This window comes from Bacteroides sp. AM16-24, from assembly GCF_003471885.1.
Lineage (GTDB): Bacteria > Bacteroidota > Bacteroidia > Bacteroidales > Bacteroidaceae > Bacteroides.
Genome location: NZ_QRKI01000006.1, coordinates 115343 through 173013, shown reverse-complemented (window position 1 = coordinate 173013; position 57671 = coordinate 115343). Strand labels below are relative to the sequence as shown.

Genomic DNA, 57671 nt, shown 5'->3' with positions numbered 1-57671 from the left:
TGGGAGCCGATTTGGGATTCTTGAATAATGATGTAAATGTATCATTCGACTGGTATCAACGTACCACGAAAGACATGTTGGCTCCGGGACAGACAATGCCTGAAGTGTTGGGAGCAAGTGCTCCGAAGATTAATGCCGGTACATTGCGCACTCGTGGTTGGGAATTGAGCATTGACTATCATCACAAATTCAATGAACTTTCTGTTTATGGTAATTTCAGTATCGGCGACTTCAAGACTATCATTACCGAGTGGGATAACGATACTCGTCTCTTAAACACAAATTTCAGCGGCAGAGTATATGGCGACATCTGGGGTTTTGAGACCGAACGGCTATATCAGAAGTCTGATTTTGAGTATGATGCTAATGACAAGTTAGTAAAAGTATATGTAGATCCCGATGGCAAAGTTGTCCCGAAAGGTACCGAAAAAGCAATTGAAGCTTATAAACTGAAGAATGGTGCCTACCAGCATAAACTGCAACAAAAAGGATTCTTGTATGAACCGGGAGACGTGAAATTCAAAGATTTGAATGGCGATGGTAAGATTGATGCAGGTGAGGGTACTCCTGAAGATCATGGCGACCTGAAAGTAATAGGTAATACCACTCCTCGTTACCAGTATAGCTTCCGTTTAGGCGGCGAGTGGAAAGGCTTTGACCTTGACATGTTCTTCCAAGGTGTAGGTAAACGTTCTGTTTGGACTACCAGTTATTTTGTAATGCCGATGATGCGTGGCACTGATGCAATTTACGAGAATCAGACGGATTACTGGACTGAAGATAATACGGATGCTTTCTTCCCAAGTCTTTATCCGGGGAATACCAGTCAGGGAACTATTTCATCCAGTATCATTCAAGGTGGTAATCATAACTTCTATCCCCAAAGCAGATACTTGGTAAATATGGCTTACCTACGTTTCAAAAACTTGACTGTTGGTTATACATTACCTCGTCAGTTGACTCGCAAGGCTTATCTGGATAAAGTGCGCATTTATTTCAGCGCTAACAATCTTTGCGAACTGATTAATAAGAGTAACGCACCGGTTGACCCGGAAATCAACGGTTCTGATACTGGTTCATTGACGGATGGTAAATGGGGTACCGCAGATCCTATGACACGTACCGTATCCTTTGGCGTGCAAGTAACTTTCTAAGCTCAGCTACTAACAATTAGAAAAAAGTAAGTATGAAAAAGATAAATATATTATGCCTGTTGTCGCTTCTGGTTTTTGCAGGTTGCGATGATATTTTGGATAAAGGTCCACTGGATACTTTTACCAATACCAATTTTTGGAAAAACGAAGGGAACATTTCCGGTTATGCTAATGCTTTTTATGAGGACTTTACCGGCTATGGCAATGGTACCGGCTTTGGTGATTTCTATTATAAAACACTTTCAGATGATCAAGGAGCCAGCTCTTTTGCCCAATGGACTTATTTGACTACCCCGGCAACTTCAGGAAACTGGAAGGACTCTTATGTAGATATTCGCCGTGCTAACATCATGATAGAGAAAGTAGCGGAAACGTCTATGAATGAGGAAGCTAAGAATCATTGGATAGGAGTTGGTCGCATGATGCGTGCATGGGATTATTACCACTTGGTACGTATGTATGGCGATGTCCCTTATACAGATAAAGCACTGGATATTACAGATGAGGGTGTTTTGTATGGTCCACGCAATAACCGTGACGAAGTGATGGATAAAGTTCTGGAAGATTTGAATTTTGCTTGTGCCAATATAAGAGATGTATCGTCTAAAAATACTTGGAGCCGGAATTTAGCCTATGCCATCAAAGCGGAAATTTGTCTGTATGAAGGAACATTCCGCAAGTATCGCAAGGCGGAAGATTATCAAACAGCACCAGATATAGAAGGCGCAAAGAAATATCTGAAAGAAGCAAAATCGGCTGCCGCTTATATCATGGGGAAAAACTACAAATTAGGTGATACCTATCAAGGACAATATAACTCTACTAATTTGTTTAACAATTCAGAGATTATATTCTTTAAGCAATACAAGAAAGATATCTTCTCACATTCGTTGATTGACTATACTTGTAGTTCCACACAGCTTAATGGCATGTCGAAGAATGCATTTGAAGCTTATTTATTTACCGATGGCAAGCCGTTGGCATTGACTTCAGAGGACAAAAGTGATCTTCCTAAACTAATAAAAAAAGGGTCTGCAGGAAGCGTATTTTCTATCTCTCACCTATTAAAGGTACGTGATAAACGCCTGGAACAGACTATTGACTCTGCTGTGTTCTATGTAGGACGTGGTTTCACACGCTTCGATGTAGGAATGGCCATGTCTTCTTCTACTGGTTATGGAGTGAGCAAATATGATAATGAAGAAATTCCCGTAAATTATCGCAATCAGACGGGTTCCAACTACACCCACGGTCCGCTTTTCTGGTTAGCTGTCATATATCTGCAATATGCCGAAGCTGCTGCCGAGCTTGCGGATGCCGGAGGTGAGGCTATTACACAATCCGATTTAGATAAGACGATTAATTTATTAAGGGATCGTGTCGGCTTGCCGCATCTCAATCAAAATGTAGGATTTGATGACCCCGCCAATAATCATGGCGTGAGTTCATTAATCTGGGAAATTCGTCGCGAACGTCGCTGTGAACTCATGTTTGATAACTGGTTCCGTTATTGGGATTTAATTCGTTGGCATCAATTGGACAAACTGGATTCAAGCATAAACCCTGATATTCTTTTAGGAGCTAACCTTAGTGCTGACCCGGAAATTGCAAGTAATAAAGATGTGACATTAAAAGGGAATTATATGGATGCCTCACGTGGGCAGACACGCACATTTGATAAAAGACACTATTGGTATCCAGTACCAACAGGACAGATAACTCTTAATCCACAATTAACTCAAAACAGAGGTTGGGGAGACTAATTGAAAATATGAGGGATTAAACTAGAACTGACAGATAGAGTAATTTCCTAATCATCAAAAAAAATAGCGTCCATTCACTTTGTTTATTCTCAAGGTGAATGGACGCTTTATTTGTGTTATTGTTATTTCATCATATCTTCCAATGAAAGCCCTTTCTGAACTAAATTATATTGTGTAAACTCTTTGGGTAGATTAGCTATCTTCTCTGCCAAGACAGTATAATTTATTTTATTCGGATTACGCTTTACCTCAGCAACAACACCACTCTTCTCGAAATCATTCAGTGCAATCAGATCAATCTCATTTTCTCTTTTAGTATTCCAATAGTTACCCACTTGGGTAACATTCATGGTTTCTGCAACTCTTTCCCGAAAATACCTTTCCAACATCCATCCACTATATTGTACGTAATGGCTTTTGATATATTCGTTTAGCTGGCTGTATTTTTCCAGTTCGATGGCGGACTGATGAGGGTAAATAAAGCGAAACCAGAAATTAAGAAAGTTATCGGACATAAACCAGCGTAGATTTCTGGTTCCCGGTTTAGCTAAAAGAGGAAGCTGTCTTTGAATGAGTGAATAATCTTCGCTGAGATTTTTCAGATAAGGACCGCTATTTTTTCCAATGATACTGTCTATTTCACTCTGCCGTGTGTTTCCCGAAGCAATCAGTTGTAAAACAGAGAAATAGGTACTGTAATCGCGTCCGAACTCTTGTATTAGCATATCTTTACCTTCCGTCAAAAGTGGGGAATCGGGTTGAGTCAGGAAATCAATCATCGAATCTTTGGTGAAAGCACCAGCATCCATTAGCAAGCTTACGTATTTAGCCACTCCACCGGTCAATGTGTATAGGCACAACAAATCTTCCGGCGTAAATGTGGGGTTGTATTCTTGCATAATTTCAATAAGCACGGAAGTTTTAAATGGCTTCAGTATGAACTTAGAAGTTAGGCGGCCGAACAATGGTTCTTTATGATCTTCAAAAATCTGCCTCATTAAAGAATAAATAGAACCACAAACGACAAAGTTTATTTTTGCTTGAGAAGAATATTGGTCCCAAATGTTCTGTATATCACTGAAAATTGACGGATTGACACGGTCAAAATCTTGAAATTCATCGATAATGAGAGTAAAATGTTCTCGTGAAGCATATTGCATTAAGAGTTCGAACAAATCAACGAAACGAGTAGGATTACCATAAATAGGGATAGATAGCTTATTCATTATTTCTTTTTTGAAAGCATCGCATAATAAAGCTTCATTGGTACGTGAAACAAATAAGTAAATATATCGTTTTCCCTCAAGAGCTTTCCGCAACAAAGTAGTTTTACCCACACGACGACGCCCCATAATAACAGTGAAACAGGCAGAAGAAAGCTATTTTTCTTCTGTCCGTTGGATCAACTTTATCTCTTCTTCGCGATTATAGAATCTCATAATCTATTAAAGTATTATTAATTAAACCTCCTCTAATTAAATAGCCATTAATTTAATATCCATTTAATTATCACAAAGATAAAAAGTAAGAGGCAATAAACAAATGTTTATTAGATAAATATTAACCAAAGGGAACCATATATCAACAAAATAAGCCACTCATTTATTTGCAAATTAATAATTATAATACTAAAAATAATAAAATAAGTGTTTTTGATATTAAAATAAAGTCTATCTTTGTTGCTACGAAAATCCTCCTTAACAATAATACTATTATGAAGAAACTTCTGCTACTGGCTCTTTTATTGTGCAGTGCCTTCTTGTGTCAAGCGCAAAAAGATCGAATCATTTTGGGTGACGAACAGACTTCCGAGTATTTTCCCATCCTGAAAGATAAGAAAATCGCTATATTCTCCAATCATACAGGAATGATAGGAGACAAACATTTATTGGATGTCCTTTTAGAAAATAAGTTCAATGTAGTTGCCATTTTTTCACCGGAACATGGATTCCGTGGAAATGCAGATGCAGGAGAACACGTATCCAGTTCAGTAGACTCAAAAACGGGTGTACCTATCCTTTCACTTTATGAAGGTAAAGATAAGAAGCCAAGTAAGGCTTCAATGCAAAAGTTCGATATATTAATAATAGATATACAAGATGTAGGGCTACGCTTCTATACCTATTATATAACAATGTGTAGGCTAATGGATGTTTGTGTGGAATATAATAAGAAAGTCTTATTGTTAGACCGCCCCAATCCAAACGGACATTATGTAGACGGACCGATTCTGGATATGAAATATAAATCAGGTGTGGGATGGTTGCCGATTCCTATTGTACACGGAATGACATTAGGGGAACTTGCATTAATGGTAAATGGAGAAGGCTGGTTACCCGGTTCACGCAAATGTGATTTAGCTGTTATCAAGTGTAAGAACTATACACACCAGACAAAGTATCAGTTGCCAATTCCTCCATCTCCTAATCTGCCGAATATGAAGTCGATATATTTATATCCGTCTACTTGTTTCTTTGAAGCAACACCTGTCAGCTTAGGCAGAGGGACTTCACTGCCATTTCAGGTGTATGGACATCCCAATATGACCGGATATAATTATAGCTTCACTCCAAGAAGTATTCCCGGAGCAAAGAATCCGCCTCAGTTGAATAAACTATGCCATGGCGTAGATCTGAGCAATATGAGCGATGAGGAGATCTGGAAGCGAGGAGTAGATTTAACCTATGTCATTGACGCCTACCGTAACTTGAATCTGGATGACCATTTCTTCCGCCCGTTCTTTGAGTTGTTAGTGGGAAGAGATTATGTACGAAAAATGATTAAAGAAGGAAAAAGTGCTGATGAAATTAAAGCCATGTGGAAAGGTGATGTTGAAAAGTTCAAGGCACAACGTAAACCATATTTGCTTTATGAAGAGTAAGTTTATTACCGATATAAATTGTCCAATCGTAAAATAATAGTATGAGCCCGATATCCGTTATTATCACCATTGCCGCTTATTTTGTGATACTGTTCACTATATCCTACATAGCCGGTAGAAAAGCCGACAATGAAGGTTTCTTCGTTGGTAACCGTAAATCGGCCTGGTATGTTGTGGCATTTGCCATGATTGGGTCCAGCATCTCCGGAGTGACGTATGTATCAGTGCCGGGCATGGTAGCTGCCAGTAGTTTTGGTTATCTGCAAATGGTATTGGGATTTGTTGCGGGACAACTAATCATTGCATTCGTATTGACGCCACTGTTCTATCGGATGAACTTGGTGTCCATCTATGAATATCTGGAGAATCGTTTTGGTATGTCTTCCTATCGGACAGGTGCATGGTTCTTCTTCATATCTAAGATGCTGGGAGCCGCAGTACGTTTGTTCCTCGTATGTTTGACACTGCAACTGCTGGTATTCGAACCGTTTGGATTACCTTTCATTTTGAATGTAGCTATTACCGTAGCATTAGTATGGCTCTATACGTTCCGGGGTGGAGTAAAATCCCTGATCTGGACAGATTCACTCAAAACATTCTGCCTGGTGGTATCGGTAGTTCTTTGCATCAGTTATATTGCTTCTGATCTCAACCTGTCGCTTAGCAGTATGATTAGCACCATTGCAGATAGTGACATGTCACGCATCTTCTTCTTTGACGATATAAACAGCAAGCAGTATTTCTTCAAACAATTCTTTGCCGGGGCATTCACAATGATTGCCATGACAGGACTGGATCAGGACATGATGCAACGTAACCTCAGCTGCAAAAACTTCAAAGATTCACAGAAAAATATGATTACGAGTGTTATATCACAGTTCTTCGTAATTCTGCTGTTCCTGATGCTGGGGGTATTGCTTTACATCTTTGCTGGTAACCAGGGTATTCAGGTGGAAAAGAGCGATGAACTCTTCCCGTTGATAGCCACCGGTAACTACTTCCCTGCAGTTGTAGGTATCCTGTTTATCATCGGACTTATTTCTTCGGCTTATTCCGCTGCCGGCTCAGCACTGACAGCTTTAACAACTTCCTTTACAGTAGATATCCTCGGGACAAAAGGCAGGACGGAAGAAGAAATCGTAAAGATACGTAAGCGGGTACATATTGGCATGGCTGCAATTATGGGTATCACGATATTCGTATTCAACCTATTGAATAACACAAGTGTGATCGATGCCGTATATATACTGGCAAGTTACACATACGGTCCCATCCTCGGATTATTCGCATTCGGTATATTCATGAAACAGCAGGTTCGCGATAAATATATCCCATTGGTAGCCATCCTTTCCCCTATCCTTTGCTTCATCCTGCAAAAGAATTCGGAAGCCTGGTTCAATGGGTATCAGTTCAGCTACGAACTGTTGATATTCAACGCTCTGTTCACGTTTATCGGACTCTGTCTGTTGATCAGAAAAGATAAGAACTAATAATTAACTTAATACATCATCCATGAATGTAAGACTTCATTTTTTGTTCACTTTGCTCACCGCCTCCCTGATCCCCCAGACGGGAGGCGCGCAAGAGCTTTCGACGGATGTCCGCCAGAAAATCGGTAAGTTTCTGGACGCAACTGCACGGAAAGAGGTTTCCGTAGGACGCATCCGGATTGACTCTGTTTCCATTGAAGGAAATATGTTGCAATTGTTTGCTAACATAAACTGTGCATATATTCCTTTCCGGGAAGATAATGTGACAGAGATTTATCAAGGTGTGCAGGCACTGCTTCCGGCAGAGCTTTCAAAGTACAACCTGCAAATCCGCACGAATAAGCGTAGCATTGAAGAATTAATTCCCCAAGCACTACGCAGTAAAAAGGACAAAAAAGCCAAAACATTCAATCCTGCCGGAACAAAACCCTTAGTAACGGCCCTTTCTACCCCCTATACCCCTACAAATGGCTTAAAGAACCGTCACATTGCCTTGTGGCAGAGTCACGGCTTCTATTATGAGCCTAAACTGACACGTTGGGAATGGCAACGCGCCCGCATCTTCCAGACGGTGGAAGATTTATATACGCAAAGTTATGTACTGCCTTTCCTGGTTCCCATGTTGGAGAATGCAGGAGCTAATGTGCTGATACCCCGTGAACGGGATAGTCAAATAGCAGAAGTTGTTGTAGACAATGACGGTTGCCTTCACTCCCGTTCCGTTTATACAGAAAAGACAGGCGATAAGAACTGGATGCAAGGTACTGGTGAAGGTTTCGCCCATCTGCGCGATCAATATATCAATTTTGAGAACCCATTCCGTGAAGGAACTTTCCGCACAGTTGAGACGGTAAAAGGTAAGAAAGAGAAAGAAAGCACTGCCGAATGGATTCCTGAACTTCCGTCAACCGGACAGTATGCCGTTTATGTATCCTATAAATCATTGCCAAACAGTACGGATGATGCTCTTTACACTGTTTATCACAAAGGAGGAGTATCCCAATTCAAAGTGAACCAACAGATGGGTGGCGGCACCTGGATTTATCTGGGTACATTTGGTTTTGATGCCGGAAAAAGCGATGCCGGAAAAGTTGTTTTAAGCAATCGTTCTGATAAAGCCGGACGTATCGTTACCGCTGATGCCGTAAAAATCGGAGGTGGTATGGGAAATATAGCACGCCGTATCTCTGATGCAGGTGCCACAGAGAATATTAAAAGTTCGGACGGCAATGCTGCCATAGTGCATAAAGAAATGCCGAAGATAAATTACCCGTATGAGATAAGCGGTTATCCCCGTTTCTGCGAGGCAGCACGCTACTGGCTTCAATGGGCAGGTATTCCGGACAGTGTCTATTCCGACAGTCAAGGTAAGAATGACTATACAGACGATTACAAATGTCGTGGTATCTGGGTGAATTACCTTGCCGGTGGTTCTACGGTTAATCCGACAGAACAAGGACTGAATATCCCGGTAGATATGGCTTTCGCCTTCCATTCAGATGCAGGAACCACGCTAAACGATTCCATCATCGGAACACTGGGTATCTACTATACCAACGTTTACAATGAAGAATACGCCAACGGAGCATCCCGCTATCTGGCACACGACATGACAGACCTGATTCAGTCAAATATCGTACGGGATATCCGCAGCCTATACGAACCGGATTGGACACGCCGCGGTATGTGGAACCAATCCTACTACGAAGCACGTGTACCCCGTGTCCCCACTATGTTACTGGAATTACTTTCTCACCAGAACTTTGCAGACATGCGTTATGGTTTAGATCCACGTTTCCGTTTTACGGTAAGCCGTGCAATCTATAAAGGTATGCTGCAATTCATTTGCTCGCAATACCACATGGATTATATTGTTCAGCCGTTACCTGTCGACAATATGGCATTGAAAATGGTAGGCGAGAATGAAATAGAGTTGACCTGGCAACCCGTAGCCGACCCACTGGAGCCAACGGCAAATGCTGAAAAATATATAGTTTATACCCGCATCGGAGATGGCGATTTCGACAATGGTGTGTTGGTAGATAAGAATACCTATCGCACTGCCCTCCCTGCCGGCATGGTATGCAGCTATAAAGTAACTGCCGTCAACAAGGGCGGAGAAAGTTTCCCGTCCGAAATACTCTCTGCAGGACGTGCACTTAATAGTTATAAGCGATTAACGATGAGTGATAAGCAAACAAACGCTAATCACTCAGATATCGTACTGATAGTAAACGGCTTCGACCGCATCAGTGCTCCGGCAGATTTTGTTGCACCTGCTCCCGGTGATACTTTACTTGCCGGTTTCTTAGATGATCTAGACCACGGCGTACCTTATCTGAAAGATATCAGCTATATCGGTAAGATGAAAGAATACCGCCGTTCCATTCCATGGATGGACGACGATGCTTCCGGCTTCGGAGACAGCTATGGCAATTACGAAGATAAAGTAATCGCCGGAAACACATTCGATTATCCCGCTATTCATGGAGCCGCTATTTTGAAAGCCGGATATTCTTTCATATCTTGCAGCGATGAAAGTGTGGAAAATAAAACTATGAACCTGAACGACTATAAGTATGTAGACCTGATATTGGGTAAAGAATGTCAGACTAAAATGGGATGTGGCGGTGTGAAGCCATTAGAGTTCAAAACATTCAGCCAACCTATGCAGGAAGCTATCACCGCATATTGCGGACAAGGCGGAAACATCTTCGTTTCGGGTGCTTATGTTGGAACCGACCTTTGGGACAATCGCCTTGCCCCGGCTCAGGAGTCCGATAAGAAATTTGCAACAGAAGTCCTGAAATATAAATGGCGCGTGGGGCAGGCAGCTACAGAGGGTAAGGTGAAATGTGTAGCTTCACCGTTCCCCGCCCTTTCAGGCAACTATACATACCATAATGAACTGAATGCAGACAGCTATGTAGTAGAATCACCGGATGCCATCGAACCAGCAACCAAAGATGCATACACCGTTATGCGCTATTCGGAAAACAACCTGAGTGCCGGAGTAGCTTACAAAGGCGACTACAAGACTTGCATACTGGCTTTCCCGTTCGAAGCATTACGCACCGCCTCTGAAAGAGAAATGTTAATGGATGCCATCCTGACATTCTTCAGTGAAAAAACAGATTCATTCAAACAATAATATACTAAAACCAATCATCATCTATGAAGCGAAGACTTTTAATAATGTTCCTGTTGGGGTGCCTGCTACCGTTCGCGGTACAGGCACAACATGGCACATTCCGTTTTGCACAAATAACGGACATCCATTTCAGCCCCAACAATCCCAACCCGACGGAAGACTTGCTACGTTCCGTCGCGCAAATAAATGCGACAGACAGTATTGACTTTGTTTTGGTTACGGGCGATATCACTGAAGAAGGCGACCGTGCCACTATGCTGAAAGTCAAAGAGACATTGGATTTACTGAAAGCAAAGTATTACGTGGTCCTCGGTAACCATGAAACCAAATGGAGCGACTCCGGTTGTACTGCCTTCGGTGAGATATTCGGCGGCGAACGCTTTGAATTCAAGCATAAAGGCATCCTGTTTCTAGGTTTCAACTCCGGCCCGTTGATGCGTATGGCTTACGGACATGTTGTTCCGCAGGACATCCGTTGGATGACGGAAGAGATCGATAAGTTTGGAAAAGATAAACCGGTTATACTCGTCACACATTATCCGTTACTGGATGGAGATGTGGATAACTGGTATGAAGTAACAGATGCAGTACGCCCCTATAACATTCGTCTGTTCATCGGCGGGCACTATCACCGTAACCGGGATTTGCGTTATGATGGCATTCCGGGTATTTTGATGCGCAGCAACCTGCGTGATAAAGATGGAAAACCGGGATATGGTATCTATGATATAACGAAAGATTCAATCCTCGTCTACACTCAACGCATCGGCGAATCGAAAAAACAATGGGCTGCTTTCTCGCTGGCTCAGCCCTATTATGATCGTAATGGAAAAGCAGAGAAATACCCCGATTTTTCAGTCAACACAGAATACCCGAATGTGAAAGAACAGTGGATAGTACAAACCGGTGCAGGCATCTATTGTTCACCTGCAGTAGAAAAAGAAAAAGTGTTCGTCGGAGACGATATGGGTTATCTGACTTGCTATGCCTTGAAGAATGGAAAGAAACTATGGAACTTCCAATCCGGCAAACGCATTGTAGGCACTCCGGCTGCGGCAGACGGTGTAGTCGTATTCGGTTCTGCCGACCGTAACATCTACGGTCTGAACAGCAAAGACGGAAAACTGCTGTGGACTGTAAAAGCAAAAAGCCCGGTACTGGGTGCGGTAACCATTGAAAATGGAATTGCCTACATTGGTGCCAGCGATTCTACTTTCCGTGCAATTGATATCCATACAGGTAAAGTAATCTGGGCATATACCGGTGTGAAAGGATACATTGAAACCAAACCACTGGTAACAGCCGACAAAGTGATCTTCGGTGCCTGGGACAATACCCTCTATGCATTGAATAAGGCAGACGGCAAGGAATTATGGAAGTGGACAGGCGGTTTAACGCGCATGCACTTCTCACCCGCAGCCGTATGGCCGGTAGCTGCAGAAGGCAAAGTATTTATCACCGACCCGCAACGTGCCATGACGGCTATCAATATAGAAAATGGAGAAACAGTATGGCGCACTTTCCAGTCTATGGTACGTGAAACGATTGGTTTATCGGAAGACGGAACGCGCGTATTCAGCAAGACTATGAACGACAGTATTGTCTGCTATGCCACACAAAGAGATCAACCCCGTGAATTATGGGCAAGTAACGTCGGCTTCGGATACGAACATGCACCCTCTATGCAAGTGGAAAAGGGAGGTGTAATGTTCGGCAGTACCAAGGAAGGATTGATCTTTGCTTTGGAAGCCCAGACAGGTAAAGTCTTGTGGAAACATAAGATAGGTAACTCACTGATCAATACCGTAGTGCCGCTGAACGGGCAACAGGTATTGTTCACCGCCACCAGTGGCGAAGTAGGACTGCTACGAGTTAAAAATTAAAGAATTAATAATTAAAAGCAATATAGGACATTATGAATAAAATCAATTGCTTCGTTCCTTTCTCAGGAGCTGCACAAGCGGAAAAGACAGTAAAAGGCCTGCAAGAAACCGGCTTAGTGAATAATATTTATCTGCTCGCCCTACCGGACGTTACAGAAAACCTACCCGGATGCAGTACCCTGCACATGCAATCCATCCAGTCCAGCACTGCTATGAGGTACATCGCCGGACATAGCGATGCAGAATATACGCTGATCTATACAAAATATACAACGCTTGAACTGGGGTTATTCGCCCTGGAGCGTATGATACACATTGCTGAAGACAGTGGTGCAGGCATGGTATACGCTGACCGTTACCAAGTAAAGGAAGGCAAGCAAACCAATGCCCCGGTGATAGATTATCAATTCGGCTCATTGCGCGATGATTTCGACTTCGGTTCCGTACTGTTATTCCGTACGAATGCATTCAAGGAAGCCGCTGCCCGCATGAATGAAGACGAATATAAATTTGCCGGACTTTACGACCTTCGTCTGAAAGTAAGCCAGAAAGCAAGTCTGGTACACATCAACGAGTACCTGTACAGCGAAATCGAAGACGATACCCGCAAAAGCGGTGAGAAGATATTCGATTACGTGGATCCCAGAAACCGCGACCGTCAGATTGAAATGGAACAGGCTTGTACCGAGCATCTGAAAGAAATCGGCGGCTATCTGGCACCTGAATTCAAACAAATAGAATTCTCAGCAGGCAACTTCGAATATGAAGCTTCGGTTATCATCCCTGTACGCAATCGTATCCGTACTATCCGCGATGCCATTCATTCGGTATTGAAGCAAAAGACCGACTTTAAGTTCAACCTGATTATCATCGATAACCACTCTACGGACGGAACCACAGAAGCTATTGACGAATTCAAGAACGACGAACGCCTCATCCACATTATCCCCGAACGCAAGGACCTGGGTATCGGCGGGTGCTGGAACATGGGGGTGCATCATCCCAAGTGTGGTAAATTTGCCGTGCAACTGGACAGCGACGATGTATACAGCGATGAAAATACACTGACCACTATGGTTCGTGCTTTCTATGAACAGAATTGCGCCATGGTGGTAGGTACTTATATGATGACGGACTTCAATATGAATATGATTGCTCCGGGTATTATCGACCATAAAGAATGGACCCCCGAAAACGGACGCAACAATGCACTCCGCATCAATGGTCTGGGTGCTCCGCGTGCTTTCTATACTCCGGTGCTGCGTGAAGTGAAAGTTCCGAATACCAGCTATGGTGAAGACTATGCACTGGGATTAAACTTCTCCCGCCAATACCAGATCGGTCGTGTATATGACGTAGTTTACATGTGCCGCCGCTGGGACGACAACTCGGATGCTTCACTGGATATCGTGAAAATGAATGGTCATAATCTGTATAAAGACCGCATCCGTACTTGGGAACTTCAGGCACGTGTAGCAATGAATAAGAAAGGATAACTATGAACCAAACCATAAACAATTTGTTCACCGAGCAACTAGTCTCCTGGGAAACGGCTCGTAACAACTATGCCGCCCTTTCGGGTGTCCAGGTGAAGGAGTTGAATGTAAACGGTATTCCTTATAAGGTACAGTTCAATCCTGCACGTATCGTTTCTTCGGGAGCCAAAGTAGATGCCCAGTCCATCAAGGAACGCAAATGTTTCCTCTGCCCGGCCAATTTACCGCCGGTGCAGAAAGGAATTCCGTTCGAAGGACATTATAATATCCTGGTCAATCCGTTCCCTATCTTTCCCCGTCACCTGACGATACCGGAAGTGGCACACGTGAACCAGCGCATAGCCGTCCGTTTCAAGGATATGCTGGCATTGGCACAAGCGTTGACGGATTACACAATATTCTATAATGGTCCCAAATGTGGTGCCTCCGCCCCCGATCACGCTCACTTCCAGGCAGGCAACAAAGGTTTCATGCCTATTGAAAAGGACTGGCGCGAACAAGTAGCAGGCAAAGTGGCAGGTTACGGTGAAGCTACCCTCTGGTACTTGAATGACGCTCCCCGTGCAACATTGGTCATTGAAGCAGCCAATAAGAAACATGCTGCCGCCCTGTTCGATATCATTTATCATTCACTGGACATCAAACCGGGAGATGACGAACCGATGATGAATGTATTGGCATGGTACGAAGATGAGAAATGGATCGTATGCGTATTTCCACGTGAGAAGCACCGTCCGGCTTGCTATACAGCCGAAGGAGATGCCAATTTATTGAGCAGTCCTGCATCCGTAGACCTCGGCGGAGTGTTTATCACACCGGTCGAAAAAGACTTTCTCAAGATTACCGCCGAAGACATAGCCCAGATCCTGAGCGAAGTATCGCTTTCTGCCGAAGACTTCCATCAGGTACGTCAGCGCATTAAAGAGAAGATATAATAAAACGGAGTATCCTTATTCTCCTCCGGAGAGGGGAATTAAGATAGTAATTAATAAGATAATATGAAAGAACCCAAAGTACACGTAGGCATATTGTTCGAGCCGCAAATAGAGTTTATCCTGCTGAATCCGTACCGCATCAACGGTATAGAAATCAGTGGCAAGCAGGTTGTGACCTACAACGAAGGCAGGATACTGTGGAACGGACGCCTTTATGACGAGCTTCTATTTGAACCTGTAAACGAAGCTACCGACGCTTTCGAACTGCTTGATGTCACCATCGGCATCAACTTCCACTGGGAGCGTAAAGAAGACCAGCGCTTCCTGGGTTCTCTGAAGATTATTGTGGAGAACAAGAAGCTGACAGGCATCAACGTCATCCACGTAGAAGATTACCTGACCAGCGTAATCTCCAGTGAGATGAGCGCAACGGCTTCGTTAGAGTTGTTGAAGGCACATGCAGTGATTTCACGAAGCTGGCTTTTGGCTCAGATTCATAAGAACAAGGAGATTACGGAAACCCAAGCAGAGTATTCCGCTTTCACCCAGACAGATGAAGAGTTAATCCGTTGGTACGACCGTGAAGACCACACGCGCTTCGACGTCTGTGCAGACGACCATTGCCAGCGTTATCAAGGCATCACCCGCGCCTCCACCGAAATCGTAAAGCAAGCTATCGCTGCCACCCGCGGACAAGTATTGACGTCTGACGGTAAGATATGTGATGCCCGCTTCTCCAAATGCTGCGGCGGTGCATTCGAAGAATTCCAGTATTGCTGGGAAGATACACCCCATCCGTATCTCCGGAAACAACGCGACTTCCGCATCTTCAATCCCAAAACCTGCGACCTCAGCTTTGAAGCTACCCGACCCGGTGGAGGATTACCCGACCTGACGGATGAACAGGAAGCGGAAACGTGGATTCGTACCTCTCCACCGGCCTTCTGCAACACCACAAATAAGAGAATCCTTTCGCAGGTGCTGAACAATTACGACCAGGAAACCACCGACTTCTACCGCTGGAAAATGGAATACACCCAAGAAGAACTTTCTGCACTGATCCTGAAACGCTCCGGCATCGATTACGGGCAAATCATCGATCTTGTCCCTATCGCCCGTGGAACTTCAGGTCGCCTCTGGAAACTGAAAATCGTAGGAACCAAACGGACGCTCACCATCGGCAAAGAACTGGAGATACGCCGTACGCTGTCCACTTCCCATCTCTACAGTTCCGCATTCATAGTAGGTAAGGAAGACGTCTCTCCCGAAGGTATCCCCGGACGCTTCATCCTCACCGGAGCTGGTTGGGGACACGGCGTAGGTTTGTGCCAGATCGGCGCCGCCGTCATGGGCGAGGAAGGATATAAGTATGACGCAATACTGCTGCACTATTACATAGGCGCAAGTATCGAGAAGCTATATGACTAATTCAACAAAACAATAAACAATATCATGAACAGTACAAAAAGAATATCACCGTGGGCATGGGTACCTACCTTATACTTTGCACAAGGCATCCCCTACTTCATAGTCAACAACATCTCGGTACTGATGTTTGCCAAGATGGGTGTTCCCAATGGAGAGATGGCTTTGTTTACGAGTTTGCTGTATCTACCCTGGACCATCAAGCCCTTCTGGAGCCCGTTCATCGACATCATCAAGACCAAACGATGGTGGATCATCTCTATGCAAATCCTGATGTCGATAGCATTCATCCTGTTGACACTGTCTATTCCGAAACCGGATGAAGCAACGATAGCTGCCGGAACAACTCCCATCAGCATGTTCACCATCACACTGGTTCTCTTCATCATTACAGCATTTGCTTCGGCTACACATGATATTGCCGCCGATGGCTTCTACATGCTGGCATTAAGACAGAGCGACCAGGCTGCATTTGTCGGTATCCGAAGCACCTTCTACCGCCTTGCATCCATCTTCGGACAAGGAGTACTCGTAGCCATAGCCGGTGCCATCGAGCTGAGATACAAAGACATTCCACTGTCATGGACCATCACAATGCTGGTTACAGCCGTCATGTTCAGTTTGGTAACTTTCTATCACCTCTTTGCAATACCCAAGCCTACCTCTGACAAGTCTGTGCTGACACCGGGAACAGCCAGTGCAAAAGCCATATTCCAAGAGTTCGGGCGCACATTTGCCACTTACTTCACCAAACCCGGCGTATGGCTGGCCATCGCATTCATGCTGCTTTATCGCCTGCCCGAAGCATTCCTCATCAAGATGTGTATGCCTTTCCTGGTAGCTTCTAAAGAGGCAGGAGGTCTGGAACTTTCCACGGCAGAAGTAGGTATTGTGTATGGCACTATCGGAGTGATATTCCTCACCGTAGGCGGTATCCTGGGCGGATTGTTTGCATCGCGTATCGGACTGAAGAAATCCATTTGGTGGATGGCGGGATGCATGACACTCCCCTGTCTGACCTTCGTCTATCTCGCCATCGGCCAACCCGATAATCTGTTTGCCATCTCCACGGCCATTGCCATCGAGCAGTTCGGCTACGGATTCGGATTCACGGCCTATATGCTTTATATGATGTACTTCTCCGAAGGAGAGTTCAAGACGTCGCACTATGCCATCTGTACCGCCTTCATGGCACTGAGCATGATGATTCCGGGCATGTTTGCAGGTTACCTTCAGGAAGCAGTCGGCTATGTCAACTTCTTCTGGATCGTAATACTCTGCTGTGCCGCCACTATTGTGGTCACGGTGTTTGCCGACAGGAAGATTGACCCGACATACGGGAAGAAGTGATAAGTGATAAAGTGATAAAAAAGAACGATTCATTATGAAAAAGTATATTCTCCTCTGTGTCCTCTGCTTCCTCTGTGGTGCATCGCAGGCACAAAAGATTCGGATAAAGACAGGTATCGAAGTCCTGAAAGATCATAACTTCAAGTGCTTGGAAGGCAAACGCGTAGGTCTGATTACCAACCCCACCGGAGTGGATAATCAGATGAAATCCACCATTGACATTCTGCATGAAGCACCGAACGTAAATTTGGTTGCCCTCTTTGGTCCGGAGCACGGGGTTCGTGGCGACGTACATGCCGGCGACCACGTGACGGACATCAAAGATGCCACCACCGGATTGCCCGTATATTCCCTTTACGGCAAAACCCGCAAGGCTACACCGGAGATGTTGAAAGACATTGACGTATTGGTCTACGATATCCAAGATATCGGTTGCCGCTCATTCACCTATATCAGTACAATGGGACTGGCTATGGAAGCAGCAGCCGAAAACGGTAAAGAATTTATCGTATTGGATCGCCCCAACCCGGTAGGTGGACTCAAGATAGAAGGCAATCTGGTAGAAGATGATTGCATTTCTTTTGTCAGTCAGTTCAAGATTCCGTACCTTTACGGGCTGACTTGCGGTGAGCTGGCATTGATGCTGAACGGAGAAAAGATGATGGCAGCACAATGCAACCTGCACGTTGTGAAGATGAAAGGTTGGAAACGCAAGATGGACTATGTACAAACGGGGTTACAATGGGTACCCTCTTCTCCGCATATCCCCCATCCGCACTCGGCTATATTCTATCCAGTAAGCGGTATTCTGGGGGAACTGGGATACATGTCCATCGGAGTAGGCTATACGATACCCTTCCAGATGTTCGCCGCACAGTGGGTAGAAGCAGAAAAACTGGCGGGAAACCTGAACGCATTGAATGTGCCGGGTGTCGTATTCAGGCCGATGTATCTGAAACCCTTCTACTCCGTGGGTAAGGGTGAATTGCTGCAAGGCGTACAGGTACACATCATGGATGTGCAAAAAGCCCCGCTGAGCGACATCCAGTTCCTGGTAATGCAGGAGATCGCAGCGCTCTATCCTGACCGTGCTGTATTTGAGCATGCCGACAAAGGACGTTTCCGTATGTTCGATATGGTAAGCGGCTCGGAAGAGATACGCAAGCGGTTCTCACAACGCAACCGCTGGGAAGATGTTCGCGACTATTGGTATAAGGATGCTGAAGACTTCCGACGGTTGTCGAAGAAGTACTACTTATACAAATAATAGGACAAAAGAAATTAATCTCAAAAAAGGGTAGGACTGAATGCCATTCAACCGTTACTTGAATAGAGTTCAGTCGTTACCTTAATAGGGTTCAGTCGTTACTTCATTTAGCCCCTTTCCACAACATATTCTGGCAGGGGGGACAAAGGAAGTTTAATTAATATACAATATGGCAAAGAGTAACTATATGGCCTTTCTGCATGATGCCTCCCAGGTCATCCCGCAGGAGAGGATATACACCGACGAACTGCGCCGGTTAGCATGGGGAACAGATGCAGGTTTCTACCGCCTTATCCCACAAATCGTGATTCGTTCCAGCAGCGAAGAGGAGATCTCCGAACTGTTGAGACTTGCCGACCGTTATGGTCTGCCAGTGACGTTTCGTGCCGCAGGAACCAGCTTGTCGGGACAAGCCATTAGTGACTCTATCCTGATAGTAGCCGGAAAACATTGGGAGAAGTACAGCATTTCTCCCGATCATGAACAGATTACCTTGCAACCGGGCATCATCGGTCAGCGGGTTAACGAGATTCTCGCACCCTACGGACGTAAGTTTGCTCCGGACCCGGCAAGTGTGAAATCGGCCATGGTAGGCGGCATCGTCATGAACAACGCCTCGGGCATGAATTGCGGCACACATGCCAATAGTGACAAGGTACTTCTCTCCGCCCGCATCGTATTGGCGGACGGCACCGTGCTGGATACAGGGGACGACATTTCGCGTGCTTCCTTCGAAGCCACCCACCCCGATTTCCTTAACCGCATCTGCGAACTGCGCGATCGGATACGTGCCAACGAAGAACTCGCTGCACGCATCCACTACAAATACTCCATCAAGAACGTAACCGGACTGAACCTTCTGCCATTTGTCCGTTTCGATGATCCATTCGATATTATTGCCCACCTGATGGTAGGTTCGGAAGGCACGCTTGCGTTCCTTTCCCAAATTACCATGCGCACAGAGTACGACTATCCGTACAAGGCTAGCGCCATGCTCTATTTTACCAACATCAAGGATGCCTGCCGGGCGGTGGTGGCGATGAAAGAACTCTCAAATGACAATACTTCCGCATCAGAAGCAGACAGAAAGATAGTAAAAGGCGCCGAACTGCTGGACTATAAGAGCCTCTCTTCGGTAGAAGATCCTGTCTACTTAAAGTATAAGCAAGAAGTTGCCGATGCCTCCGGCCTCACAGCCGTGCTGACCGAAACCAAAGCCCGCACCCGCGAGGAACTGGAACAGAACATCTCAGTAATCGAGGAATGTCTGAAAACTTTCAGCACCTACATCCCCGTGCACTTCACCGACCGGCCGGAAGAATATTCCAAGTATTGGGCTATCCGCTCAGGCATATTCCCATCCGTAGGTGGTACACGCCAGCCGGGCACTACCTGCCTCATCGAGGACGTAGCCTTCCACATCGAAGACCTGCCCGAAGCCACTGCCGACCTGCAACAGCTCATCGCCCGCCACGGCTACGATGATGCCTGCATCTACGGTCATGCCCTGGAAGGCAACTACCATTTTATCCTGAACCAGTCCTTCAGTACCGACGCCGAAGTAAAGCGCTACGAGGACCTAATGAATGACGTAAAGACTCTGGTAGTCGATAAATACGACGGTTCGCTGAAAGCAGAACATGGCACCGGACGCAACATGGCCCCCTTCGTGAAATATGAATGGGGAGAGGCAGCTTTTGAAGCCATGAAGGCAGTCAAGCAGTTGTTCGACCCGAAAGGGCTGCTCAATCCGGGCGTTATCTTCAATGATGACCCGCAATGCCACATCAAGAACTTCAAACCGTTGCCGTTGATTCCTATCGACGAAGCCAGTCCTGCCGAAAAAGTAAACAAGTGCATCGAATGTGGCTTCTGCGAAGTGAACTGCCTGTCGTGCGGCTTTACCCTTTCTTCGCGCCAGCGCATTGTATTGCAACGGGAAATATCACGTCTGAAACAAAGCGGCACAGCCCCGGAACGTCTGTCTCTACTCGAAAAACAATACCGCTACCCGGGCAATCAAACTTGCGCAGGAGACGGACTATGCTCCATGTCTTGCCCGATGAATATCAATACAGGCGACCTGACCCACATCATCCGACAGGAAATACTGCCGAAAGGTAGCCTCGGATATAAAGCAGGAGATTTCGTAGCCAATCACTTCGCCGGTGTTAAGAGTAGTCTACGCCCCGTTTTATCATTAGCCAATTTCGGACACTCCGTATTAGGAACCAAAGCCATGAGCAGCATTACGAAAGGGATGCACAATGTATTGGGCGTACCTTTGTGGACGTCTGCCATGCCGAAAGCTTATTCAATTGACAAGTCACAATTGTCAACTGTCAATTGTCAATTAAACAAAGTAGTTTATTTCCCCAGCTGCATCAACCAAACCATGGGCCTCCCGAAAAAATCCCCCGTGGAGCAACCTTTGGTAAACAAGATGATCTCCCTCCTACAAAAAGGCGGTTACGAAGTCATCTTCCCCAAGGACATGGACAAGCTCTGCTGCGGCACCATCTGGGAAAGTAAAGGTATGCTCGACATTGCCGACCGCAAAGCCGCCGAACTTGAAGCCGCCCTTTGGGAAGCCAGCGAGCAAGGCAAATACCCTGTTCTCTGCGACCAGAGCCCCTGTCTGCACCGCATGCGCGAAACCATTCAAAAGATGAAACTCTACGAACCTGCAGAATTCATCTACACTTTCCTGCGAGACAAACTGGTCTTCACGCAGACCGACCGCCCCGTAGCTGTACACATCACCTGCTCCATGCGCAAAATGGGTCTGGCAGATACGATTATCTCCCTGGCAAAACTCTGTTCTACGCATGTCTTCGTACCCGAAGAAGTAGGCTGCTGTGGTTTTGCCGGCGACCGTGGATTCACCTATCCTGAACTGAATTCCTATGCCTTGCGCAAACTCCGTCCGCAGATAGAAGCATCGGGTATCACTATCGGCTACTCCAACAGTCGTACTTGCGAAATAGGACTGACTACCAACTCAGGTATCCCCTACGTCTCTATCGCCTATCTTGTAGACCAATGCACGAAGAGAATTGTCAATTGAATAAATAACTTAACACACTTATTACAATGAACAGTCAGACTAAGACAAACAAGCGCATTCTTGCCCTCGACATCCTTCGTGGTGTCACCATCGCGGGCATGATTATGGTGAACAACCCCGGCACTTGGGGACATATATATGCCCCCCTGCGCCACGCTGAGTGGAATGGCCTCACCCCCACCGATCTCGTCTTCCCTTTCTTCATGTTCATCATGGGTATCTCTACCTATATCTCCCTGAAGAAGTACAATTTCGAGTTCAGCCATGCAGCCGCCATGAAGATATTGAAGCGTACCATTATCATCTTCCTGATCGGACTTGCCATCGGCTGGTTCTCCAGATTCTGTTACTACTGGGCAGGTTCCCATGAAGGACTCAGCTTCGGCGAACAACTCTGGGCATCCGTCTGGACCTTCGACCGCATCCGTATCCTGGGTGTCATGCAGCGTCTGGCCCTTTGCTACGGTGCTACCGCTATCATTGCGCTGACCATGAAACACCGTCATATCCCTTACCTCATTGCCACATTGCTGGTAGGTTACTTCATCCTGCTGATGTGTGGCAACGGATTTGCTTACAACGAAACCAATATCCTCTCCATAGTAGACCGTGCCATCCTCACCCCCGCACACATGTACAAGGATAACGGCATTGATCCCGAAGGTCTTTTAAGCACCATCCCCTCTATTGCCCATGTATTACTGGGCTTCTGCGTGGGTCGCATGATGCTGGACAGCAATAAAACCGAGAACCGCGAGACGTTATTGAACTCTCACCTGATCAAGTTATTCCTGATTGGCACCATCCTTACCTTCGCAGGCTTCCTGCTGAGCTACGGTTGTCCTATCAACAAGAAAATCTGGTCTCCCACCTTCGTTCTCACCACTTGCGGACTAGCCTCCAGTTTTCTGGCACTGCTCATCTGGATCATCGATGTAAAAGGATACAAGAAATGGTGTACTTTCTTCGAGGCTTTCGGTGTAAATCCCCTGTTCATGTATGTTCTGGGTGGAGTACTCAGCATTCTGTTCGGCAGCATCAGCTTCCCCTGGGGTGATGGCAGCATCAGCATACACGGGTTCTTATACAAGATCGTTCTCATGCCGATATTCGGTGAGACAGGCGGTTCACTGGCCTATGCATTGCTCTTTGTAGCCATCAATTGGTGCATCGGCTATCAATTGTATAAACGGAAGATATATATCAAGATATAGTAGCAAGCAGATAAATCGGCAAAAGACTATAATACCGATAAATATAAACGATGAATAATTAAAATTAAACGATATGATATTAATAGCAGACAGTGGCTCTACAAAAACCGATTGGTGTGTTGTAGAGAAAGGTAAACTCATCCAACAGATTTCTACGAAAGGTATCAACCCTTTCTTTCAGTCGGAAGAGGAGATCAGTAATGAAATTGCGACAGCGCTGCTGCCCCAGTTAACGACCCATGCCTTCGACGCTGTGTACTTTTATGGTGCCGGCTGTGGCTTCCCCGACAAAATTGCCATGGTACACCGTGCCATTATCCAGCATCTCCAGGTTTCGGGCGACGAAGTGGAAGTAAATACAGACATGCTTGCCGCCGCCCGCGGACTTTGCGGACACGAACCGGGCATAGCCTGCATCATGGGCACAGGTTCCAACTCGTGTTATTACGACGGCAAACATATTGGTGCCAACGTCTCCCCCCTGGGTTTCATCCTTGGCGACGAAGGTAGCGGTGCTTGCCTGGGCAAATTGCTGGTAGGTGATATTCTGAAGAATCAAATGACTCCGGAACTGAAAGAGAAGTTCCTCAAACAGTTCAATCTGGAACCGGCAGACATCATCGACCGTGTATACCGCAAACCATTCCCGAACCGCTTCTTGGCAAGCCTGTCTCCATTCCTCGCTCAGAATCTGGATGAGCCTTGTGTGCGCACGCTGGTGCTGAACAGTTTCAAGGCTTTCCTGAAAAGGAACGTCATGCAATACGATTATCAGCATAGCAAGGTACATTTCATCGGCTCCGTAGCATTCCATTATAAGGAGGTACTTGCCGAGGCCGCACAGGAAATGGGCATTCAAATAGGTACCATTCTCCAAAGCCCTATGGAAGGCCTGATTAGCTACCATAGCTAACCATCCCAGCCTCCATAAATCATAAATAATAAATCATAAATCTCATCATCATCATGGCATTCGTAAAGATATCAGAGCAACCTTCGCTCTACAACGACTTAGAAAAGAAATCTGTCCGCGAAATATTAGAGGACATCAACACAGAAGACCAGAAAGTGGCATTGGCTGTTCAGAAAGCTATCCCACAGATTGAGAAACTGGTGAAACAAATCGTTCCACGCATGAAGCAAGGCGGACGCATCTTTTATATGGGAGCAGGTACCAGCGGTCGCCTGGGTGTGCTGGATGCATCGGAAATTCCTCCAACATTCGGTATGCCTCCTACACTCGTCATCGGACTGATAGCAGGTGGTGATACAGCCCTGCGCAATCCGGTGGAAAATGCGGAGGACGATATGCGTCGCGGTTGGGAAGAGTTGGTTGAACGTAACATTACGGATAAAGATACCGTCATCGGCATTGCTGCTTCCGGCACGACTCCTTACGTTATCGGCGCCATGCAGAAAGCACGCGAGCACGGCATTCTTACAGGCTGCATCACCAGCAACCCCGACTCTCCGATGGCAGCAGAAGCAGATGTTCCCATCGAAATGATTGTAGGACCGGAGTACGTAACAGGTAGCTCACGCATGAAATCGGGTACGGGACAGAAAATGATACTGAACATGATTACCACTTCTGTCATGATACAGCTGGGCCGCGTGAAAGGTAATAAGATGGTGAACATGCAGCTGAGTAACCAGAAATTGGTAGACCGTGGCACCCGCATGATTGTAGAAGAACTGGGATTGGACTATGGAAAGGCAAAGGCACTGTTGCTAATGCATGGTTCAGTGAAAAAGGCAGTGGATGCTTATAGGGGGGTAACATTATGAAACTCCTCCCTTCCCTTTTCTTTTTTGTATTGCTTGCCCTGCAAGCCAATGCACAATCCTTGCAACGTGTTGCCCCCGAACAAGTAGGCATGGATTCCCGTCATTTGCTATACGCTGACGAAGCGATAGAAACCGCCATCGCCAATAAAGACATTCCCGGTGCCGTGCTCGCTGTAGTACGCAACGGGAAGATGGCTTACCTCAAAGCATACGGCAACAAGTGTGTGTACCCTAACACCGAGCCTATGACCGTAAACACTATTTTCGATATGGCTTCATGCAGCAAACCCATGTCCACTGCCATCTGTACCCATATTCTGGCAGAACGTGGCAAGCTCCGCCTCCTGGACCCCGTCAACCTCTACATCCCTGAATTTAAATCCTGGGTGAGCGAAGACGGAAAAGATAAGAAAATCATCCGTATCGCCGACCTGCTAACGCACACTTCCGGTCTCCCCCCTTATGCCCCAACCAGTGAATTGGAGAAACAATATGGCTCTCCCAGCCCCGACGGAATGATAGAGTACATAGCCAACTGCCGCCGCGACTTCAAGCCGCAGACCGATTTCCAATACAGTTGCCTTAACTACATCACCCTGCAACGCATCATCGAAACCGTCAGCGGACAATCTTTACGTGACTTCGCTCGCGAAAATCTTTTTGATGTATTAGGCATGGCCCATACCGACTATCTCCCCTGCAAGCGCGACAAGGATGGAAAATGGATAAACAGCGCCCTCCCCCACTGGGCAAAAACCGATCTCCACAGCACCGCCAATTGTCAACTGTCAACTGTCAATTGTCAATTGAAAAACGTCGCTCCCACCGAAAAGCAACCCGACGGCAGCGTCCTCTGCGGACAAGTACACGACCCACTCGCCCGCGTCATGAATGGCGGTATTTCCGGCAATGCCGGTGTATTCTCTTGCGCCGAAGACATAGCTGTCCTCTGCGCCGCTCTGCAAAACGGCGGAGAATGGAACGGACGCCGCATCCTCAGCCCATTGGGAGTAAAAACTATGCGTACCGTCCCTCGTGCTACCGCTACATTAGGACGCACTTTAGGATGGGATAACTTCACCGCCTACGCTTCCAATAACGGAGATTATTTTGGTCCGAATACCTACGGGCACACCGGATACACCGGTACTTCCATCATCATAGATCCGGACAACGACACTTCCGTCATCCTGCTTGTCAATGCCGTGCATCCCGAAGACGGTCACAGCATGGTTCGTCTGCGCTCTCTGGTAGCCAATGTTGTTGCAGCTTCTATCTATCCCACCCCACGTATTTATACGGACCATTACTATAAGCGCTTCCTGCAATTCATGGATGAACCTGCCATTACTTCCAAAGACATCGTCATGGTGGGCAACAGCCTTACAGAAGGTGGCGGTGACTGGAACGCCCGCCTCAACAAGAAAAACATCCGTAACCGTGGTATCATCGGTGATGAAGTTATGGGTATTTACGACCGACTGCACCAGATACTTCCGGGACACCCTAAGAAATTATTCCTCCTTGCCGGTGTCAACGACATCTCACACGACCTCACTGTGGACAGCATCGTCAGTATGATACGCATGACCGTAGAGCGCATTCAGCGTGAATCTCCCGATACGAGACTCTACCTGCAAAGTCTCCTGCCTTTCGATGAGAGCTTCGGACGTTACAAAAAGCTAACCGGAAAAACCGACATGGTTCCCGAAATCAATGCACAACTGGAAATTTTAGCTAAAGATCGCAAGATTACATTCATCAACCTCTTCCCGTTATTTACAGCGAAAGGCACGAATGTACTGCGCAAAGAACTGACCAGTGACGGCTTGCACCTGAATGAAGAAGGATATAAAATTTGGGTGAAAGCGTTGAAAAAGAGGATGTGAAATAGAGTATAAAAAGTGAAGGAGACCTATCTAATCACAAGAAATAGATAGGCCTCCTTTATTTTTTAAAGAAGAAGTTAGTTTACTGAACCACCTCTGTCATTATTACATCAAAAGCTAATACTGAATAACCGGGAATCGATCCACTACCATCAGTTCCATACGCAGAACCCCATGGAACATAAACCATCCAGCGTTCTCCAACGCGCATATATTGCAGGAAAGTTCTCCACCCACTTGTCAGTGAAGAAGAGTTGATAGTAAACATAACAGTCCAGTCGAAATCTGTCGGCTCATTCTTTGGAGGATTAGGGATAGCCTGATCTATTGCACTATATCCCGTAAAACTTCCATCAAACTTAGTACCAGTAATCAGTGTACCATAATAATAAACATAAGCCGCTTCTGTAGCCATCGGACGTTGTCCATCCAGATTCTTCACAAGCTTTTTACAATATATATATTCCGGAGTCTGAAGAGTGCTGACAAATTCATTCTTAACATAGAATATTTCGCCTACCTCTACTTTATCCAACTTTTCCAAGTCCATAGGAACATAATTATCTCCCGCAACTACCTTGATAGAATCCAGAAACGCTTGGTTACGCTCCTGCCAGTTCGCATATTTCCCTTCCTCTTCCACTTCTTCGCAAGAGACAAACGCACCTGCCAAAATCAGCAGGAAAGGTAAAAATACTAAGAGTTTTTTATTCATTCAATTATTTTTTATTCTGTATTCTAACTTTCGAATTCCGGTACTTATTGCAACCCTTTCAGCAATGAAGTGATGCTGACACGGTCTGCAATGATGTTATTCAGTTCAGCAATAGCCACGCGTTCCTGTTGCATCGTGTCACGATTACGCAGTGTCACGCAGTTATCTTCCAGAGTTTGGTGGTCAACAGTCACACAGTACGGAGTACCGATGGCATCCTGACGACGGTAACGTTTACCGATACTATCTTTTTCATCATACTGGCAGTGGAAGTGGAACTTCAATGAGTCGATGATCTCACGAGCCTTTTCAGGCAGACCGTCTTTCTTCACCAACGGCATTACGGCCAACTTCACAGGAGCCAGTGCGGCAGGCAATCTCAGCACTACGCGGCTTTCTCCACTTTCCAGTTGTTCTTCGCAATAAGAAGCAGACATGATGCTGAGGAACATACGGTCCACACCGATAGAAGTCTCGATAACATACGGAGTATAACTTTCATTTGTCTCGGGATCGAAGTACTTAATATTCTTACCTGAGAACTTCTCATGCTGAGACAAGTCAAAATTCGTACGGCTATGGATACCTTCCACTTCCTTGAAACCAAACGGCATCAGGAACTCGATATCTGTAGCAGCATTCGCATAGTGAGCCAACTTATCATGATCGTGGTAACGATAGTGGTCATCACCGAATCCCAATGCCTTATGCCATTTCAGGCGAATTTCCTTCCACTTCTTAAACCAGTCCAATTCAGTGCCCGGCTTCACGAAGAACTGCATTTCCATCTGTTCGAACTCACGCATACGGAAAATGAACTGACGAGCCACAATCTCGTTACGGAATGCCTTACCAATCTGTGCAATACCGAAAGGTATCTTCATACGGCCGGTCTTCTGCACATTCAGGTAGTTCACAAAGATACCCTGAGCTGTTTCAGGACGCAGATAAATCTTCATGGCACCATCCGAAGTAGAACCCATTTCTGTAGAGAACATCAGGTTGAACTGACGAACTTCCGTCCAGTTCTTTGTACCGCTGATGGGGCAAACGATTTCTTCATCCACGATAATCTGGCGAAGCTCGTCAAGGTTATTATCATTCAGTGCCTTTGCAAAACGTTCGTGCAATGCGTCACGTTTAGCCTGATGTTCCAGTACGCGACCGTTTGTGCTACGGAACTGTGCTTCATCAAAAGCCTCTCCGAAACGTTTAGCAGCTTTGGCAACTTCTTTATTAATCTTATCGTCGTACTTTGCAAGTTGGTCTTCAATCAATACATCGGCACGATAACGCTTCTTGGAATCACGGTTGTCAATCAAAGGGTCATTGAATGCGTCTACGTGTCCGGAAGCCTTCCAGATGGTGGGGTGCATAAAGATAGCGGAGTCGATGCCGACAATGTTTTCGTGCAGCAACACCATGCTCTGCCACCAGTATTGTTTAATGTTGTTTTTCAGTTCTACACCCATCTGACCGTAGTCATACACTGCTCCCAATCCATCATAGATGTCGCTGGAGGGGAATACGAAACCGTATTCCTTACAGTGTGATACGAGTTTCTTAAAAACGTCTTCTTGTGCCATTTTTTTGTTATATCTATTAATTTTAATCCTGTTCTTTATTAAAAAGCGCCACAAAGATAGGGATTTATATCATAAGTCGGGCAGGTGGGGTATTAATTTATCTTATCGTAACAAACTCTCACTTTGCACTTCCGTCACAATCTGTCCGTCAAACAGATTGATAATGCGGTGGGCATACGAGGCATCATGTCGCGAGTGAGTCATCACTACAAATAATTAAAAAACCTTCATTTGCAGGTTTTCCCGAGAAATTTAGTAATTTTGCGTTCGACTGAAAAATTCAGTGATTATTCAGAATAGATATTCCCGGAACAGATATGAGCGAAGACTTTGAAGCACCAAAAGACGATTTGGAAAACGGACTCCCGGAAGGGAGCGAAGGACATTCGGATTATAAACCCGCTGACGCGAAAGACGTAAAAGCAAAATACCAACTTAGCGGTATGTACCAGAACTGGTTTCTGGATTATGCTTCATACGTTATTCTGGAGCGTGCCGTACCCCACATAAATGATGGTTTGAAGCCTGTGCAGAGACGTATTCTGCACTCCATGAGGCGTTTGGAAGATGGACGTTACAATAAAGTAGCGAACATCGTAGGACATACCATGCAGTTTCACCCGCATGGTGACGCTTCTATCGGGGATGCGCTGGTGCAATTAGGACAGAAAGATTTACTTGTAGACTGTCAGGGAAACTGGGGTAATATACTCACCGGTGACGGTGCTGCTGCTCCCCGTTACATTGAGGCACGCCTGTCGAAATTCGCCCTCGATGTAGTGTTCAATCCCAAAACTACCGAATGGAAACTTTCCTATGACGGACGAAACAAAGAACCGGTAACCCTGCCTGTTAAATTTCCTTTGCTGCTGGCACAAGGAGTAGAGGGTATTGCGGTAGGTCTTTCATCCAAAATACTTCCCCATAACTTCAATGAACTTTGCGATGCATCCATCCACTATCTGCATGAAGAGGAATTCAAACTGTATCCGGATTTCCAGACAGGCGGCAGCATTGATGTTTCTAAATACAATGACGGAGAACGTGGCGGTGCGGTACGCATACGCGCTAAAATTGAAAAGATTGACAATAAGACACTTGCTATCAAAGAAATTCCTTACGGGAAAACGGTAGCCAGTGTTTGCGACTCTATTGTAAAGGCAAGCGAAAAAGGCAAAATCAAGATAAAGAAGGTAGAAGACCTGACATCTGGCAACGTAGAGATATTGGTTCACCTGGCGCCTGGTGTTTCCTCGGACAAGACGATAGATGCCTTGTATGCTTTCACTGATTGCGAAGTAAGCATTTCGCCCAATTGTTGCGTCATCGACGATCAGAAACCTCACTTCCTCACCGTGAGCAATATACTGAGAAAATCAGTAGATAACACCTTATCCCTGCTGCGCCAGGAGTTGGAAATACGCAAAGACGAAATACTGGAAAGTCTGCACTTTGCCTCACTGGAAAAGATCTTCATTGAAGAACGCATTTATAAAGACAAGGAATTTGAACAGGCCAAAAATATGGATGCCGCTTGCGAACACATCGACGAACGTCTGACGCCTTATTATCCACAATTCGTACGCGAAGTAACCAAAGAAGATATCCTCAAATTGATGGAAATAAAGATGGGGCGCATCCTCAAGTTCAACTCCGACAAAGCGGAAGAACTCATTGCCCGCATGAAGGCGGACATAGAGGAAATAGACCATCATCTGGCTAATATCGTGGAATATACGGTAGACTGGTATTTGATGCTGAAAAACAAATATGGCAAGAATTTCCCGCGCCGTACAGAATTGCGCAACTTCGATACCATCGAGGCAAGCAAGGTAGTGGAAGCCAACGAAAAATTATACATCAATCGCGAAGAAGGCTTCATCGGCACAGGTCTGAAGAAAGATGAATTCCTCTCAAACTGTTCCAGCCTCGACGATGTCATTATCTTCTTCCGCGACGGGCGGTATATAGTTACTCCTGTTTCCGACAAGAAATTTGTGGGTAAAAATATTCTTTATGCCAATGTATTCAAGAAAAACGATAAGCGTACCATCTACAATGTGGTTTACCGTGACGGAAAAGAGGGTACACATTATATCAAGCGTTTTGCAGTGACAAGCATTATCCGTGATCGCGAATATGATGTGACGCAAGGCACGCCCGATTCACGCATCATGTACTTCACTGCCAACCCCAACGGTGAAGCGGAAGTCATCAAAGTAACCCTGAAACCCAATCCACGGGTACGACGCATTATCTTCGAAGAAGACTTTAGTGCCGTCGGCATTAAAGGACGCCAGGCAAGAGGAAACATTCTAACCAAGCTTCCGGTACACAAGATCGCCCTGAAACAGCGTGGCGGTTCTACTCTGGGCGGACGAAAAGTCTGGTTCGACCGTGACGTGCTTCGCCTTAACTATGACGGACGAGGCGAATACCTGGGAGAATTCCAAAGTGATGACAGCATCCTGGTGGTACATGACAACGGGGATTTCTACATCACCAACTTCGACCTAAGCAACCACTATGAAGCCAATATCCGTATATTAGAGAAGTTTGACCCGAACAAGATATGGACAGCCGTACTTTATGATGCGGACCAACAAAATTTCCCATATATCAAACGTTTCTGCATGGAGGCAACCAACCGCAAGCAGAACTATCTGGGAGAGAACAAGAACAATCGCCTGATTTTACTGACGGATGAATGCTATCCCCGCCTGGAAATCATATTCGGCGGACACGACAGTTTCCGTGAACCTATGATTATAGAGGCTGATGAATTTATCGCTGTAAAAGGTTTCAAGGCAAAAGGTAAACGTATCACTACGTTCACAATGGAAACTGTCAATGAACTGGAACCTACACGACAGCCGGAGGTTTCGCAGGACACAGAAGATCAGGAGGAAGAAGAGCCGGAAAATCTGGACCCCGATCATGGAAAGAGTGAAGATGATATCCGGGATGAAATAACGGGGCAGATGAAGCTGTTCTAAGTGATTAACGATTAGCGATTAGTGACAAGCAACTATATCAATGAAGTTACATAAGATTGTTGTAATAGTAGGATGCCTGCTTTTGTCAGGTGGAAGTATAAAAGCGCAAAGTGTTGAAGACAAGGCGCTGCAAGAGCTGAGGGCGGACTCTTCTGCAAGGACACGCTTTATAACCCGCGCCACAATGTACGGTGTCGGCTTCACGAATGTATTCGACACCTACCTGTCACCGCAGGAATACAAAGGCGTTGACTTCCGTATTTCCCGCGAAAGTATGCGCATGACGAAGTGGATGAACGGTAATGTATCTCTGCAAAGTTTCTTCCAGGCAGACTTAGGCTATACACACAACCGGGTGGACAACAACAATATGTTCTCCGGTCTGGCAAACTGGAATTACGGATTGCATTATAATTTTCCGATTACTTCTAACTTCAAATTACTTGCCGGAGGACTTATCGACTTAAATGGCGGCTTTGTCTACAATCTGCGCAATGGCAACAACCCGGCACAGGCACGCGCTTACATCAATCTGGATGCATCGGGAATGGCAATATGGGATTTAAGAATCAAAAACTATCCGATTAGTCTGCGCTATCAGGTTAACCTGCCTTTTGCAGGTATTATGTTCTCACCCAACTACGGACAGTCGTACTACGAAATATTTACGTTGGGCAACTGGAACGGGGTAATTAATTTCACTTCCCTACACAACCAGCCATCCCTGCGGCAGATGCTGACTGTTGATTTCCCGGTAGGAAGAGCCAAAATGCGTTTAGCCTATCTCTGGGATGCACAACAATCCAAAGTAAATGATATAAAGACGCATACCTATTCGCATGTGTTTATGGTAGGTTTCGTAAAAGAATTGTTTCTCATTCGTGACAAGAAGAAAAAATAGAGTGATAAAGCGATAACATCGTGATAAGGGGATAGAATAATGGGAATAAAAGAAATATATCATAGTAAGTTTAGATGGCTGGGAGTAGCGCTCATGATACTGCCTTTGCTATCCAGTTGTATCCGGGAGGAAGAGTTCAACAATTCACCACAGGGAAACTTCGAAGCTTTGTGGAAGATCATTGACGAGCAATACTGTTTCCTGGATTACAAACAAATAGACTGGGATGCCATCCACGATAAATACCAACCTCTCATTACATCCAACATGGGTAATGACGGATTGTTCCAATTGCTTGACAGTATGCTGGCGGAACTGAAAGACGGTCATGTGAATCTGTACAGTTCTTCAAATGTGGCCCGTTACTGGGACTGGTATCTGGATTATCCCCGCAACTTCAACGAAGGTATTATCGAACGGCAATATCTCGGAAAGACGTACCGTATCGCTGCCGGCATGAAATATAAGATTCTGGATGACAACATCGGATATATCTATTATGAATCATTCTCCAGTGGTGTCGGTAACGGCAATCTGGATGAAGTCCTTTCTTACCTTGCTCCATGTAGTGGCCTGATTCTGGATGTTCGCAACAATGGTGGCGGAAATCTGACTAATTCAGAGCGTATAGCGGCCCGCTTCACTAATGAGAAAGTGTTGACGGGATATATCCAGCATAAGACGGGAAAGGGACACAGTGACTTCTCTGATCCCAAACCCATTTATTTGGAGCCCTCCAATAGCATCCGTTGGCAAAAACCAGTAATGCTTCTCATCAACCGTCACTCTTATAGCGCAACAAATGATTTCGTAAATGCGATGCGCTATTTTCCTAACGTTACTCTGGTAGGTGACAAAACCGGTGGCGGTTCGGGATTACCTTTCTCTTCAGAGCTTCCGAATGGTTGGGGCGTACGTTTCTCTGCCAGCCCCCACCTGGATGCAGACAAACAACATATCGAATTCGGCATTGATCCGGATGAGAAAGTAGATATGGATGAGAATGATACCAAGAGCGATGCCATTATTGAACGGGCACGGGAACTCTTAAAAGTAGTCCAATAAACACTTTCTATGCCAAACTGTTTGCCAGAAAGAAAAAACTTTCTATCTTTGCCACCGCTTAACAAGAAAGCCACTGCGGGTGTGGCGTAATTGGCAGCCGCGCCAGACTTAGGATCTGGTGCCGAGAGGCGTGTAGGTTCGAGTCCTATCACCCGCACATAGATTTAAAAAAGCCTTCGGAAAACTTAATTCCGAAGGCTTTTTCTTTTCAAAGTCAGAACTATCTTTTCCTTATCTTACCTACTAACTTTTTGATGGAGCCAAAACCTATCGTAGGAGCATGTGCATGGCAAGTATCAAAAACAACAAATTGTCCGGGTTGCACTTCGATAAGTTCACTAATAGGATCGTCAAAAAACTGAATATCTTTTATTGTATCCAACGGAGCTTTCGGAAATTTGCACTCGCTACGCAATTTGTAACCATAGTTTTCAGCTACTGAAACAGGCATCTGTAAATCAAGATAATTATCATGTATTTCAAGCAATGCTTTCTCCTGTTCTTTCATATCACACTCCATTATAATCACCCAAGCATTATCATCATCCAAGATATAAGTACCTGGTTTTACATTGATTAGATCAGTAGTATCTATGAAATGGAAAACTGTTGCAAATGATGGATTCAAGGCTTCCCAGAAGGCTCTGGCTTCAGCGTCAGCATTTTGTACAATCGGTTGCATCAACATCTGTTTTCTTGTACAACTATACACTGTAATAGACACGCAGAGCACAATAAATGCCCTTTGTATAATCAATAAAAGTCTCTGTAACTTCATTTTATAAGATTATTTTCACATTATATTCTAAATACGGGATTCCCAACTGAATCTCGTATTTTAAACTATAATCCCAACGCAGTTAATGGAACACGTGTAATCGCCATATCCTCTTTGCCCACAGAATATAAAGTATACAGCCATCCATTTAATATTATAGAACTGGGATAAGCATAGCCTAAATTTCGCCCTTTGATACCCGCAAATCGATATTTCTTAGGAGCATCAATACGTAAAGCATATACACAATCGAATTTATATCCGTCCTTACTGACTGACACAGTTATCGGATCCCGGTCTAAATATAACGCTTGATCAAAACTATATGCATTTTGGTTGCCTATCAGCAACACAGTCCCGTCTCCTGATGAAATAGCCTGCGCTCTGCTTGGTGAATCCGGAATATCTGTCGGATAAGGAATTCCCCACCCACCTGCTCCATCATTGAAGCTCACATACATTCTATTATCATGTACCGGATTCTGTGAGGTTCCCCAGTCACGTAACATGAGTACCAGCCCTCCATCTTTAGCCCGATAGATAAAACTTTCTATTAGTTTATGACTGTCAATCGCCGTACGCAATACTCCCCATGTGTCTGCCGCCCACCAACTGATTTGATCGTTCTCCCGATACCAATTGCGTAGCCGGATACCTATAGGTGGAGCCGTAGCTGAAGCAAGATCTTGCATGTATACAGGCAATTTTCCACCATCAGGTAAGTTTTCAACCAGGAATGGTTGTCCGAATTCCCCTTTTTCGTTCACAGTACGAGCAATCGGATATACTTTGGCACCATGCACGTAGGTAATGGCATATAGCACATCATCAATAACCGCCCATCTGTCGGGTTTCAGATGAATGCCTTTCTCTGTACGAGGCAAGACCGGACCGGGAGCAGGAAACAATTCTTTTGCCTCCGACCACTTTCCCCACGCATCAGAAGTGGCATATAACACACGTTGCCCGGGAGCATCTTCACCTAAAGGATGATTTCCCCACATTGCATAAAACTTACCTTTATGATTAATCAGACAAGCATAATGATTATAAGCACCATCTTCCCGAGTAGGTGGTTGCCACACTACTGCATGTTCAGCCTTGGATAATACTGGGAATCCCGCACCAGCAGAAAGATCAACAGTTGGCATTTGAGCATTCCACATTGGTACAACCGGTGTCCCCTGCTTAGTAACCTTATTCGTTTTAAAGTTTTTTGTTCCTACTTTCACTTCAATCTCACCTTGATTGTCACCACCCGGAGAGGATTTTTCTGAAGACGTTTGACAACAAATATTGGATAGCTGAATAAAAACGAGCAAGCCAGTTATCGATATTTTTTTTAAATTATCCATAATATTTTTTATTTAGTAGCCAACTGTTTGTTCCAGCTTAGCACCAACATTGCTATCAATAGCTGTCTGCGGAATAGGCCACCACTGGTGAAAATCTTGTATAGAAGTCCGGGTAAGCTCTCGTATACTATATTTCCTTACCCTATCCACTAGTCTCCCCATTCGCACCAATGTTCTGCGGCGAGGTTCCTCAGTAATCAACTCTCTGGCACGTTCATCCAAAATGTAATCTTCCGTTACGTCGGATGCTTGAATCGGTTTTGCTCTGGCACGTTCACGTACCACGTTAATATCCTTAGCTGCATTTTCCAAATCATTCAACCTAAAGTAGGCTTCGGCACGCAACAAATAAGTTTCAGCCAATCGGTACACAATGAAATCCTGATAGGTACGCCCGGACCAAGACGTACTCGTGTTGGTTAATGTACCTATATCTCCCTCAATCTTACGAGGATAAGGATAAACATTTTGCATAGTATCGATTTCTGTTTTTCTTGGTTCTACCAACTGCCCGAAATAGGCTGATTTCGGATTTGTGTAACGGAACTCCCTACGCATATTATGAACCGAATTACGCATATCATTGTCCCAGTTTCCTTTCCAGACATTATATAAGAAATAAGGCGTAGGACGTACTTGTCCGGTCCCTCTTCCCATACTATCAACGACAATCATACCTGACTTTCCGGCAGGATCAGTAAGTCTTTCATACCAAGGTCCCCAATTTCTCAAACGATTATTGCCATTACTACCGCCTTGTCCACCTAATGTCATGTCCTCAAACTGCCATACATAAATGGACTCTAAATTACCGGCATCACGATTCTGATTACCGTCTTTGAACATATCAGAGAAGGGATCTCCCGGCTCATTCATTTTGGTACCAAAACGTTCATCCATCAACTTATATAAACCGGAATTTATAACTTTATTAGCACTTTCTACAGCTAACTGATACTCTCCAAGACTAATATAAACTTCAGTCAACAGATGATCAGCAGCAGCTTTCACAATCCGGCCTTGCTTTTTCACCGTTGCAGGTAGCCATTTAGAAGCATATTCCAGATCAGCACGCGCAGACTGGAGGACCTCTTCACGGGTATTTCGCACAAAATCAGTTTTGGGACTAACATAAATGGTATCTATAATAGGTACTCCCCCATACAGATTAGCCAACATATTATGCGTATAAGCCCTGAAAAACTTAGCTTCGGCAATCATTGCATTCTTTTTTTCTTCACTACTCCATATATCAGCCAACTCCGGTTTACTGGCATATGCAATGATGGTATTAGCTATAGGAAACATACTCTCGTAAGCCCAATCCCACACATATTTAGTCACGGTACTAGTTGGAGTAAGCAGGGTATTATAATTATTACTGGAAGCTGAATTATTGCCAAACGACGCTATGTCTGTTGATGCACTCATTATATAAAAATAGCGGGAGGCATCACGAGCAGCCATCTCATCACGGGCAGCCTTATGCATAGCAGTCATATAGGCTTCAAAACCTATTTCGGAGGTCAAGACTCCTTCTGTACTATAATTAGAAAGAGGCACTTCATTAAGAAAATCCGAACTGCATGATTGGCCGGTAACTATTAACAGTGCGGCACACAGTATTTTACTTGTTAGATTGACGAGTGTTCTCATTTTTTTCTTGTATTAGTATTTTCAATATTACTCAAATAAATTAGTATTAAAAGCCTAACTTAAATCCTAATGTATATGTACGGGCAATAGGATATCTTTCTGATGAGATTGATTCAGGATTAGTACCCAGCCAATCTGTAAATGTCAGTAAGTTCTTTCCACTCAAGAATACACTGAGATTAGATAAACGATACTTAGTCAGGAATTTCTGAGGGAAACGGTAGGACAATGACACTTCCTGTACACGAATGAAACTGCGGTCGGAATACCAATTATGCCCAAGTACGCTTCTTCTATATTCAAGTGAAGGACGGGAATTTGATTTATTTTCCGGAGTCCACCATCCCCCATCATACATATTAACAGGACGGACAGGATCCAGACTATTGTTATAGAAATCCAAATCATTGAATGTTCCAATCCAACCTTGCATTGCATTGATGAAGATGGACAAATCAAAATTCTTATAACTGAAATTATTAGTAATACCCCAACGGTACTTAGGCTGGCTACCCTGCCCAATAATTGTACGGTCATGTTCAGCTTCAACCTTACCATCATCATTCAAATCTTTGAATCGTGCATAGCCAGATGCATATCCTGCAGGGAGTTCATCTCCCTCCTGATAAATACCATCAAATACATAATCATAATATACATTAATAGGCTTCCCTATGAACCACCTGTTGCCAATGTCATCATCTTCTTTACCATCCCCGTTAGCATCTTCACCATACAAACTTACAATTTTATTCTTGTTATGTGAGAATACAAAACTTGTACTCCACTCAAAATCTTTATTATGGATGTTCACTGTATTCAAAGTTAATTCAATACCTTTATTATTTACCTCTCCTAAGTTCGTCCATATAGATGAATATCCTGTCATTACAGGAATAGACCGCTCTACCAACAAATCGCGCGTATCCATATTATAAAGCTCAACCGTACCACCGATTCGCTTATTGAACAGTTCAAAATCTAATGCAATATTAGCTGTATAGGTTGTTTCCCATTTTAAATCCGTATTGGCAATTCTAGACGGATAAATGCCCAATGCTGACTCTTCGCCAAACACATAACGGCTGGTGGTTGCCAAACTTAATGACTGATAAGGTGAAATAGCCTGATTACCTACAGCACCGTATGACACTCTCAATTTCAGCAAGTCCAGAAATGCCGCATTATCCAGAAAGTCTTCCTCAGAAACTATCCATGCAAAAGCCGCAGACGGGAATGTTGCATATTTATGATTAGCCGCAAAAACAGAACTACCATCCCTTCGGGCTGTCAAGGTGAACAAATACTTATTCATGAGTCTATAGTTTAACCTTGCCATAGAAGAGATACCGGAAACTTTCTTAGCCGAGGAAGTTGTTTCTTGTAACCCGCCAACACCAAGATTATTCCATCCAAATGTGTCAAACTCTAATTGATCTGCACTTGCTGTGGTACTTTCTTCGTTACTTCGGTTTGCACCATACATTAAAGTTACATCAAATGCATGTTTTTCACCCAATTGGAATTTATAGTCTAAAATATTTTCAACAACCCAATCGCGCGACATCCAGTTGCGCTTGGAAGCTGATGAAGTATTTGCATCAACATATACATCATTCTTTGTAGAGTTATAATCACGAATCCAACGATAGTTCATTGAGTAGTTTATCCGGTATGTAAGACCCTTAACCCATGGAATATTAACTATTGAATAAAAATTTGCGAATAAATTATTCCGGTAATAATCTTTCTGAGAAAGGCTATTACTCCTCACAGGATTTTCAGAAACGCCTTGGTCTTCGGGTACAGTATATTGTGTGGGTGACCCATCTTCACGATACCACGTGCCGTATGGACTTTGTCTCTTGGCCAGATTGACCGATGCAGGTACACCTGACTGGTCGTTTTGAGAAAACATAGTACTGGTACCGATGCTCAACCAATCAGTAATCTTGCTTTCCAAATTCACTCTAAAGGACATTCGGGTCAGGTTGTCATCAAGTATCAATCCTTTTTCTTGCGCCATAGAGGCAGAAATATAATAGTTAGTATTCTTGGACTTTCCTGACATACTTGCATCCACTGATAAAAGCTGCCCCTGTTGAGAAATCAAATCCAACGGATCAATAGTATGGCCATTTCGATAGTTTTCGGCCTCCGTTAAAGTCAGATATGTAGAAACATCATTCGGATCATATGGGATTCCCCTAAGCCGTCGAATTTCCATTGATTTTTCCAGATAACGTTCCGGGGTCAACAACTTCAATTTAGAAGCCCAATCCGACAAGCCATAAAATGCACTTACATTAATATTAGGCTTCTCTGTTTTACCTTTTTTAGAAGTGATAAGGATTACTCCATTCGCGGCACGAGAACCATAAATTGCAGCTGAACTGGCATCTTTGAGTACTTCCATAGATTCAATATCGTTCGGATTGATATCAATCATACTTCCATTAAAATAAATGCCATCCAGAATAATCAACGGATCGTTTCCACCACTCAACGAACGAGGACCACGCACCAGGATACTACCGTTCTGCCCCGGACGCCCATTATCTGTAAACTGAACTCCAGCCACCTGACCACGTAATGCCTGAGTAACATTAGTATTCGGACGGCTTTCCATATCGCTCATATTCACTTTACTTACAGAGCCAGTCACATTACGCCGACTTTGGCTTCCATAGCCAACCACTACAACTTCCTCCAAAAGGCCTGCATCTTCCTTTAAAACTATTTTAAAGGAATTCTTTCCTGCAACTTTTATTTCTTGCGGTAAAAAGCCAATAAATGATATCTGAAGCATTGCATTATCTTCTACAATCAGTTTGAAATGCCCATCCACATCTGTAACCGAACCATTAATAGTGCCTTTCTCTACTACATTTGCTCCGATAATAGCTTCTCCCCGCTCATCAGTGACTGTTCCGGTAATTTGCTTCTTTTGCTGAGTTGCAGCACTATTTCCAGGCACCTCAATATGCATCTCCGCTTGTGTGCCACTATAGGCATAAGCACCTATTGTCAAACTATTATAAACAGCCAACAATAAGAAAATGGAGCTCGATTTTATAATTAGCCATAAAAAATCATACGACTTTGCTGGTTTATTCATATCTTTACGTGTTTTTGATAGATTAAAATTTAGTATACAATTTGTTTGCGAGACAAAGGATACGTTAATTAATTAAAAACATTCTACAAAGTCGTGATGCTGCAGTGCAGCACCATGACTTTTTTTCTTATCTATACATCTCTCATAGGCATACATGTATTATAATTCAACTTCATTAATAACTCCCATTTCGTTACTGAACCGAGAACTTTTCATAATATCAATTTATTCAGCAACTATCTGCACCTTTACTTTTTCATTTTATTTTTTTTGCGTGCAGCAATATTAGCAGCTGATTTCTTTACTCTGCCGGGCTTACTAATACGCATTCCCAAATCGCCACGTTCTGAAATTATTTTTCCTTCTAAAATATCCTCTTCTGTAAAACGTGCCATGAGTACATCGCCTTCACGAGTACGCTGATGGTCATACGAAATATAAATATATCCGTCTGGTGTCTGGAACCCTGTGGGATATGAAACTCCGGAACGTTCATCAAGCAGTAAATTACCCGACCAGGTTTTGCCATCATCTGTAGAAATAAAAGCACGAAGATGAGAACGAGACTTAAGTTGCTCATCAGGCATACCATGACGTACAAGCAAGAGATTGCCTGACTTAAGTCGTAAAATAAAATGGCGTGAATTGACATGCTCCTGATATTTTTCGGGCTCTGTCCAAGTGAATCCCTTATCAGTAGAATAACTTTGCCAGATACCTACGCCTGTACGTGCCGTCATCCACCAACTACCATCTTTTTTCTCTATTGTCAGATGTTCATCAAAACTGGGAGAGGGATATTTCACCATTCCACGGAATTCCCATGTTGTTCCCTGATCTGTTGATACCATAACGTGAGCACCACGTTTAGCATCTAATTCCGGATGTGCACCCTTCAAAGGATTCTCCTTCCACCCCTTTTCTAACAATATGTCCATGCGACTACGAGGCCAGATACTTACAGGAAGTACCCACTCACCACTACTCATCACTGTCGGTTTTTGGAGTGTACAACCAATACCTAAATAAACAGGTTCTGACCATACAGGATTCTCAGAATCCGGATTTTCGCATAGCGTATACCAGTTACCGGAACGTCCGTCATAGTAAGTCATTGCCTGGTCGAAAAAGAGCCAAAGGCGTCCCAGCGGATCTGTCCATAATTGGCCTACAATAGTTCTGCGTTTAAGAGGCAGTGATTCATCATGAGGATCAATAACTACTTTTGTCTTTGTCCACTTTTTGCCCTCATCATCACTCCAAGCCAGCACAAAAAAAGCATTCGCATTATCTCCGCCACCAACCCAGCAAGCCCAGATACGTCCGCCCGGCGTACGTTCTATTCCTATAGTCATACCATAATCCAAATTCTTGGCATTATATTTTTTACCAGGATTGGTATTAACCAGCGGCGGTATCATAGCCAAACTGTCTGAAATGCGTATAAGCTCTTGGTTTTGCGCGACTACAGTATGAGTGGCACAAAATATGAAAAACATTGTGTACAAAATATTAAGTTTTTTCATGGCAATATAAATTTAAATTTAAATATAAGTTACTTTCTTATCAGACTTTAATTCTTTTGTATCCTGAGCGTAATACAGCCAAATCAGCTCCTATAGCAAAAGCACTAAACCCCATCACACACAAATCAGAAATATCTTCTTCCGGAGAGACCAATATCCCTGCTTGTTTACCGGAGGATATAGCTGCTTTAACAGTTAAAGAAATGGCCTCCTGAAAAGGTATTCTTTCATCAGCACTCTTTCTGACTGATAAATCAAGACGCAAATCACGCGGACCAACAAAAAGCATATCCACTCCTTCTGTTGCCGCTATAGAATTAGCATTTTGTACGCCTTCGTAGTTTTCAATCTGAGCAATAAACAAAGGTGGTTCCCACTCTGTGATATTCCTGGGAGCATTTTCCCCGTATCCAAACGACCGGGAAGAACTCGAGAATCCTCTTTTCCCGAAAGGCGGATAACGCATTGCACCCACCACCCGGGCAGCTTCTTCAGATGAAGAAACATGCGGCATCATAATACCTGCAACTCCCCAGTCCAGCAGACGCGCAATAAGTCCACTACGGAATTCACTTACACGTACAATCACTTTTGTACCACTTGATTTTACAGCCATCAGATTAGGCAGAATGTCATGCTCCTGCATGAAGCCGTGTTCAAGGTCGAACAGCAACCAGTCAAACTGCATCATCGATATTACTTCGGTAACAATGGGGGAACCTAATGAAATCCACGTACCTTTACCAAGTATACGAGCCTTATTTTCTATATTCTGTTTCATACGTAAATTATTAATTTAATTCGCTATTACCTTATTTCTTCACAAGTCATCCATACTTTTCAGCTCTGTAAGCCCTTCATATGCGAGTTCTAATCTACTCAATGTAAAATTATGCAATCCCAGACCTCCTTCAGATCCCGAATTTATCAGAAAATAGTTACTATCTTTTTTAAAATATCCCGCCCCAACCCTTATCACAGCCTTAAACAGCATATTACGCATCAGATGTAGCCAAAAACGTGGTATGAAATTCTCCGGCAGAGGTTTTATTTCCTGATATCCTTCTATTAATGCATTCATCTCTTCCTTTGAGTGGAAACAAGCCATAAGTGAAATATCATCAGTAGGATCTCCTGAAATAGTATCGTCCCAATCAATCACAGCCTTTATGCAATCTTCCGTACCAAGCACATTCCATAAAGCCAGATCTTTGTGTACAAGACATCCACGTGAAATATCCAAGAATTTCAAATTAGCCACAACTGCTCCTAAAAAGCTATCAGCTTTCTCCTTTGTCAGAAAACTGTGCTGCACCAAGAAATCAAAATGCTTCTCTATATTCAGCATATAATAGTCACGATAAGTGGAATGCAGTCCTTCTAAACGTCCGTCGACACGCAAAATATCAGAATTGTATGGCCCAAAACCGTCCGTTGAAATACTTTGCCATCGGGCTATATAAGTACCTAGTTCACGCATCACAGTTCTCGTTTGCAGTTTATGAGATTTATAAATCTTATTCAAATCTGAGAATTCGACGTTTTCCATAATCTGCCAGGCAAAATCATATTTAATGCGAGATGAATCTACAGCGTATATGTTAGGGGTTGGAATTCCAATATCATGCACTCTATTTATAATGGTGGTTTCAACCTCCATATAGTCATCTTTCTCCGGTCCGTTCTCAACTCTCACGAAGTAGCTTTCATTATTCCTTGAAGCTAAAAACGTTAGATGGTTTCCTTGTCCTCCAGCTGAGGATAAAGAAAAATGTTCGCTTCCGAAATAATTGGTTAGTAACACCTCCAGTTCTTCCTGAACCTCTTTTGCATTCCCCTCATTACCTTCTTTGATTGCAAAAAAGGCCGAAGGACGATCACACTTCCAATAATAAATATTTTTTCTTGTTCCCATATCAATGTTTGGATGCTTCAAGTTCTTCAGGGTTCGATGTAAAACGCCAGATAGTAGCTAATATTCCTCCGATAGCAGTTTGCATGATCGAACAAAATACAGCAGGCACAGCTACAAGCGGCATAAAAGCAGGAAAACTATTACGAGCAAGTACCGCAGCCAAGCCTCCATTTTGCATGCCAGTTTCACATGCGATAGCCTTTGACATAGGTTTATCATACTTAAAGATTCGCCCAAAAGCATAGCCAAGGCCAAAGCCCAGCGAATGGAGTAATGATGCGGCAAGGGCTAATTGACCAGCATATTGAAACAAGAGTTCTTTTCCGTCAACCATAGCGGGAGCAATAATAGCACCGGATATGAAAACAATAGCCCATGTTGAAACAACAGGACCGGTTTGCCCCAACTTTTCTACAAACTTTGGAAATTTATACTTTATAAAGACCCCCAATGATACAGGAATCAATACTACCTGAACCACATTGAGAAACATCCCCCATGCATTTACATCAACATATTGTCCTGCCAGCAACTTGCAGAGCAGAGGAGTCATAAAAATGCCTAAGACAGTAGATACGGCTGTACTAATTATCGACAATGCAATGTTCGCACGGCCAATATAAGCAATCATGTTGGAAGCTGTACCTCCCGGACAACATGCTACCAATATAAGACCTACAGCAAATTCCGCAGGCAATCCCATCGCCATTGCAACAAGCCAGCCAGAAAGTGGCATGATAGTATACTGTGAAATAGCAGCTATTAGTACCACACGTGGTGTAGCAAATAAAGCTTTGAAATCCTCAACCCGAAGTGTAAGTCCCATACTGAGCATAACGACCGCCAATGCCAAGGTCATCCAACTCCCTTTAGTAAACCACATAAATGCACCTGGATATAAATATCCGACTATAAAAGCCAGAATAATCCAGATAGCATAAAGGTTAATAAACCATTCAATAATCTTTTTCATGTTTCTATTAGTTTTAAAATTAATATACGGTTAGCAATTTATGCAATCGATTGCATTGTGGCCTAAATTAAATTGCTAATGGTAATTCACGGTTAATCAAATACTTATGAGGTTTGAATTTTGATTACAGGTACTTACTTTTTAAAGATGACTCTCTTACTATAAGCTGTGGCTTATATACAATATCTTGATAAGGCATACCAGAGATAGCCTCCAACATTAATCTTGCGGAAGTTTTTCCAATACGATAACTAAATTGTTCAATAGAACTCAAAGGTGGATTCAATAAGACATCCCATGGCTCATTCACAAATCCTACAATGGCAATCTCCTGTGGGATTTTAATTCCCTTCTCAACAAAAACCTCCATTGCCGCTTTAGCTGCAAAGTCTCCCGAAAAGAGTATACCATCAGGCAACTGCTGGTTCTTTTGAGCCGACAATTTAATTGCATATTTCCGTCCTTCTTCTTCAGTGGTTAAAGCTGTATGAATATGTTTATTCGTAACTTCTAATCCATAATCACTCATAGCTTGCCTATATCCTCTATCCCGCTCACTCCATATCGAAACATTTTGTGGACCACGATAAAAGAAAATCCGTTTACAGCCTTGCTCTATAAGATGCTTCGTAGCCTCATAGGCCCCATTATAATCATCTTGCACAACACTACTTGTATTTGGAATAGCCATCTTACGATCGAACATAACCAAAGGAATTCCACTTTCGACCAGCGATACATAATGAGAATAATCAGTCGTTTCAGCAGCAACGGCAGCAATTATGCCTACAACTTTACCTTGACTCAAAGAAGCGATAATTTTCTTTTCACGCTCGAACAAATTACCGGAAGTAGCTATAATTAGGTTATAACCAGCTTTATATATCTCTGTTTCAACGCCAGCAATAGCCTGAACAAAATAATTACGATCAATGAGAGGCACAATCATTCCTATCGTCTTAATTTTACCGGTTTTCAAGGCCACTGCCATTTGGTTCGGTTTATAATTGAGCTCCTTTGCCAATTTATGAACAGCCTCACTTACTTCGCTGCTAATTCCCTTATGGTTATTCAGCGCACGCGAAACTGTTGAAGCCGAGATCTTCAATTCTTTAGCAATATCATAAATAGAGACTTTTTTCTTATCCATCATTATATTGTATCACTATATGAAAATACTATTGTGCACTGAAAGCTATTACTTCATTGCAATCGATTGCAATTATAGTGAAATTATAAATAAAACAAACACATTACCTTCATATTTAACATTTTTTTAACGAAAAGGCAATGTTGGCTAAATGAAACATAGGAAGAGAAGATAAATACCTTAAAGATCCTTCCTCCCCCAATTGTGTTAAAAACCCAAGATTTAAAAGCCCTCAAAATCTTTTTTTCATTTGCATTGTTCTGATGCAATATATCATTCACATAAAAATTTAATGCAATGAAGAGAAACCTGAACCCTCCTATGAAGAGAGCCCTAAGGCTTAAAAATCTATTCTTGACGGCATGTTTCCTGTTGATAGGCACTGCCGCATTCTCCCAGGAACACACTGTAACAGGTGTTGTTACCGATTCATTTAAAGAACCGTTGATTGGTGTATCCATAGTGGTACAAGGAACCAACACCGGTGTAGTGACCGGACTGGATGGCGATTACTCGATCCAAGTTCCTGCAGATGCTACCCTCGAATTCTCATACGTAGGTATGGAGAAGCAAAGCATCAAGGTAGGCAACCGCAATGTCATCAATGTACAAATGAAAGAAGACTCGCAAATGCTCGCCGAAACAGTCGTCATCGGCTATGGTAGCGCAAAAAAACGCGACCTGGCAGGATCTATCACTAATATCAAAGGGGATGAGATTGCCAACAAACCGGTTGCCAACCCACTGTCCGCCCTGCAAGGTAAAGTGGCCGGAGTACAAATCATCAACTCCGGCAAGGCTGGTGCCGACCCGGAAATCCGTGTACGCGGTACAAACTCCATCAATGGTTACAAGCCATTGTACGTAGTAGACGGCCTGTTCAATGACAACATCAACTTCTTGAATCCACAGGACATTGAGTCTATGGAAATTCTGAAAGACCCGTCTTCACTTGCCATCTTCGGTGTGCGTGGTGCTAACGGTGTCATCATCATCACCACCAAGAAAGCTAAAGAAGGACAGACCCGTGTAAACATCAATGGTTCATTTGGCTTTAAAGCCATTACCAACAAGATTGCAATGGTGGATGCAGATGGCTTCAAGTTGCTGTATAACGAACAATTAAGAAATGAAGGTAATCCGGAATACGATTTTTCCGACTGGACAGGCAACACCAACTGGCAGGATGAAATATTCCAGACCGGATTCATCACTAACAACAACATCAGCATCACAGGTGCTTCCGACAAACATAGCTTCTACCTCGGTGCGGGCTATGCTTACGAACAAGGAAACATCAAGCATGAGAAGTATAGCAAAATCACACTGAACATCAGCAATGATTATAAAGTAACAGACAACTTTAAAGTAGGTTTCCAATTCAACGGTGCACGTATGTTACCGGCCGATTCAAAGAGTGTTGCCACTGCCTTGCGTGCAGCTCCGGTGGCAGAGGTATATAATAAGGAATATGGTTTATATACCTCCCTTCCCGGATTCCAGAAAGCACAAATGAATAACCCGATGGTGGACGTTGACTTGAAAGCGAACACTACAAAAGCGGAGAACTACCGTGGTTCGGGCAATATATACGGGCAATGGGACTTCCTGAAACATTTCCAGTTCAAAGCCATGTTCTCACTGGATTATGCATCGAACAACACACGGACTTATACACCGATTATTAAAGTGTATGATGCCAGTGCCGAAGGTGATATAGCTACACTGGGCACCGGCAAGACCGGAGTCACCCAGGCCAAAGAAACGGAAATGAAAGTGCAGAGCGACTATCTGTTGACCTACACCAATTCATGGGGTGATCACAGCCTGACAGCCACCGCCGGTTTCACAACCTATTACAATAAACTCGAAAACCTGAATGCCGGACGCACGCAAGGCGTAGGTCTGATCATTCCGGACAATCCCGACAAATGGTATGTAAGTATCGGCGATGCCGCCACTGCAACCAACGGTAGTACACAATGGGAACGTTCTACAGTATCTGTACTGGCACGTATTCTCTATAATTATAAAGGCAAGTACCTGTTCAACGGTTCCTACCGCCGCGACGGTTCTTCCGCTTTCTCTTATACAGGAAACCAATGGCAGAATTTCTATTCCGTAGGTCTGGGTTGGCTGATGAGCGAAGAGGAATGGATGAAAGGTATCGAATGGCTGGATATGTTGAAACTGAAAGGATCATGGGGTACGCTGGGTAACCAAAACCTGGATAGAGCCTATCCGGCGGAGCCTTTGCTGACCAATGCCTATTCCGCAGTATTCGGTACTCCGTCCGCCATTTATCCGGGCTATCAGCTTGCCTATCTGCCTAACCCGAACCTGCGTTGGGAAAAAGTAGAAGCATGGGAGGTAGGTGCCGAAGCCAACTTCTTCCGCAACCGCCTGCACTTTGAAGGTGTATATTACAAGAAGAAAACAAAAGACCTGCTGGCAGAAGTTCCCGGTATTTCAGGAACCGTGCCGGGCATCGGTAACCTGGGGGCTATCGAAAACCTGGGTGTGGAACTTGCACTGAGTTGGCGCGACCAGATCGGCGACTGGAATTATAACGTCGGAGCCAACCTGACTACCATTAAGAATAAGGTATTGAGCCTTGTACAGGATGGATACTCCATCATTGCCGGAGATAAGAGCCAAAGTTATACAATGGCAGGTTATCCTATCGGTTACTTCTATGGTTACAAAGTAGAAGGTGTTTACCAGACTCAGGAAGAGATTGATAATTCACCGAAGAATAAGCTTGCAACGGTCACTCCGGGTGACTTGAAGTTCAAGGATGTGAACGGTGACGGTGAAATCACCACAGCCGACCGTACCATGATCGGTAATCCGACACCGGATATTACTTATGGTATTACTCTCGGAGTAGGTTACAAGAATTGGGAGTTGGCAGTAGACATGATGGGACAAGGCGGCAATCAGATTTACCGTACCTGGGATAACTACAACTGGAGCCAGTTCAACTTCATGGCACAACGCATGGACCGTTGGCATGGAGAGGGTACCAGCAATACCCAGCCGTTGCTGAATACGAAACACAGCATCAACAATATGAATTCCGAATACTATATAGAAGACGGCTCGTTCTTCCGCATCCGCAACGTATCATTGGCTTACAACTTTGACAAGGCGTTGATTTCCAAGATCGGTATGCAGGCACTGAAACTCTATGTGAATATTCAGAATCTGAAAACGTGGAAACATAACACCGGATATACACCTGAACTGGGTGGCTCGGCCATTGCCTTCGGGGTGGATGACGGAAGTTATCCGATGCCGGCGATTTATACGTTCGGGTTTAATCTGACGTTCTAAAGGGGCGTAGCGCCCCGGCAAGGTTTCCTTGCGGCGTACAAGAATAACCCCATATTATAATAACCATAACAACAAAAGATTATGAAGATAAAAAAATATTTCCTGTCCCTGTTGATTGGCGCAACCGCCCTCTCATTCAGTTCCTGTAATGACTTTCTGGACCGTGACCCGTTAGGCCAGTTCACGGAAGACGACGCCCCCAACGCCCTTGTAGGCGGAAAGATATTCAACGTTTACTACCTGATGCGTTCGTATGACATCACCGCAGGTATCCCCGCTTTCATGGTACACATGGTTCGCAGCGAGGATTCAGAAAAGGGCAGTGATGCCGGCGACGGCGGTAACGAAGCTGCCATGTGGGATGATTTTGAGTACACAGCCTCCAACGGTCCGTTAGCCGCTTACTGGGGTCAGAACTACAAAATCATCTACCAATGTAATGAGATTCTGGACGACATCGCCAACAGCGACCATAAGGACGACACCGAATCCATCCGCAACCGTGGTGAAGCCCTCTTCTTCCGTGCTTACTGCTACTTCAACCTGGTACGTGCCTTTGGTGAAGTGCCTCTGGTGACCATCAAAGTAGTGGAAGCCTCCGATGCCAACGTCCCCAAAACCACTGCCGAGAAGATATACGAACAGATTGACAAAGACCTGACCGAAGCCGAAAAGTGCCTGCCCTTGAGATGGGACAGCGACTACACGGGACGGCTCACCTGGGGTGCCGCACGTTCCCTGCACGCACGTACCTACATGATGCGTAACGACTGGAAAAATATGTACACTGCTTCTACGGATGTCGTTAATTCCGGAATCTATAACCTGAATACTCCGGTAGATAAAGTCTTCACCGTAGAAGGTGAGAATTGCGGCGAAAGTATCTTCGAACTGCAATGCGAATCTACCGACGCTATGAAGGAAGACGGCAGCATCGGCAGCCAGTTCTGCCAGGTACAGGGTGTGCGCGGAGCAGGCAACTGGGACTTAGGATGGGGTTGGCACATGGCCACCACCCTGATGGGCAAAGCTTACGAACCGGGCGATCCGCGTAAGAATGCTACACTGCTTTACTTCCGCCACAGCGATGACGAGCCTATCACAGAAGAGAATATAAATGAACCCTACGGTGAATCACCCGTATCCACGGCCATGGGCGCTTACTTCAACAAGAAAGCCTATACTGACCCGGCATTACGCCGCAAGTATACCCGTATGGGCTTCTGGGTAAATATCCGTCTCATCCGCTATCCGGACGTACTGCTGATGGCCGCCGAATCTGCCAACGAAAAAGGTTTAATGGGTGAAGCAAGCGGTTATCTGGAACAGGTACGTGCACATGCTCGCGGCACGCTGACCAATGTACTGCCCAAAGTGGAATCTCTGGATCAGAGTGTATTGCGTGAGGCTATCCGCCATGAACGCCGTGTAGAACTGGGATTAGAGCCCGACCGCTTCTATGACCTCGTACGTTGGGGCATCGCACAAGAAGTGCTTCAGGCTACCGGTAAGAACTACCAGCCCAAGAATGCACTGTTACCATTGCCACAGACAGAAATAGATAAATCAAACGGTGTATTGGTGCAAAATCCCGATTATTAATCAAATCGAACTCCGCAAGTATCGGCAAGCCATGCAACCGCAGAGTTTATCAGAAAAGCCTGCGGAGGCTAAGGCGTCAAGAGGCAAGATTCTATTCTTTCCACCATGGGGTTTCTTTCTTTCCACCATGGTGGAAAGAAAAAACCTCCACGGTGGAAAGAAAGAAACCCCATGGTGGAAAGAATAAGCAAATACTACCGCGCGGCTTAGCAATAGGGAAGAAAATCCTTAAATATCGCAGTCAGATTGCTTATGACAACCCATGCTCATTTTATTATCTTAAAATATAGAAATATATGAAAGCAATATTCAAAAGAACAAGCCTGTTGTTGATGGGCACCCTGATAGGCATATCAACCGTACAGGCACAAAAGTCCCCCCAAGACATGGACCGCTTCATCGATGCGCTGATGAAGAAAATGACTGTGGAAGAGAAAATCGGACAGTTGAACCTACCCGTCACGGGAGACATCACCACAGGACAGGCCAAGAGCAGCGACGTAGCCACAAAGATTGAAAAAGGATTGGTAGGCGGACTCTTCAACCTGAAAGGGGTAGACCGCATTCTTGAAGTGCAAAAGCTGGCAGTAGAGAAATCACGTCTCGGCATTCCCCTGTTATTCGGCATGGACGTGATACATGGATACGAAACCATCTTCCCCATCCCATTGGGGCTGTCCTGCACTTGGGATATGGCCGCCATCGAGAAGTCTGCCCGTATCGCAGCCATCGAAGCAAGTGCCGACGGCATCTCCTGGACATTCAGTCCGATGGTAGATATCAGCCGTGATCCACGCTGGGGACGTGTCAGCGAAGGTTCGGGAGAAGACCCTTTTCTGGGTGGAGCTATCGCACAGGCAATGGTATACGGATACCAGGGTGCCAATCAGCAAGACCAGTTGCGCCGTAATGATGAAATCATGGCCTGCGTTAAACATTTCGCCCTGTATGGAGCCGGAGAGGCCGGACGCGATTATAACACAGTGGATATGAGCCGCAACCGGATGTTCAATGAATTTATGTATCCGTACGAAGCTGCCGTAGAGGCAGGTGTAGGTAGCGTAATGGCTTCATTCAATGAAATAGACGGGATACCGGCTACCGGAAACAAATGGCTATTGAGCGACTTGCTGCGTGGCCAATGGGGGTTTGAAGGGTTTGTGGTAACAGACTTTACAGGTATTGCGGAGATGATAGAACATGGTGTCGGCGACTTACAAACCGTCAGTGCACTTGCCCTGAATGCAGGTGTGGATATGGATATGGTAAGTGAAGGTTTTGTCGGCACGCTGATGAAATCCATTAAAGAAGGAAAAGTGAGAATGGGTACGCTAAATACGGCTTGCCGCCGGATATTGGAAGCTAAATACAAATTGGGACTGTTCGACAATCCTTATAAATATTGTGATGTGAACCGTCCGAAGCGGGACATCTTTACAAAAGAGCATCGGGATGCTGCACGCCGGATTGCCGCCGAGAGCTTTGTACTGCTGAAGAATGACGCAGGCGTGCTTCCATTAAAGAAGCAAGGCACCGTTGCAGTCATCGGTCCTCTCGGCAATACGCGTAGCAATATGCCGGGCACTTGGAGTGTAGCTGCACGCCTCAACGATTATCCTTCTTTGTACGAAGGACTGAAAGAGATGATGGCAGGCAAAGTCAACATCACCTACGCCAAGGGCAGCAACCTTATCGGTGATGCTGCTTACGAAGAACGTGCCACCATGTTCGGTCGCTCACTGAACCGCGACAACCGTACGGATCAGGAATTATTGGACGAAGCGCTGAAAGTGGCAGCCGGAGCCGATGTCATCGTAGCCGCACTGGGGGAATCTTCTGAAATGAGTGGTGAAAGTTCAAGCCGCACAGAACTCGGCTTACCCGATGTGCAGCATACTTTACTGGAAGCCTTACTGAAAACGGGCAAGCCTGTAGTACTTACTCTGTTTACCGGTCGCCCGTTGACACTGAATTGGGAACAGGAACATGTACCTGCTATCCTCAATGTATGGTTCGGAGGTAGCGAGGCAGCTTATGCCATTGGCGATGTATTGTTCGGCGACGTAAATCCAAGTGGAAAACTGACAATGACGTTCCCGAAGAATGTAGGCCAGATACCTTTGTTCTACAATCATAAGAATACCGGTCGTCCGTTGGCAGAAGGTAAATGGTTCGAAAAGTTCCGCTCAAATTACCTGGATGTGGATAATGAACCATTGTATCCCTTCGGTTATGGATTATCATATACCAACTTCCAGTATAGTGACATTGCACTGAGCACGCCTACACTGGGAAAAGACGGTTCTGTTACCGCCGTAGTTACTGTAACCAATACGGGTAAATACGATGGTGCGGAAGTAGTACAACTCTATATCCGTGATCTTGTAGGAAGCATCACCCGTCCGGTGCGCGAGCTGAAGGGTTTCAATAAGATCTTCCTTCGTGCCGGAGAAAGTAAAACAGTATCATTCACCATCACGCGCGACCTGCTCCGGTTCTATGATTATGATATGAATTACGTAGCCGAACCCGGTGATTTCAATATTATGATTGGTGGAAACAGCCAGGCGGTGAAGACGGCAAAGTTGACGCTGACGAATCCCGGCAACACTGCCCAACTTACGGACGATGCTTTGATGGACACTGTTCAACGGCGAACCTTCAATTACTTCTGGGAAGGCGCAGAGCCTAACAGTGGTCTTGCCCCCGAACGTATCCACATGGACGGCATCTATCCCGAGAAAGACCAGAACGTTGTCACTTCCGGTGGCAGTGGCTTCGGTATTATGACTATACTTTCAGGTATCGACCGCGGCTACGTCACCCGTGAAGAAGGTCTGGCACGTATGGAAAAGATTGTCTCTTTCCTTGAGAAAGCTGACCGTTTTCATGGAGCCTACCCACATTGGTGGTATGGAGATACCGGTAAAGTGAAACCTTTCGGACAAAAAGACAATGGTGGAGACCTTGTGGAAACAGCCTTCCTGATACAAGGATTACTGGCTGTACACCAGTATTACATCAATGGTTCGCCGGAAGAGCAGGCACTTGCCAAACGCATCGATATCCTCTGGCGCGATGTCGATTGGAATTTCTATCGCCAAGGCGATCAGAATGTACTCTACTGGCATTGGAGTCCCGAATATGGCTGGGCAATGGATTTCCCTGTACATGGTTATAATGAATGCCTTATCATGTACCTGCTTGCCGCAGCCTCTCCCACACATGGTGTTCCCGCCGCTGTCTATCATGACGGTTGGGCACAGAACGGTGCCATCGTCGATCCCCATAAAGTAGAAGGCATCGAACTTCATTTGCGCTATCAAGGTTGTGAAGCCGGGCCACTCTTCTGGGCACATTATTCTTTCCTCGGATTGGATCCGACAAACCTGAAAGATGAATATTGTTCCAGCTACTTTGACGAAATGCGCAACCTGACGCTTGTGAACCGTGCTTATTGCATCCGCAATCCGAAGCACTACAAAGGTTTCGGCCCGGACTGCTGGGGACTGACCGCGAGCTACTCCGTCAACGGATATGCCGCCCACATGCCGAATGAACGGGACGACCAGGGAGTCATCTCCCCTACTGCCGCCCTTTCATCCATTGTCTATACACCGGAGCAGTCGCTGGCTGTGATGCGGCACCTCTACGGAATGGGCGATAAGCTATTCGGGCCTTACGGTTTCTACGATGCCTTTAGCGAAACTGATAACTGGTATCCCAAGCGATATCTCGCCATCGACCAAGGCCCGATAGCCGTCATGATAGAGAACTATCGCACCGGATTGCTATGGAACCTCTTTATGAGCCATCCGGATATACAAAACGGATTGCAGAAACTGGGATTCCCAATAAATAAATAGATAGATAGAAAAGCCGGAAGCAATACACAATAGTAGTAAATGAGTAGTCCTTGAATTGTTAGAAATCAGGGATATGTATTGGTAGCGAATGTAACGTAATGATTTGTTTTTGCGGTAAAAGTAATGTTTTACCGCAGAAACTTTTTATCTTTGGGGGAACACTTACTAATACCCCCAAAAATCATGAAAAGAATTTTATTGGCTATCTGCGTGATAGCGTTGTCTGTCCTCTCCTACGGGCAAGGCATCAACCAACGAGCCTTCACTTTCGCCTGGCTCAGCGATGTACACCTCAATTCTTTCGCCTATGCCGAAGATGATCTGCGGCAATCCATTGAAGACATCAATGCTAATCCAGATGTTGACTTCACTATTCTCAGCGGCGACGTCACCGAATTCGGTGATACCAAAGAATTCTATCTACTGCAAGATATTCTGAAAGATTTCAGGAAGCCTTATTTCCTCATTCCCGGCAATCATGATGTAAACTGGAGTGAAAACGGATGCACGATGTTCGACAAGATTTTCCAGGCTTCCCATTTTTGTTATGACTGGCAGGGAGTTCGTTTCATCGGCTGTGGCGCCGGACCAAGCCTACGTATGGGACCGCCTCACATCCCCCGCGAAGAGATTCTGTGGCTCGACTCCATCGTCCGTGCTACTCCGGCAAAGCAACCCATTATCTTCATCAATCACTTTCCTCTCAATCAGGACCTGAGTAACTGGTACGAAGTTATCGACATTCTCAAAACACGCAATATCCAGGCAATACTCGGAGGACACCTACACGTGAACCATGCTTATGATGCAGAAGGAATTCCTGCCGTTATAGGCCGTTCTTCCTTAAGAAGGGAAGACCCCATAGGCGGATATAACCTGGTACACCTGCGTGGTGATACACTGGAGTTCAACGAACGGATCATCAAGACCGAAACCCGTCCGGCTTGGAACACTATTCAACTGCAATCTCCAGCCGGGAAGAAGGATACGGTTTACTATCGCCCGGACTTTTCCATCAATGCTACCTACCCTTCCATCCGTGAGGTTTGGAAACTCAAAGATGTGACGGACGTGGCCTCACAAGCCGGCATCGATGATAACCTATACGTTTATACTAATACCGCGGGTGTGGTTCATGCCCTCAATACCACCAACGGAGAAACCTTGTGGACCTACACTACGGGAAACAAAATCTTCTCCGCCCCTTTCATTACCCCGAAACTCGTCATCGTTTCTTCGTGCGACGGTTTCGTCTATGCGCTGGACAAGAAGCGGGGAACCGTACGTTGGAAATACAATACCAACTATCCTATTGTGGCTTGTCCGGTGGTTGCCAACGAAACCATTTACATCGGTAGCAGCAACGGCAAGTTCTACTCACTGAAACTGGCCGACGGCACATTGAACTGGGTTTGCGAAGGTTTGCAGGGATACATAGAATCACGCCCTGCCGTAAACAAAGAACATGTATATATAGGAACCTGGGGAGCCATGTTCTATGCCATCGACCGAAAGACGGGAAAAAAGGTATGGGAGTTCGACACCAAGCGGGGCAGATATTTTTCACCGGGCGCCTGCTGGCCGATAGTGCTACCTTATACCGATCAAAGCAAGAAGGCCGAACAAGTCATTGTCCTCAGTTCAGATTATTTCATACGTGCCTTCCAGCCCGATAATGGAGAAATTCTTTGGGCTTCCGACAAAGCAAAAGGGCGGGAGTCCCTCGGATTCTCACCGGACGGAAAAACAATGTATGTGAAAGGGATTAAGGATAACATAACTGCCGTAGATATCTCTCACGGGAAGTACACCACACTTTGGAGTACTTCGATGCCATACAAGGGTAATTTCATTCCCACCCGAATGGAAACGACCGGACAATTAGTCTTTATTCCTACCGAATTTGGCGTGCTCCATGCTGTGAAGACAGATGGAAGCGGAATTGCGTGGTCTCATAAAATTTCTCATTCGGCAATCACTTCTCTGATCAATGCAGGGAAAGGAAGGGTAATTGTGATGACGATGGATGGAACAATTATGTGTCTGGAATATCCACTTATCAGATAACTGATAAAAAGAAGAGGTTGTGTTCAAATGTGTGACACAACCCCTATATTATCAAGAATCAGTTGACAAGGATACTACCCTTTCATTTACTCATAAGCTTTCATTTCAAAATGAATCGGAGTACGACTGGATGGTTGTTGCTGTTCCGGAGTGCGAATCTTCGGTCCCGGAATGAACGGACTGCGTAACATCACATAACGCATACGCGTTGCCTGATCTGCCGTAAACCGATCTGCATCAGAAATGGCATAATCCATGACATTAGTCGAGCGAAAAGTCATACCCGGATGTTTACAGTCATTACGCATCACCA

General features: G+C 44.8%; 36 protein-coding genes, 1 tRNA gene and 1 pseudogene (2 of these 38 running past the window's edge). 24 read left to right on the top strand and 14 right to left on the bottom strand.

Going from position 1 to position 57671, the window contains the following annotated elements; translation table 11 throughout:
- Positions 1-1154 carry the 3' end of a TonB-dependent receptor gene (locus DW182_RS09460; RefSeq protein ID WP_118295342.1) on the top strand. The gene continues 2242 nt to the left of window position 1, outside the view, so 1154 of the gene's 3396 nt are visible here — the last part of the coding sequence; the start codon falls outside the window, past its left edge; its stop codon occupies positions 1152-1154.
- 32 nt (positions 1155-1186) lie between these two features.
- Positions 1187-2917: a RagB/SusD family nutrient uptake outer membrane protein gene (locus DW182_RS09455; RefSeq protein ID WP_118295341.1), complete on the top strand. Its 1731-nt coding sequence runs from the start codon at positions 1187-1189 to the stop codon at positions 2915-2917.
- 122 nt (positions 2918-3039) lie between these two features.
- Here DW182_RS09455 and DW182_RS09450 read toward each other — a convergent pair whose 3' ends face one another.
- The gene (locus DW182_RS09450; protein WP_255421289.1) at positions 3040-4272 is read right to left on the bottom strand and encodes an ATP-binding protein; all 1233 of its coding nucleotides are present in this window, start codon (positions 4270-4272) and stop codon (positions 3040-3042) included.
- A gap of 359 nt (positions 4273-4631) precedes the next feature.
- Between DW182_RS09450 and DW182_RS09440 the strand changes: the two genes are divergently transcribed.
- The 14 genes from DW182_RS09440 (at position 4632) to DW182_RS09375 (ending at position 26753) form a co-directional block, all read left to right on the top strand.
- Positions 4632-5798 carry an exo-beta-N-acetylmuramidase NamZ domain-containing protein gene (locus DW182_RS09440; RefSeq protein ID WP_118295340.1) on the top strand — a complete coding sequence of 389 codons (1167 nt, stop codon included), beginning with the start codon at positions 4632-4634 and terminating at the stop codon, positions 5796-5798.
- A gap of 41 nt (positions 5799-5839) precedes the next feature.
- Positions 5840-7288 (top strand): sodium:solute symporter, encoded by a 1449-nt coding sequence (locus tag DW182_RS09435; RefSeq protein WP_117707978.1) that lies wholly within the window; start codon positions 5840-5842, stop codon positions 7286-7288.
- A gap of 22 nt (positions 7289-7310) precedes the next feature.
- The gene (locus DW182_RS09430) at positions 7311-10439 is read left to right on the top strand and encodes a xanthan lyase (protein WP_118295339.1); all 3129 of its coding nucleotides are present in this window, start codon (positions 7311-7313) and stop codon (positions 10437-10439) included.
- 23 nt (positions 10440-10462) lie between these two features.
- On the top strand, positions 10463-12322 hold the full coding sequence (locus tag DW182_RS09425; protein ID WP_118295338.1) for a PQQ-binding-like beta-propeller repeat protein: 1860 nt from the start codon (positions 10463-10465) through the stop codon (positions 12320-12322).
- Positions 12323-12354: 32 nt separating this feature from the next.
- On the top strand, positions 12355-13818 hold the full coding sequence (locus DW182_RS09420) for a glycosyltransferase family A protein (protein WP_118295337.1): 1464 nt from the start codon (positions 12355-12357) through the stop codon (positions 13816-13818).
- Between the two features lie 2 nt (positions 13819-13820).
- The gene (locus tag DW182_RS09415) at positions 13821-14753 is read left to right on the top strand and encodes a DUF4922 domain-containing protein (protein WP_007660610.1); all 933 of its coding nucleotides are present in this window, start codon (positions 13821-13823) and stop codon (positions 14751-14753) included.
- A 63-nt stretch (positions 14754-14816) separates the two neighbouring features.
- Positions 14817-16181 (top strand): SpoIID/LytB domain-containing protein, encoded by a 1365-nt coding sequence (locus DW182_RS09410; protein ID WP_118295336.1) that lies wholly within the window; start codon positions 14817-14819, stop codon positions 16179-16181.
- 24 nt (positions 16182-16205) lie between these two features.
- Positions 16206-17528: an MFS transporter gene (locus tag DW182_RS09405; protein ID WP_007660612.1), complete on the top strand. Its 1323-nt coding sequence runs from the start codon at positions 16206-16208 to the stop codon at positions 17526-17528.
- Positions 17529-17562: 34 nt separating this feature from the next.
- Positions 17563-18795 carry an exo-beta-N-acetylmuramidase NamZ domain-containing protein gene (locus tag DW182_RS09400; RefSeq protein ID WP_118295335.1) on the top strand — a complete coding sequence of 411 codons (1233 nt, stop codon included), beginning with the start codon at positions 17563-17565 and terminating at the stop codon, positions 18793-18795.
- 169 nt (positions 18796-18964) lie between these two features.
- Positions 18965-21862 carry an FAD-binding and (Fe-S)-binding domain-containing protein gene (locus DW182_RS09395; RefSeq protein WP_118295334.1) on the top strand — a complete coding sequence of 966 codons (2898 nt, stop codon included), beginning with the start codon at positions 18965-18967 and terminating at the stop codon, positions 21860-21862.
- A gap of 26 nt (positions 21863-21888) precedes the next feature.
- Positions 21889-23076, top strand: a complete 1188-nt coding sequence (locus DW182_RS09390) for an acyltransferase family protein (RefSeq protein WP_117707972.1) — start codon at positions 21889-21891, stop codon at positions 23074-23076.
- A gap of 73 nt (positions 23077-23149) precedes the next feature.
- Positions 23150-23989, top strand: coding sequence for an ATPase (locus tag DW182_RS09385; protein WP_044533712.1), 840 nt, complete (start codon positions 23150-23152; stop codon positions 23987-23989).
- A gap of 53 nt (positions 23990-24042) precedes the next feature.
- Positions 24043-24864 (top strand): N-acetylmuramic acid 6-phosphate etherase, encoded by an 822-nt coding sequence (gene murQ / locus DW182_RS09380; RefSeq protein WP_117707971.1) that lies wholly within the window; start codon positions 24043-24045, stop codon positions 24862-24864.
- A complete protein-coding gene (locus tag DW182_RS09375) occupies positions 24861-26753 on the top strand; it encodes a serine hydrolase (RefSeq protein ID WP_118295333.1) in 1893 nt (630 codons plus the stop codon). Before murQ ends, DW182_RS09375 begins: the two co-directional genes overlap by 4 nt.
- A gap of 82 nt (positions 26754-26835) precedes the next feature.
- Here DW182_RS09375 and DW182_RS09370 read toward each other — a convergent pair whose 3' ends face one another.
- From DW182_RS09370 to DW182_RS09360, 3 genes and pseudogenes are all read right to left on the bottom strand, one after another.
- A complete protein-coding gene (locus DW182_RS09370) occupies positions 26836-27468 on the bottom strand; it encodes an FKBP-type peptidyl-prolyl cis-trans isomerase (protein ID WP_007660622.1) in 633 nt (210 codons plus the stop codon).
- Between the two features lie 44 nt (positions 27469-27512).
- Positions 27513-29054 (bottom strand): glycine--tRNA ligase, encoded by a 1542-nt coding sequence (locus DW182_RS09365; RefSeq protein ID WP_118295332.1) that lies wholly within the window; start codon positions 29052-29054, stop codon positions 27513-27515.
- A 102-nt stretch (positions 29055-29156) separates the two neighbouring features.
- Positions 29157-29264, bottom strand: a pseudogene (locus tag DW182_RS09360) (ABC transporter ATP-binding protein); the annotation flags it as partial.
- 107 nt (positions 29265-29371) lie between these two features.
- Between DW182_RS09360 and DW182_RS09355 the strand changes: the two are divergent.
- From DW182_RS09355 to DW182_RS09340, 4 genes are all read left to right on the top strand, one after another.
- Complete coding sequence (locus DW182_RS09355; protein ID WP_007216982.1) at positions 29372-32050, top strand: DNA gyrase/topoisomerase IV subunit A; 2679 nt, start codon at positions 29372-29374, stop codon at positions 32048-32050.
- A 40-nt stretch (positions 32051-32090) separates the two neighbouring features.
- Positions 32091-32951 carry a DUF3316 domain-containing protein gene (locus tag DW182_RS09350; RefSeq protein WP_034753200.1) on the top strand — a complete coding sequence of 287 codons (861 nt, stop codon included), beginning with the start codon at positions 32091-32093 and terminating at the stop codon, positions 32949-32951.
- 39 nt (positions 32952-32990) lie between these two features.
- Complete coding sequence (locus tag DW182_RS09345) at positions 32991-34016, top strand: S41 family peptidase (RefSeq protein ID WP_118216836.1); 1026 nt, start codon at positions 32991-32993, stop codon at positions 34014-34016.
- 75 nt (positions 34017-34091) lie between these two features.
- Positions 34092-34173, top strand: a tRNA-Leu gene (locus DW182_RS09340).
- Between the two features lie 63 nt (positions 34174-34236).
- Here the strand turns inward: DW182_RS09340 and DW182_RS09335 are convergent.
- From DW182_RS09335 to DW182_RS09295, 9 genes are all read right to left on the bottom strand, one after another.
- Positions 34237-34704, bottom strand: a complete 468-nt coding sequence (locus DW182_RS09335) for a YhcH/YjgK/YiaL family protein (protein ID WP_199678570.1) — start codon at positions 34702-34704, stop codon at positions 34237-34239.
- A 155-nt stretch (positions 34705-34859) separates the two neighbouring features.
- Positions 34860-36149, bottom strand: a complete 1290-nt coding sequence (locus DW182_RS09330; RefSeq protein WP_118216834.1) for an exo-alpha-sialidase — start codon at positions 36147-36149, stop codon at positions 34860-34862.
- Between the two features lie 12 nt (positions 36150-36161).
- On the bottom strand, positions 36162-37805 hold the full coding sequence (locus DW182_RS09325; protein ID WP_118295331.1) for a RagB/SusD family nutrient uptake outer membrane protein: 1644 nt from the start codon (positions 37803-37805) through the stop codon (positions 36162-36164).
- 46 nt (positions 37806-37851) lie between these two features.
- The gene (locus tag DW182_RS09320) at positions 37852-40923 is read right to left on the bottom strand and encodes a TonB-dependent receptor (protein ID WP_118295330.1); all 3072 of its coding nucleotides are present in this window, start codon (positions 40921-40923) and stop codon (positions 37852-37854) included.
- Positions 40924-41171: 248 nt separating this feature from the next.
- On the bottom strand, positions 41172-42344 hold the full coding sequence (locus DW182_RS09315) for a sialidase family protein (protein ID WP_199678569.1): 1173 nt from the start codon (positions 42342-42344) through the stop codon (positions 41172-41174).
- 145 nt (positions 42345-42489) lie between these two features.
- Positions 42490-43230, bottom strand: a complete 741-nt coding sequence (locus DW182_RS09310; protein WP_118216830.1) for an HpcH/HpaI aldolase/citrate lyase family protein — start codon at positions 43228-43230, stop codon at positions 42490-42492.
- A 39-nt stretch (positions 43231-43269) separates the two neighbouring features.
- Positions 43270-44364 carry a phosphotransferase family protein gene (locus DW182_RS09305; protein WP_118295328.1) on the bottom strand — a complete coding sequence of 365 codons (1095 nt, stop codon included), beginning with the start codon at positions 44362-44364 and terminating at the stop codon, positions 43270-43272.
- A 1-nt stretch (position 44365) separates the two neighbouring features.
- On the bottom strand, positions 44366-45337 hold the full coding sequence (locus DW182_RS09300; protein WP_118216828.1) for a bile acid:sodium symporter family protein: 972 nt from the start codon (positions 45335-45337) through the stop codon (positions 44366-44368).
- 124 nt (positions 45338-45461) lie between these two features.
- Positions 45462-46490 (bottom strand): LacI family DNA-binding transcriptional regulator, encoded by a 1029-nt coding sequence (locus DW182_RS09295; protein WP_118216827.1) that lies wholly within the window; start codon positions 46488-46490, stop codon positions 45462-45464.
- Between the two features lie 294 nt (positions 46491-46784).
- Here DW182_RS09295 and DW182_RS09290 point away from each other — a divergent pair, with 294 nt between their 5' ends.
- The 4 genes from DW182_RS09290 to DW182_RS09275 all read left to right on the top strand — a co-directional run bounded on the left by DW182_RS09290 (position 46785) and on the right by DW182_RS09275 (position 57358).
- Positions 46785-49823, top strand: a complete 3039-nt coding sequence (locus DW182_RS09290) for a TonB-dependent receptor (protein ID WP_118295327.1) — start codon at positions 46785-46787, stop codon at positions 49821-49823.
- An 81-nt stretch (positions 49824-49904) separates the two neighbouring features.
- A complete protein-coding gene (locus DW182_RS09285; protein ID WP_118295326.1) occupies positions 49905-51425 on the top strand; it encodes a RagB/SusD family nutrient uptake outer membrane protein in 1521 nt (506 codons plus the stop codon).
- 296 nt (positions 51426-51721) lie between these two features.
- The gene (gene bglX / locus DW182_RS22775; RefSeq protein ID WP_118295325.1) at positions 51722-55291 is read left to right on the top strand and encodes a beta-glucosidase BglX; all 3570 of its coding nucleotides are present in this window, start codon (positions 51722-51724) and stop codon (positions 55289-55291) included.
- Positions 55292-55474: 183 nt separating this feature from the next.
- Positions 55475-57358: a PQQ-binding-like beta-propeller repeat protein gene (locus DW182_RS09275; RefSeq protein WP_118295324.1), complete on the top strand. Its 1884-nt coding sequence runs from the start codon at positions 55475-55477 to the stop codon at positions 57356-57358.
- A gap of 86 nt (positions 57359-57444) precedes the next feature.
- Here the strand turns inward: DW182_RS09275 and DW182_RS09270 are convergent, their stop codons facing one another.
- Positions 57445-57671: the 3' portion of a zinc-dependent metalloproteinase lipoprotein gene (locus tag DW182_RS09270; protein WP_229107059.1), read on the bottom strand. The gene runs 1087 nt beyond the window's last position; only the last 227 of its 1314 coding nucleotides appear in the window; its start codon lies beyond the right edge, outside the window — the gene reads right to left on this strand; the stop codon is at positions 57445-57447.

What these genes read in the sequence shown, in the direction of transcription:
- DW182_RS09455 (WP_118295341.1), top strand. Translation starts at nt 1,187, where the DNA reads ATGAAAAAGATAAATATATTATGCCTGTTGTCGCTTCTGGTTTTTGCA.
- DW182_RS09440 (WP_118295340.1), top strand. Translation starts at nt 4,632, where the DNA reads ATGAAGAAACTTCTGCTACTGGCTCTTTTATTGTGCAGTGCCTTCTTG.
- DW182_RS09435 (WP_117707978.1), top strand. Translation starts at nt 5,840, where the DNA reads ATGAGCCCGATATCCGTTATTATCACCATTGCCGCTTATTTTGTGATA.
- DW182_RS09430 (WP_118295339.1), top strand. Translation starts at nt 7,311, where the DNA reads ATGAATGTAAGACTTCATTTTTTGTTCACTTTGCTCACCGCCTCCCTG.
- DW182_RS09425 (WP_118295338.1), top strand. Translation starts at nt 10,463, where the DNA reads ATGAAGCGAAGACTTTTAATAATGTTCCTGTTGGGGTGCCTGCTACCG.
- DW182_RS09420 (WP_118295337.1), top strand. Translation starts at nt 12,355, where the DNA reads ATGAATAAAATCAATTGCTTCGTTCCTTTCTCAGGAGCTGCACAAGCG.
- DW182_RS09415 (WP_007660610.1), top strand. Translation starts at nt 13,821, where the DNA reads ATGAACCAAACCATAAACAATTTGTTCACCGAGCAACTAGTCTCCTGG.
- DW182_RS09410 (WP_118295336.1), top strand. Translation starts at nt 14,817, where the DNA reads ATGAAAGAACCCAAAGTACACGTAGGCATATTGTTCGAGCCGCAAATA.
- DW182_RS09405 (WP_007660612.1), top strand. Translation starts at nt 16,206, where the DNA reads ATGAACAGTACAAAAAGAATATCACCGTGGGCATGGGTACCTACCTTA.
- DW182_RS09400 (WP_118295335.1), top strand. Translation starts at nt 17,563, where the DNA reads ATGAAAAAGTATATTCTCCTCTGTGTCCTCTGCTTCCTCTGTGGTGCA.
- DW182_RS09395 (WP_118295334.1), top strand. Translation starts at nt 18,965, where the DNA reads ATGGCAAAGAGTAACTATATGGCCTTTCTGCATGATGCCTCCCAGGTC.
- DW182_RS09390 (WP_117707972.1), top strand. Translation starts at nt 21,889, where the DNA reads ATGAACAGTCAGACTAAGACAAACAAGCGCATTCTTGCCCTCGACATC.
- DW182_RS09385 (WP_044533712.1), top strand. Translation starts at nt 23,150, where the DNA reads ATGATATTAATAGCAGACAGTGGCTCTACAAAAACCGATTGGTGTGTT.
- murQ (WP_117707971.1), top strand. Translation starts at nt 24,043, where the DNA reads ATGGCATTCGTAAAGATATCAGAGCAACCTTCGCTCTACAACGACTTA.
- DW182_RS09375 (WP_118295333.1), top strand. Translation starts at nt 24,861, where the DNA reads ATGAAACTCCTCCCTTCCCTTTTCTTTTTTGTATTGCTTGCCCTGCAA.
- DW182_RS09370 (WP_007660622.1), bottom strand. Translation starts at nt 27,468, where the DNA reads ATGAATAAAAAACTCTTAGTATTTTTACCTTTCCTGCTGATTTTGGCA.
- DW182_RS09365 (WP_118295332.1), bottom strand. Translation starts at nt 29,054, where the DNA reads ATGGCACAAGAAGACGTTTTTAAGAAACTCGTATCACACTGTAAGGAA.
- DW182_RS09355 (WP_007216982.1), top strand. Translation starts at nt 29,372, where the DNA reads ATGAGCGAAGACTTTGAAGCACCAAAAGACGATTTGGAAAACGGACTC.
- DW182_RS09350 (WP_034753200.1), top strand. Translation starts at nt 32,091, where the DNA reads ATGAAGTTACATAAGATTGTTGTAATAGTAGGATGCCTGCTTTTGTCA.
- DW182_RS09345 (WP_118216836.1), top strand. Translation starts at nt 32,991, where the DNA reads ATGGGAATAAAAGAAATATATCATAGTAAGTTTAGATGGCTGGGAGTA.
- DW182_RS09335 (WP_199678570.1), bottom strand. Translation starts at nt 34,704, where the DNA reads ATGTTGATGCAACCGATTGTACAAAATGCTGACGCTGAAGCCAGAGCC.
- DW182_RS09330 (WP_118216834.1), bottom strand. Translation starts at nt 36,149, where the DNA reads ATGGATAATTTAAAAAAAATATCGATAACTGGCTTGCTCGTTTTTATT.
- DW182_RS09325 (WP_118295331.1), bottom strand. Translation starts at nt 37,805, where the DNA reads ATGAGAACACTCGTCAATCTAACAAGTAAAATACTGTGTGCCGCACTG.
- DW182_RS09320 (WP_118295330.1), bottom strand. Translation starts at nt 40,923, where the DNA reads ATGAATAAACCAGCAAAGTCGTATGATTTTTTATGGCTAATTATAAAA.
- DW182_RS09315 (WP_199678569.1), bottom strand. Translation starts at nt 42,344, where the DNA reads ATGATACCGCCGCTGGTTAATACCAATCCTGGTAAAAAATATAATGCC.
- DW182_RS09310 (WP_118216830.1), bottom strand. Translation starts at nt 43,230, where the DNA reads ATGAAACAGAATATAGAAAATAAGGCTCGTATACTTGGTAAAGGTACG.
- DW182_RS09305 (WP_118295328.1), bottom strand. Translation starts at nt 44,364, where the DNA reads ATGGGAACAAGAAAAAATATTTATTATTGGAAGTGTGATCGTCCTTCG.
- DW182_RS09300 (WP_118216828.1), bottom strand. Translation starts at nt 45,337, where the DNA reads ATGAAAAAGATTATTGAATGGTTTATTAACCTTTATGCTATCTGGATT.
- DW182_RS09295 (WP_118216827.1), bottom strand. Translation starts at nt 46,490, where the DNA reads ATGATGGATAAGAAAAAAGTCTCTATTTATGATATTGCTAAAGAATTG.
- DW182_RS09290 (WP_118295327.1), top strand. Translation starts at nt 46,785, where the DNA reads ATGAAGAGAAACCTGAACCCTCCTATGAAGAGAGCCCTAAGGCTTAAA.
- DW182_RS09285 (WP_118295326.1), top strand. Translation starts at nt 49,905, where the DNA reads ATGAAGATAAAAAAATATTTCCTGTCCCTGTTGATTGGCGCAACCGCC.
- bglX (WP_118295325.1), top strand. Translation starts at nt 51,722, where the DNA reads ATGAAAGCAATATTCAAAAGAACAAGCCTGTTGTTGATGGGCACCCTG.
- DW182_RS09275 (WP_118295324.1), top strand. Translation starts at nt 55,475, where the DNA reads ATGAAAAGAATTTTATTGGCTATCTGCGTGATAGCGTTGTCTGTCCTC.